We start from the raw sequence: 44,819 nt of genomic DNA, 5'->3' as shown, positions 1-44,819 counted from the left end.
CGCCGGCCTGCAGAGGACGGCAGTAGCGGCTGGATGCGGGCCCATTGCCCATCAGTCAAAACGGAAGTACGCGACACCCATCAAGCATCCCGGATGCGGTCATCAGGCTTTGGGAGACACGCCCTAGTTCGTAGAGGCGCGCTGCGATGGTCCGGCCGACCATCCCGGTTCCAAGGACTGCTGTCTTCATGTTGTTCTCCCAGTGCTTCAGGACGCGTGGTCCTATGTGACGGATCGTTCCCAAGTTTGTGACGGATCGTTCCGTCTGTCAAACTTGGAGCAGCCAACGCGGTGGAATTAAAAGGAGTTGTGTGATGCGCAGGACGGGTGAGGAAAACCGGCGGAATGTTCTGGAGGTGGCAACGCGCCTGTTCTACACGCGGGGAATCAGGGCGGTGGGGATGGATACCGTCATCAAGGAATGCGGGGTCGGCAATGCAACCGTCTACCGCCAGTTCGCCACCAAGGACGCCCTCGCCACCGCGTACGTGGAGGGCCGCGCGGACGCATGGTTCGAGCGCATGCGCGAGGCCGCCGGTGAACAAGCGGATCCACGGGAAAAGCTCCTCGCCGTCTTTGAAGTGCTGGCCACGGACTGCGCCGGAAGTAGCTACCGGGGCTGCCCAATGCTGAATACCAATACGGAGTTCCCCGAGAGGCAGCACCCGGCCCACCTGGCAGCCGTCACCCACAAACAACAGGTTCGCGACTGGTTCCGCTCCCTGGCCGTTGATGCCGGAGCCGCCGCCCCCAATCGGCTCGCCGAAGAACTCCTCATCGTCCTAAATGGGGCTTACGCCACGGCAGCCGTCCTGGACGGTGGCACCTACGGAAAACGCGCCGTCGACCTGGCCCGTCGGCTCATCGCCGAGGCCTGCCCGGGAACGTAGTCCTTACCGCCCCGCCGCGAATCGGCGGGGCGGCGACCATCGAGGGCTCAGGCGTCGAGCTTGGTCAGCGGAGCGTACCGCAGCAGCAGTCGCTTTTCGCCGACGTCGAACTTCACCTTTGCCACGGTCTTGTCCCCCGCACCTTCAAGCGCCAGGACCGTTCCGTTGCCAAAACTGGTGTGGTTGACCTTGTCCCCCACGCTGACGGCGATGATCTCCTTCTGCGGCTGCACCCGGTTCTTGGCGATGAACGCCGGGACGTCTGCATTGAAGCCGGCGGAAGAGTCTGCCGCGGCGCCGCGGGCGGTGCCGGCACCCCAGAACGATCCGCTGTAGCGGCCTGAGCCAATCGAGCCCCCACCCCAGCCACCGGCCTGCCTGCTGGTTCCCTCCCGCTTCCATTCCAGGAGCTCTGCGGGGATCTCCTCCAGGAACTGGCTGGCGGGGTTGTACTGGCTCTGGCCCCACATGCTGCGCACCTCGGACCGGGTCACGTACAGCCGCTTGCGGGCACGGGTGAGGCCCACGTAAGCCAACCGGCGTTCCTCGGCCAGTTCCTTGGGGTCTGTAGCGGAGCGCTGATGCGGGAAAAGCCCATGCTCCATGCCGGTAAGGAAGACCACCGGGAATTCCAGCCCCTTGGCCGTGTGCAGGGTCATGAGCGTCACCACGCCCAGCCGTTTGGCCTCCGCCACGGCGGCGTCAATGTCCGCGCCGGGGGCATCCGGGATCTGGTCCGCGTCTGCCACCAGGGACACCTGCTCCAGGAACGCGCCGAGGCTTCCCTCCGGATTTTCCTGCTCGTACTCGCGCACAACGGCCACGAGTTCGGCCAGGTTCTCCACTCGGGACTCATCCTGCGGATCGGTGCTGGAGCGCAGCGCGGCAAGGTAGCCGGTCTGCTCCAACACCGCCTCGAGTGCCGCGGCAGCGCCGGACCCGGCGGCCACCTCGGCGAGATCGTCCAGCATTTTCACGAAACCCACGACGGCGTTCACTGAACGGGTGGCCATGCCGGGAGCCTGGTCCGCGCGGCGTGCGGCCGCCATGAAGGACGTGCGCTCGCGGCTGGCGAGGGCGGCCACGGCGCCCTCCGCACGGTCCCCGATGCCGCGCTTCGGTTCGTTTAGCACCCGGCGGAGGTTGACGTCGTCGTCCGGGTTCACCAGGACGCGCAGGTAGGCCAGGGCGTCCTTGATCTCCTTGCGCTCGTAGAAGCGGGTGCCGCCCACTACCTTGTACGGCAGGCCCACGCGCACCAGCACGTCCTCGATGGAGCGGGACTGGGCGTTGGTGCGGTAAAAAATGGCGACGTCCCCAGGGCGCAAGTTCTCCTCGTCCTGGAGTCGGTCGATCTCCTTGGCGATGAACTGCGCTTCGTCATGCTCGTTTTCGCCAACGTAGCCAATGATCTTGTGGCCTTCGCCCTCGGCGGTCCACAAGCGTTTCTCCGGCCGGTTGGGGTTTCGCGAGATCACCGAGTTGGCGGCACTCAGGATGTTCTGGGTGGAGCGGTAGTTTTGCTCCAGTTTGATGGTGCGGGCCTCTGGGTAATCCTTTTCGAACTCCACAATGTTCCGGATGTCCGCGCCGCGGAAGGCGTAGATGGACTGGTCCGAGTCACCCACCACGGTCAGCTCCGAGGCGCCCTGGCCCTCGCCCACGATCTCCCGGACCAGGGCGTACTGGGCATGGTTGGTGTCCTGGTATTCGTCCACCAGGACGTGGCGGAACCGGCGGCGGTAGGACTCTGCGAGCGAAGGGAACGCGCGGAACATGTAGACGGTTTCGGCGATGAGGTCGTCGAAGTCCATGGCATTGGCCTGGCGGAGCCGTTGCGTGTAGCCCTTGTAGACGTCCGCGACCGCGTGTTCAAAGGGGTCGTTGTAGTTGGCTGCCGAGGCATAGGAGTCGGCGTCGATGAGCTCGTTCTTCAACGCGGAGATCTTGTGCTGGATGGCCTTGGGCGCAAACTTCTTCGGGTCCAGGTCCAGGGCCTTCGAAACTTGGGTGACAAGCCGCAGGGAGTCGGCGGAGTCGTAGATGGAGAAGTTGGATTTCAGGCCGACGTTGGCCGCTTCCTGCCTCAGGATCCGCACGCAGGAGGAGTGGAACGTGGAGATCCACATGATCTTGGCACGGCCGCCCACCAGCGCCTCAATGCGCTCACGCATTTCCGCGGCCGCCTTGTTGGTGAAGGTGATGGCCAGGATTTCTCCGTGGTGGGCACGGCCGGTGGCGATCAGGTAAGCGATCCGGTTGCTGAGTACGCGGGTTTTTCCGGATCCGGCACCGGCAACGATCAGCAGCGCGGACCCGGCATGCTTGACCGCTTCCTCCTGCTGGGGATTCAACCCCTCCAGCAACTGCGCGGCGTCCGGACGGCTGCTGCCATGGTGCCGGCCGGCGTCGCTCCGGTTCCCGTCGTGCTGGCGGCCGTGGGGCTGGATGCCCTGCTGCCAGCCCCCGGACTGGTGTTGCCCGTCGGCATGCGGGTCCGGCATTCCTCCCGGGCCGGCCGTGGCGGAAACGCCTTCCGGCACCGTCCTGGTGCGGGCGGTGGAGGCAGGAGCGGCCTTGAACGGTCCGTCAGAGTACGGGTCAAACAACATATCCATGGTGCCTACAAGTCTAGGCGGTGGGACCGACAGCGCCTTCCGCCCTGTGGATTACGAGCCTTTGTGCACATAGGGCATGAGGGTAAGTCCCCATGTCACACCCTGGTGGAAGACTCTTTTTATGGAGGCGGTTTTGGGGACAGCGGCAGCAGTGCTGGGGGCGACGCGGCATGCGGCCCCTCCTGTTGGTAGGCCTCATGGGGCACTCGCCCTGAACATTACTGGCGGGCCGCATCTCTCGCCTGCGGCCCCGGCCGTAGCCGGCCAGCCGTACTCCTCGCCCGCTCCTCCGGGCGCCTGGGATGGGCTGCCGCGTTCGTCTGCTGCGCCTACCGTTGCTGATGCCTTGGCTGTTTTGGCTGCTGTTCCTGTGCCCGCGGATGGTGTGGGGATGGTTGAGCAGATGCGGCTGTGGGAGGACGTGAAGTGCCTGGCGGGCGCGCAGCAGGCCCGGCTTGCCGTGGCGTTGGATGTCCAGCAGCGAGGGGAGCAGGCCGCGGCCGGGGTGCCGGTGGCAGTGATGTTCCTATAGACAAGCCAAGGTCTTCAAAACGTGGGTCGGCGGACTACGGGCGGGGCAAAATAGGCCGACCTTTCTCATCGACAGTGAAGCTGTCGATGACTTTCCCCGTGGCCGTATCAATGATGACCACTGACTTAGCCGGCCAGGTTGGATCAGGGACAACGTCGAAGTGGACGTCGGAAATCGAGGTGACCTGGTGGGCGGCGTTCTTTGCTCTATTGAAGGCATCCACGATCTGCCCGGTGGTGGTATTTACTGCCACAGTTTCCTGGGGCAGGTCCTTTCCGCTCCCATCTGCTGGCGTCGAGTTCCACCAGCCTTCGTACCCCATTATCGTTTTGGATTCCGCCACCGCAGCGTAGTCCGTCTTTGGCTTTGCCGCGTTGATGCCAACTGCTGTCCCCCCAATAACGACAACAGCTACGCCGAACATGCTGAGTGCAAGCTTCATGTTTTTCCCCCTAGTGAAATGCGACAGCACTTGGTTGCCGCGGTGTACCAACTCGTGAAATCTGGCAATGGTTGACGAACAAAGCGCACCAACGAGGAGAGACGACTGGGAGATGCCCAGGCTGGGCCCATCCCGCAGGTCAGCTCTCCACTGTTCCTCCCGCACGGAACGGAGCCTCTCGGGCGTCAGTGCCACACATACAGTGAGGACGGCCTCTGTGCGGCTCATGCCCCGCACCACTGTCCTTCGCGCATGGCGGGACGGGGGCGTGAAGGGGATGTGGGAGCTTTAGCCTGCTGAACGTTCACGTAGTCCTGCGCCAGCGGGCGTGCCTCTGAGACCAGGCGGTAGTACCGCCGGCGCGGTCCCTTCCGACCCTCAGCACTGTCCCATTCCCCGATGACCCAACCCGCCGACTCCAGGCGATCCAGAATCGGGTAGATGGTGCCCGGTTTCTTTCCGACGTCCTTGACGATCTGTAGCCCCCATATTCGCTCCGCCGAAAGCAGTGCTTCGAGGACCATTGCGGTGGCCGGAGTTACGCGGCCTAAGTTCTTCATATCGCTAAATCTAGCTATATAGATTTAGAAGTCAAGCCCTAGATTTTCCGTAACAATCCGCCCTCTGGATCTGCCCGTGCCAGCGTTTAGGCCGCCGGGTGTCTCTGGTGCCCCGAGTTGGCGTCGTGCAGTGTAGGCCCTGCTTGCTTGGGGGCCGTAAGGAACGCTCCTGCAAGGTAGAAGGAGCGCCCGCCCGTATGAGCTATGACCAGGAGTATTCCCACCAGCAGCCATGGCTTTCGGAGCCAGGCGAAGGGGTCCTCTCGCCGTTGGACGCTGAGAAGTCGCGGCGGTGGCGGCTCGTCCTAGGGTGCAGTTCGGTGTGCTTGGGCCTTATGTCGGGCTTCTACGCCTATACGGACATCTCCGTGATCAACCGCGCCATGAATACCGCCACGACGTCCGGCGGCTACATCCTCGGCAGTGCCATGAGCCACGCCATCGCGATAATCGCGGTGTTCTGTGTGCTTGCCCTTGCCTACGTCGGCGTAGGGACCTGGAACATCGTTGCCCGGCTCTCCACAGCCAAGGCACCCCTGCTCGGCGCGATAATCCTGACGGCCGCGGCATCCGTCCTGATCGTCCTCTACATAACCACAAAGTCGTCGCCCGGAGGAGTTGAATTCAGCGCGCTCGGCCTGAACGCGCTCATCATCTCCCGATGCGCCATCGTCATGCGAATGAAAAAGGTCCCTGCCTATCCCGCAACTGCCGAATGGACCCACTGACCAGCCGATCTTTGCCATCCGGGGATAGAGTGCCGGCAGTATGCTCATCGAAGGTCTTCTTCTTGCAAGGTTTGGGGGTAGGTGCATGCGCTTCACCGCGGGCACAGTTGTGGCTGTCGCTGGCAGCATCCTGTTGATTGGTGCTGCCCCGTCGATGGCATCCGGGGATGTCGTTTATGTTGGTCAATTCCCTCTCGGCGTTGTCGTCGACGCCGAGGGCACTGCGTACATTGGCGACACCGGAGGAGTCCACGTTCTTCCCACGGGCGCAAGCACGCCAACCAAGACGCTCATGACGGGTGTCTCCCCGAAGGGACTGGCATTGTCTGCGGACGGCACCCTGTTTGTCGAGGGGCCGGCCTTGGGGGACCAACCACAGGAAAAACTGACGGTAATACCCGAGGGCTCCTCTGCCGTTGCGCGCACCATTCCGCTGAGTCTCGGCGCCCACCTCATATCCGCGGCGGCCGACGGCACTGTTTTTGTTCCCAACCCGGAACTGGGGACAGTGTCAATCATCCCGCCGGGAGCCGACGCACCTGCTCACGAGGTCACCGTCGGCCCCAATCCCAAGGAAGTCGCCGTAGCCCAGGACGGCACCGCCTACGTGACCAACCAGGACGGCGGGACCGTCTCGGTGATCGCCCCGGGCGCCGGCACGGTTTCCCGCACCATTGATGTCAGGAAGTCGCCTGACAGCGCCGGCGCTCCGCACGGGATTGCAGTAGGCCCGGACGGCGCGATCTACGTCACTAACATCACCTCAAACGATGTGGCGGTGATCAAGCCGAGGGAGTCAGCCGTCTCCTACCGTGTGCCGGTTCCGGGCGGACCAAAGGAAATCGCGGTTGGCCCGGACAGCACTGTCTATGTTCTATCCGAGAACAGCAGCCTCAACGTCATCCCACCGAGCGAAACGAGTGTCCGCCGCAGCCAGCCGACGGCCCGGAACCCCGGGCATCTCGCCGTCGCTCCCAGCGGGTCCGTCCTGGTCACTAACACCGCCGATATGTCCGTGACGGTCTTCCCGGCCCAGGACCTGAGCATCCCCGCGCTAGCGGCTGTCAAGGCCCAAGCTGCACAGGCGCAGGCTGAGGCAGAGGCAAATTCAACAGAACCCACGGCTCAGGCCAGCTCAGTCACCACGGGGAACGGCATCATGGCCAATCTTCCGGTCATCGTCGGCACCGTGGCCGCGGCCATCCTGATTGGGGCCGCCGCGTTGATCCTGGCCGGCAGAAGGCGCAGGCGTTCTGGAGCTGCCCAGGGCGCAGCAACATTAGAGCCCTCGGCAGAGGATCCTGAAAGATCTGCTGTCCTCTCGGATCACACGCCGTACTGAGCGTCCGGGTTTCCGTGATGCGGCCAACGCTCCTTCCGTGTTCGACAAGGATCGCTTGACGGGGATGGGTCGGTGTTGGCGTGAGGGCGGCTGCCCTAGCTGCATTGACAGCTGAGCTCTTGCTCGTCAGCCAGCACGGGACAAGTCCCGTGCTGGCTGTAGTAAATTTCGCGGGCAATGAAGCGTTTGAGGCAGCGGATGGCGTCGGAGGAGGAGTGTCCCTGGGCTCGTTTCCGGTCGCGGTATGCCTGGCTTCTTGGGTCGTACCTCAGGCGGCTAATCGCAATGAGGTAGATGACTCTGTTTGCGTGGCGGTTACCCGCCCCGGTGAAGCCTCATGCGGTTTGATTTTCCGGAGGACACCGGAATGGGTGCGACACCGCAGAGCCGGGCGAAAGCGGCTTCTTTACGGAAACGCTCAAAGTTTTCGCCGGCGGTTATGAGTAGTTGGGCGACACTGACGGTGCTGGGCCTGGCCAAGAGGGTGTTTCATAGAGTGTGTAAGGGGCCGGTCTCTAACTAGGGTTTGACCTGCGGTTTTACCTTTAAAAGGACGGGCCCTCTTGGCCGAAATCAGTACGACAACCAACCTTCTGGAAGGCGTTTTGAGCGCCGACCAGATCGACGCTCGGGTCCCTGGCCTGCGCCATACCGTGGCAACAACAACCCCCACCGGCCACACCTACCACTCCACGGCACCACCACTGCCGGGGACAGCACCGCCCGCCACCCCTCCGGACGGCGCACTCCAAGCGGGTACTCCCCCAGCGTCACGCTCAGTGGAGGCTCGAGCAGGCACGCTTTCCCCTCTGCCTTCAACGGTCCGCGCGCGCAACGGCGATTGCAGCGGCGGAGGAAGTGGCACTGGCAACAAGAGACGGGCGCCCAACCGGCCTCCAGACCGGCAACCAGTGCTGTGGTGAGGCTTAGGTTACCGAGCCTGACTGAAGGGCTGCACGCAACTGGCGGACCGCCGTCGTTCCTCCTGCCAGGAACCACTCCAGCCCGTTGACGCGGACAGTATCCACGGCGCCCCCTGCTGCGCGGACGATCGCCTCGCCTGGCAGCCAGTCCCATTCCGGGCAGCTGTGCTGGAACCAGCATCCCAGCTGCCCGTCCGCCACTCGGCCCAGGTCGCAGGAACCGGACCCCAACATGCGTAGGGACGCGGCGGATGTGGCCGCAGCATGCCACGGCATGGCGCACATGGGATCCATCAGCCACGTGGGGTGGATGTAGGTGGCCGCGCCAAGCTCAGCAACATCGGTGGTGTTGCGCTTGCCGTCGTGTTCGGTGAAAGCCGTCAGCGGATCACCGTTGCGGGTGGCGGGCCGGTCCCGGCCGCCGAGCCAGAGTTTGTCCTCCTCCGGCTGGAAGACGGCGCCGAGCAGCACGTCGGCGGAATCCTTCAGCGCGATGGCGGAGCACCAGTAGGTGGAGCCGTGCAGGAAGTTGTAGGTGCCGTCCACGGGGTCGATCACCCAGGTACGGCCGCTGGTTCCCTGGACTGATGCGCCTTCCTCGCCGAGGATGCCGTCTCCCGGCCGGCAGCGCTGCAACTGCTCCAGCACGTAGGCCTCGGCGGCGTGGTCCGCCGCGGTTACCACGTCGGAGACGGACGTCTTTTGTTCCGACTGCAGGCCGGCCATGCGCATGAGGAGCGCAAGCTGTCCGGCCTCGCGGACCAGGGCCGCCGCCAGTTCGTAGTCATCCAGGGAAGGGTCAAGAACAGCTGCGCTGTGTCGGCCAGTGGTCATGGGTTCAGTTTATGGGGCGCGATAATGGTGCCATGGCCAAAACCCCTGCCCAGCGGATCAAGAAGCACGGCGCCAACGCGGCGGTGCCGCAGCATCACCTGCCACCGGTGGTCAACCCCACCACGGCGCGCACACCGGAGAAGGCGCAGGGCAACAGCAACCTGATTGTGATTGCCGGCGTGGTGGCCAGCCTGTTCCTGTTCTGGTACCTGCACCTGCTGACCTTGACACAGCTCACGCAACTTTCTGATGGGCTGGCCATGCCGGATGCCCTTGTGGGCGGTTTCGACGCCGCCTACATCGGCCGGCTGCAGGCGGCAATGAACAGCGACGCCCTGGGACAGCTGAACTACGTCCACAAGACGGCGGGCACCCTCTTTCCGCTGATTTTCGGGTTCACATGGCTCCTGCTCATTGGCACCAACGTCGCTCGGAAGGCGCTGCGCTGGGCGCTCTGGGCTTTGCCCATGCTGTTTGTGGTGGTCCGGCTGTGGGGGAACGTTGCCATTGACGCGATGATGGGCACGGCAGGTCCCGACGCCGGCCAGGTTGCCTTGGCATCCAGCCTCACCGTTGCCGGCTGGGTACTTTTGGTGCTGAGCCTCCTCGCCGGGGCGGCGGCGGTCTTCCTCAACCGACGGAACCGGAACGTCAGCTAGGCGACACTTGCCCCGGCTGCCGCTGCCCGCTGTTCCTTCCGGCGCCGGTGCACCCGCTGGGCGATCACCAGCCCGGCGGCGGCCATCCCCACGGTGACCGGATAGCCCATCAGCCGTTCCAGGGTGCCGGGCTCGGGCACCTGCATGCGCGTCAGGCCCCCGGTGGCCAATGCCGCCAGGGACACGGCGCCGCACGCCAGCAGGAACCAGGCCACCGGGGTCTGCCGCAACCAGAGGATCCCCAGCACGGCCAGTGCGGCCGCGCCGGCGAGGAAATAGGTGACGGCGCCAACGTAGTGCCACGGTGAATGCAGGTCCTCCGGGACCAGCCCCACGGTCACTGTTCCGGCCCCGGCCGCACCGGTCAGCAGCCGCACCCACACTGCGGCGAGCAGCGGTGTCCGGCGGTTCCGGTCGATGCGGGCACCGTGGCGGGCCGCCACGCACAACAGCCCCGATGTCAGCAGCACCGCGCCCAGCAGCAGTCCCAGGCCCTGGAGCACGAACGAGGCGTTCATCAGCCAATTCAGCGGCGAGCAGACATCCCGGCCGGAATAGGTTCCGCAGTGCAGGGCGCCGAGGTCGCTGATGTAGCCGGTCCTCAGGTCGTACGGGCGTGGACCTGCCCAGGCGATGGCCACCACCGCTTCGGCCAGGAAGTACTGGAGGACGCTCAACACCGACCACGCGCCGATGGAGTGCCGGGTGGATGCCGTGTCCGGCAGGTAGGCGGCAGCGGGAGCGGCAGTCGGGGCTGGACTCATGCTTTGAGCGTAGTACGGCCCGGCACCTTGTATGCTTGTAACCGTGTTCGGACCAGCCGGCCCCGCCGGTTGCCGAATGCCCGCCCTCGTAGCTCAGTGGATAGAGCACGGCTCTCCTAAAGCCGGTGTCGTTGGTTCGATTCCAATCGAGGGCACTTGAACTCCAGTCCCCCGCAGTCCCTCCTTCGCGCCTACCTCCTGGGCAGCCGGCCAGGTGCGCACGCGGGCCGGTGGCGCGTGGAGCGTGACCTGCTGGACCGGTCGGACGGCACCCGCGGAACCTTTTCCGGCGTCGTGCTCTACACCGCAACGGACGACGACGGCCTGGCCCTTCGCGAGGAAGGCACCATGCGCTGGCCTGCTTTCACAGGTCCCGCCTCACGGGAGTACGTGCTGAAGGCGTCCCCGCGGCCGGACGCCCTGGACGTGTTCTTCCCGGACGGCCGCCCGTTCCACCGGATGAGCTTTGCCCAGGACGCCAGCCAGGACGGGCACTGGTGCGATCCCGACACGTACCGCGTGTCCTACACCCGCCAGGGTCCCGACGCATTCAGCTACAGCTGGGACGTCACCGGCCCCCGCAAGGACCTGCTGCTCGTCTCGCACCTGGTCCGGGAGGCTCTGTGAAGGACCGCATCGTGGTCTCCGCCGTCTGCGTGTTCGACGACGCCGGCCGGCTGCTGACTGTGCGGAAGCGCGGCACCACCATGTTCATGCACCCCGGTGGCAAGCCCGAGCCGGGCGAGACAGCCGTCCAGGCCGCAGCCCGGGAGCTCGAGGAAGAAGCGGGCATCATCATCGACGCGCGTGAACTGGTGCTGATGGGCGTGTGGATCGCCGACGCAGCCAACGAGGCCGCGACTGACATTGAAGCCACCGTCTTTACCGCTCCGGGGACCTGGTCAGCCCACCCTTCCGCTGAGATTGCCGAGATCCGCTGGCTGGACCTGGACGTCCTGGCTTCCGGCGCCGGACACACTGGGGACCTGGCGCCGCTGCTGACAGACCACATCCTGCCCCTGCTGGCAGGACGTCCAGCGGCGGAGGCACAGGCCGCGCCGCATCACCCCTAGAACTCGGGGACTGCCTCCTGCGCCACGGCGGTGGCTTCGGCGAACTGCGTCCGGTACAGCTCGGCGTAGCGGCCCCCGGCGGCCAGGAGCTCGGTGTGCGGTCCACGTTCCACGATGCGGCCGCCCTCCACCACCAAGATCACGTCGGCCGCGCGGACGGTGGACAGCCGGTGGGCAATCACGACGGCGGTCCGCCCCTCAAGCGCGGCGCCAAGGGCTGCCTGCACGGCCGCTTCGTTCGTGGAGTCCAGCGCTGCCGTGGCCTCGTCGAGGATGACGACGCGGGGCTGGGCGATGAGGAGCCGGGCGATGGTCAGCCGCTGGCGTTCACCGCCGGAGAGCCTGTAGCCGCGCTCCCCCACCACCGTCTCCAGCCCGTCCGGCAGGGACCTGATCATTGCCTCCAGCCGGGCCTGCCGCAGGACGTCCCACATGTCTTCCTCGGTGGCATCCGGCCGGGCCAGCCGGAGGTTGGAGGCGATGGTTTCGTGGAACAGGTGGCCGTCCTGGGTCACCATTCCCAGGGTGTCCCGAAGTGAATCGAACGTGGTGTCCCGCACGTCCAACCCGGTCCCCGGCGTGGTGCCGCCCAACCGCACGGCGCCGGAGTCGACGTCGTACAGCCGCGACAGAAGCTGGGCGATGGTGGACTTGCCGGCACCGGAGGAACCCACCAGCGCCACCGTCTGGCCGGGCTCCACCCGGAAGCTGACGCCATGCAGCACTTCCTCGCCGCCCCGGGTGTCAAGGGTGGAGACTTCCTCCAGGGAGGCCAGGGAGACCTTGTCCGCGGAGGGGTAGGCGAACCGGACGTTGTCGAACTCCACGGAAACAGGCCCGGCAGGAACGGGCACGGCGTCCGGCTTCTGCTGGATCAGCGGTTTCAGGTCCAGGATTTCAAACACCCGTTCAAAGCTGACCAGCGCACTCATGATTTCCACCCGGGCGTTGGACAGTGCCGTCAGCGGGGCGTAGAGCCGGGTCAGCAGCAGCGCCAGGACCACCACGTCGCCGGGCGCCAACTGCCCGCCCAGGGCAAGCCAGCCGCCAAGGCCGTACACCAGCGCCAGCGCGAGCGCGGACACCAGGGTCAGGGCCGTGACGAATGTGAACTGCAGCATGGCCATCCGGACGCCGATGTCACGGACACGGCCTGCGCGGGCAGCAAACTCGCGGGATTCCTCGTCCGGGCGGCCGAACAGCTTGACCAGCGTGGCGCCCGGCGCGGAGAACCGCTCCGTCATCTGGGTGCCCATGGCGGCGTTGTGTGCGGCGGCCTCGCGGCGCAGGTCTGCCAGCTTGGAACCCATGCGCCGGGCCGGGATCAGGAAGATCGGCAGCAGCACCATGGCGAGGACCGTCACCAACCAGGACCTGTTGAGCATCACGGCCAGCGTCAGGATCAGCGCCACCGAGTTGCTCACCACGCCGGAGAGGGTGCCGGCGAAGGCGGACTGCGCCCCGATGACATCGTTGTTGAGGCGGCTGACCAGCGCCCCCGTGCGGGTACGGGTGAAGAAGGCAATAGGCATGCGCTGCACATGGTCGAACACCCGGGTGCGCAGGTCCACGATGACGCCTTCGCCGATGGTCGAGGACAGCCAGCGGGTCAGCAGTCCCACCGCCGCTTCCCCGACGGCCACGATGGCGATCAGTACGGCCAGCCAGATCACGGTGCCGGCGTCCGTCTTGGCGATGATGGCGTCAACCACCTGGCCGGCGAGCACCGGGGTGGCGACGGCCAGGAAGGCAGCGGCGATGGAGGAGAGTACAAAGGCGATGAGCTTGCCCTTGTGCGGGGCAGCGAAGGCCATCACCCGCTTCAAGGTTTCCTTGGAGAACGGCTTGGAGCCGCTCTTTGCGGTGCTGATGTTGTACAGCGAACTCCAGGCCACGCGGTCCATGCTCATGTTTAGTTCTCCTGGCTTGCAGTGTGATGGAGCTCCTGGACCGTGCCGTTTTCCAGGTGCCACCGGTAGTCGAGGCGGACGTTTTCAAGCAGCCGGCGGTCGTGGGTGACCAGCAGCAGGGCCCCGTCGTAGCTTTCAAGGGCCTCTTCCAGCTGCTCAATGGCCGGCAGGTCGAGGTGGTTGGTGGGTTCGTCCAGCACCAGCAGGTTCACGCCGCGGGCCTGGAGCAGCGCCAGGGCCGCGCGGGTCCGCTCCCCCGGGGACAGGGAATCCACGGTCCGCGACGTGTGGTCTGCCCTAAGGCCAAACTTAGCCAAAAGCGTGCGGACATCGGCGCTGTTCCAGTCCGCCAGCACTGCTTCGACGGCATCGCCCAGAGGCTGGCTGCCGTCCAGCAGCCCGCGGGCCTGGTCAATCTCGCCGACGGCGACCGTTGCACCCATGGAGGCGTCGCCGTCGTCCGGGGCCTGGGTTCCCAGCAGCAGGCGCAGCAAAGTGGATTTGCCGGCGCCGTTCGGGCCGGTGATGCCTATGCGCTCGCCGCCGTTGAGCTGGAGGTTGACCGGTCCCAGCGTGAAGTCGCCCTGGCGTGCCACCACGTTGCGCAGGGTGGCGACGACGGCGCTGGAGCGCGGCGCCTGGCCGATGCTGAACTGGAGCTGCCATTCCTTGCGGGGCTCCTCCACCACGTCCAGCCGGGCGATGCGGGATTCCATCTGCCGGACCTTCTGGGCCTGCTTCTCTGAGGACTCCGTGCTGGCCGCCCGCCGGATCTTGTCGTTGTCGGGATTCTTCTTCATGGCGTTCCGGACACCCTGCGAGCTCCACTCGCGCTGGGTGCGGGCACGGGACACCAGGTCTGCCTTGGTGGCGGCAAACTCCTCGTACTTCTCGCGGGCGTGCCGCCGCGCCACGGCGCGTTCCCCGAGGAAGGAGTCGTAGCCGCCGTCGTACACGGCAACACTGTTTTGAGCCAGGTCGAGTTCCACCACCCGGGTCACGCAGCGGGCCAGGAACTCGCGGTCGTGGCTGACCAGCACCACCCCACCCCGCAACCCCGTTACGAAGTTTTCAAGGGTGGCCAGGCCCGCGAGGTCGAGGTCGTTGGTGGGCTCGTCCAGCAGCACCACATCGAAGCGGCTCAGCAGCAGGGCAGCCAGCGCCACCCGGGCCGCCTGGCCGCCGGAAAGTCCTGTCATCAGCGCGTCCGGGCCCGCTTCCAGCCCCAAGTCTGCCAGCACGGCAGGAATGCGGTCATCAAGGTCAGCGGCACCGGAGGCCATCCAACGGTCGAAGGCGCGGGTGTAGGCATCATCCGCGCCCGGAGCGCCCGAGCCCAAACCCTCCGCCGTGGATTCCATCTCGTCTGTCGCTTCGGCGCAGCCGGTGCGGCGGGCAATGTAGCCGGCCACTGTTTCACTCGGGACACGCTCGTGTTCCTGCGGCAGCCAGCCAACGAAGGCATCGGAAGGGGCAAGGCTGACCGAGCCTCCCTGGGGCTGGTCAACACCGGCAAGGAGGCGCAGCAGGGTGGATTTTCCGGCGCCGTTTGCGCCCACAACGCCTACCACGTCGCCGGGGGCAACAGTCAGCGAGAGCCCGGTAAAGAGCGTGCGGTGCCCATGGCCGCCGGAGACGTCCTTGGCAACAAGGGTTGCAGTCATCTATTCGTCCTTTCGCCGCTGCCCGGACAGCCGTTGACGGCCGGCAGAGGCGGCGGAAACCGGGGCCGCGGCGCCGCTGGGGCTGCAGGACATAGAAGAACCCGCTGGTCCGGACTTGGGGGGTGTACGGACCAGCGGGCTCGACCATCAACTATAGTCGAATGCGGCCCATGGACAAAATCCGCGGCACCACGGGCCCTTGGGCAGCACGGTAAAATCATCCACACCACCCGTTCTGCAGAGAGTCCTCCATGACGCTTCCCGCCAAGGCGTTCCAGCGCTGGCTGCAAGGCATCGCGCCCGATGCAAGCACTGCCGACGTCTGCCGGGTCTCAGGGATCAAGCGCACCACGCTCGCCCAGCAGCTGGTCCGGGGCAAGGTCTCCGTGAGCACCGTGGTCAGCATCAGCCGCGCCTACAAGATCAACCCGGTCGCAGCGCTCGCCGGATTCGACGCCTACCGCGCCCTGGCAGGCCCGCCCCGCCCACCTACAAGGAATGAGTTGGTAAGCCAGGTTTCCAGCGCCGACCTCCTCCACGCGCTTCTGGCCCGCCCGGCCATGGACGCCCTCCGGGGCGCAGTTGCCCCTGCCCTCAGCCCCGCCCCGCACGCCACCTCCGTGAAGAACTGGGTCGATGCGATAGACGACGGCGAGGTCCGGCACCGTGTTTCGGCCTCCACGGGGGTGGCCCCGCAAAACTATTCCGCCCAATTGACCGCCAACCGGCTGTCCCCCGAGCTTGCCATGGCCACGGCACTGGCAGCGGGGGTGGGACCGGCCGGCGGACTGGTGGCCACCGGGGTCATCACGGAGGAGGAAGCCGGCTGGCCCCCCGGAGCCCGGCAGGCGGCGCTGGACAGCCTCTCCGACGGAGAACTCACAGCGCTTGCGGGAGACAGGCTTCAGGCACTGGGCAAGGTGTTGCGCCGCCAAGAGCAGGACCAGGCGCAGACAGAAAGGATTTGGGAGAACCTGGGATGATCGAGACCCTTCAATGGACCACGCTGGCGATTTGCGCACTCATGGCGGTGGCCCGCATTCCCAGCACACTCCGACGCGAAAACCGCTCCCTGTTCGGCATCTTCGCCTCGATGACCGTGGCAATCCTGCTGAGCATCCAGGGCCCCTACCTCATTATCGACCAGGCACTGGGCGGGACCAACCTGGCCAACCTGTTGCTGCGGTTCGTTATCTTCGGCGCCATCTTCTTCATGGGCCTCCGCATTTCCAAGGGGTTCGGCGCGGACAGCGTCTACCGGCTGATTACTGGAAGGACCGGGCTGCTGGTCCTGCTCGCTGTCTCGGTGGTCATGGTTGCCCTGTTTTTCTCCATGGACACTGCCGGTTCCTCGGCCGGGCTGACTGCCATCTCCGCGAAAGACGCGCGCCACTTCGCGCTCGTTGAGTACTACGGTGCGGCAGGCCGGGCCTACCCCGCGTACGTTGCACTGGCCCTGATACCGGCCATGGTGCGCGCGGTGCAGGACCGGCTCCCCATCCTGATCCGCATCGCGGCCGGGTTACTGGCCGTCGGCGGAGTGGCAGTTGCGCTCACGCTGCTGTTTCCGCTGATCCCGCCTTCCATGGGACAAATTGAGTTCATCATCAACTACACAGCAGTGTTGTGCTTCGTCATTGGGCTGGCCCTGATCTGGGTCGCCAAGCTGATCCGTGGGCGGACCGGAGCAAGCCGCAGGACATCTACCGAAACGTAACGTCCGCCGACTTTCACAAAATCATTAGAATATGAAACAATCATGAATGTGTGAAGGTGGGGCCGCCAAGCGCTTTCGAACGGGGATAAATTCTGAAGCGCCGGGAGCCCCGGGGGCCTTTGCGCACATTGGGGGGATGAGTGGTGGCGGACCGTTGGGGACCGCCCCCACTCAGCCTGTTTAAGGGCCGTCCCCGCCACCGGACCCCCATCAATGCCTGAGCCCGGCTACTTCCGGGCGAAGCGCAGTGTCACCAGCTGGAATGGCCGAAGCGTGAGCTCGACACCGCTGCCCGCCGGCACAACGCCAGGATCTTCGGCGGCGCGCTCCAGGAGATCCGTAGGCGCAACGACCCGCACCGGGAAGTTCGCCGTGATGCTTCCCGTGGAACGTTTTCCCAGCGACTCGTAGAGCCGGACCACCACGTCGCCGGAACCGTCCTCGGCCAGCTTGACCGCTTCGATGACCAAGGCGGGGTTGCTGACGGAGAAGAGCGGGTCCACTGCAGCGGCGCCGCGGACCAGCCGGGGTGCAAGGTTGGTCCGGTAGCCCTCCTGGACGGCATCGGCAATGCCGGCACCCGGACGGATGGCCACGGTCAGTTCGTGGCGTCCGCGGTCGGCGTCGGGATCGGGGAACTTTGGTGCCCGCAGCAGGGAGAGGCGCACCGTCGTGGTGGTTCCGCCGTCGGATTCCCTGACGCTCCTGCCCACGTCGTGGCCGTAGGTGGATGAGTTGGTGACCGCCACGCCGTAGCCGGGTTCACCCACGTGGATCCATCGGTGGGCGCAGATTTCGAACTTCGCGGCCTCCCAGGACGTGTTGGTGTGGGTGGGCCGGAAGACGTGGCCGAACTGCGTTTCGGCAGCGGACCGGTCAGCCCGCACATCGAGGGCGAAGCCGAGCTTCAGCAGCTTCTCGCGCTCCTGCCAGTCCACGGAGGTGGTGATTTCCAGGGACAGGCTTCCGGGGGCGAGCGTTATGCGCTGGGTCAGCGGCGAGCCGCCCGCCAACCGTTCCACCACGACGACGGCACTGCCGCCTTCGCTGCCCAGACGGACCGACTCCGCGTGGACCAGCCGCGTGACGTTGCGGCGGTAGAACTCGTCGATGTCCCAGGCGTCCCACTCGTTGGGAGTATCCCGGTGCAGTTCCAGCAGGTTGCCGCGCTGGCCGGGGGCGATCGCTTCACGGCCGCTGGCATGGTCGCGCAGGGAGGCAAGGAGTCCGTCGGCGTCCACCACTGCCCTGATGATCCCGTTGTCCAGGATGTAGCCACCGTCGTGGGGTGTGGCCTGCGCCGGCTCCTGGCTCAGCACCGGTTCCCCTGCCGCCAGCGCGGAAACCCCGTCCCTGGGATGCGGCGCGGCGTTGAGCAGGAATTGTTTGTCACCCGGGCCCAACATGGCTGCGGCAGCCTGGCCCACCAGTGACTCGAGGGCGGTTTCGATGGCCTGGTAGTTGCGCTCGGCATCCTGGTGCACCCAGGCGATTGAGCTGCCGGGAAGAATGTCATGGAACTGCTGCAGCAGCACCAGACGCCACAGGCGTTTGAGCTCGGCGCCGGGGTACTCATAGGCACCGCCGGTGCGGACAGCCGCCGTGGCGCACCACAGCTCAGCTTCACGCAGCAGGTGCTCGCTGCGCCGGTTGCCCTTCTTGGTGCGGGCCTGGCTGGTGTACGTGCCGCGGTGCAGCTCGAGGTACATCTCGCCCACCCAGACCGGCAGGGCCGTGTAGTCTTCCTCGGCCTGCCGGAAGAAGCTTTCCGCGGACCCGATCCTGACTTTGGGTGATCCTTCCAGGTCTGCGGTGCGGGCAGCAGCGGCGAGCATTTCGCGGGTGGGGCCGCCGCCGCCGTCGCCATAACCGAATGGCACCAGCGATACCGAGCCCCGGCCGTGGTCCCGGTAGTTGCGCTCGGCGTGCGCCAGGTCCCGGCCACTGAGGTCGGAATTGTAGGTGTCCACCGGGGGGAAGTGCGTGAACAGCCGGGTGCCGTCGATTCCCTCCCAGTTGAAGGTGTGGTGCGGCATCCTGTTCGTCTGGTTCCAGGAGATCTTTTGCGTGAGGAACCAGCGGCTGCCGGCGGCTTTCACGATCTGGGGCAGGGCGGCGCTGTACCCGAACGAGTCCGGGAGCCACGCTTCCAGGCACTCGACGCCGAACTCGGCCAGGAAAAAGGCCTTGCCCTCCACGAACTGCCGGGCCATGGCTTCGCCGCCGGGCATGTTGTTATCCGATTCCACCCACATGCCGCCGACCGGAACGAACTGGCCCGCCCGCACCTTTTCCCGGATCCGGCTGAACAGTTCCGGGTACAGCTCCTTGATCCAGGCAAGCTGCTGGGCCGAGGAACAGGAGAAGACAAAGTCCGGGTCTTCGTCCATGAGGGCCACCACGTTGGAGAATGTCCTGGCGCACTTGCGGATGGTTTCCCGCACCGGCCACAGCCAGGCGGAATCGATGTGCGCATGGCCCGTGGCAACCAGTTGGTGCGCCGATGCATATGCGGGCCTGGCGAGGACTTCGGCGAGCGCCTGCCGTCCCGCCGCAGCGGTCCCGGGGACGTCGTCGGGGTCCATCACGTCCATCATGTTTTCCAGGGCCCGGAGGATCTCGTGGCGGCGGGGAAGCTCCAGCGGGAGTTGTTCCATGAGGCCGCCCAAGGTCCAGACATCCTGCTGGAGTTCCCAAACGCACTGGTTGAATTCAGCGATGGCGATATTGCCCAGCCGGTACTGCGGGGCTCCCCCGGCAGTCGCCTTGTCCCCCAGGGGGGTGGCGGCAAAGGTCCAGCCCTGCGCCATGTCCGGGTTCGCGGCCGCTTCCACGTAGAAGTCCACCGCCATGCCGCTGCCCAGCAGCTTCAGCGGGATGTACTGGTTACGGGGTGAGATGGCCTTGATGATGCTGCCGTCCGGCCGCCATGCGGTCCCCTCGCACTGGAATCCGGGCGCTTCGGTGGTGAACCCCAGGTCCACCACTATCTCCACCGTGGTGTCCGGGCCGCCGCCCCAGGATTCGGGTACCTCCCCTTGCAGCCGCAGCCAGGTGGTGCCCCATGGCCGTCCCCAAGCGGCGCCGTGCTCCTGCGGCTGGAACTCCTGTCGCATCGCTTCGAGCGCGGGGACCGGTTCATCAGGGACTTCCCAGCTGCTCAGGGCAAGCGGGACCGTCCTGCTGTAAACGGCAGGGGCAATGCGCTCGCGCACAAATCTCGCCAGGCGGACTTCCGTGATCCTGCGGTCGTCATGCAATATAGGTCCTCTTTAGGCTTGAGACTGGATCATCGTGTCCATTCGATGGACAAATCTACCGGCTGGCAACCCTGCAACCAAGCCCCTCTGCCAAGGAATGTCCGTCCCGCATTGGCGGCCCTACGCGCGGGGCACGGCTGGTTCCGGCCGCAGGACCCGCGAGTCCCCGGCGTAGATATTGAAGCTGGTTCCCCGGCTGAAGCCCGCCACGGTGAGGCCGTTGGCTTCGGCCAGTTCCACGGCGAGGCTGGAAGGGGCACTGACGGCGGCCAGGACGGGAATTCCCGCAAGGGAGGCTTTCTGCACTAGTTCGAAGGACGCCCTGCCGGACACCTGGAGGACCGTCCCGGCCAGCGGCAGGAGGCCTTCGCGCAGTGCCCAGCCCACCACTTTGTCCACGGCGTTGTGCCGCCCGACGTCCTCGCGCAGGCACAGGAGCCGGGGCTCGCCGTCGTCCTCAATCTTGAACAGGCCAGCCGCGTGCACGCCGCCTGTGTCGTCAAAAACGCGCTGGGACTTCCGCAGCAGCCCGGGCAGTGATGCCAGGACTCTTGCATCCACTGTCAGCGGGTCCGCCTGCGGGCTGTGGTGGGATGACTTCTGGACCGCTTCGATCGAGTCCGTTCCACAGATGCCGCAGGAGCTGGATGTGTAGACCCTGCGCCCCGTGTCGGGGAGTACAACATCGGGCCGCAACTGGGCCTCCACCACGTTGAAGGTTTGGACCCCGTTCTCGTCCTCGCCGGCGCAGAACCGCAGCGACACCAGCTGTTCCGCAGCCCAGATGACCCCCTCGGACACCAGGAATCCGGCCACCAGGTCGAAGTCGTCCCCGGGGGTCCGCATGGTGACCGAGTAGGAGAGCCCGCCCAGCCGGATTTCCAGGGGTTCCTCTACGGCCAGGACGTCTTCGCGGTGGCGGACCGGGTACTCCAGGGCGCCCGGCGAACCGTCCAGGACATACTTGTGCACCTTGCGTCGCTGGGTTACCCGTCCCATGTTCCACCCTGCCTGTTCATTACTCCATCATGGCACCAATGGCGGATGCCACCCGCCCAAAGCTCAGCCCAGGAGTGCGCTCCAGTCCACGGGTCCGTTGGACGCCGGCTTGCCCTTGGGCTGGCTGGTCCGCGCATTGCTCCGCGGTTTGGCTTTGGCCGGCCCGTCCTGGGCGCGCGGTATGGGCTGCCCCCATGGCAGGGAGAAAGCAGGCACCGGCTCGCCCAACTGCACTCCATGGGGCGGCACCACCAGCACCCCGTCAGCAGCGGCAAGCCCGCGCATCATGCCCGGGCCCGTGTGCTGCGCCGGGGAGGCCATGCCGTACAGCAGCCGGAACGGCATCAGCCGGGTACGTCCGGGGTCCGGCTCAATCATGGTCCCGCACGGCACCTCCTGCACCCCCGGCATGGGGCGGTGCCCCAATGCAGCCAGCAGCGGGGCGCCCACGGTGGAAAGTGCCATCATGGCCGCCAGCGGGTTGCCGGGAAGTCCCAGGACAAAGCGGCCATCGGGCAGTTCGGCGAGAACGGCGGGGTGGCCCGGCCGCATGGCCACGCCGTCGATGAGGAGCCGGCCACCGAGTTCAGCCACCGCCCGCCGGAGGTGGTCTGTTCCTGAGCGTCCGGTGCCCCCGGTGGTGATGACGACGTCGGCCGGCAGCTCCGGAGCGTCCGGTACTTCAGGCAGGACGTCTTCAAGCGCCGCCAGCCATTCGGTGTAGGAGTCGCCGATCCGTTGCTGGCCGCCGGGGATGCCGCCCAGCATGGCGATGACTTCCGGCAGCTGCGGACCGAACGTGTCGCGCACCTGGCCGGGTGCCGGCGTGCCCCGTTCCACCACCTCTGATCCGGTCAGCAGAAGGCGCACCACAGGCTTTCCCTGGACCTGCACTTCGTCGTATCCGGCCAGCGCTGCAAGGGCCAGGTGTGCCGGATTCAGCTCCACGCCTGCCTTGACCAGGACCTCCCCTTCCGGGGCTTCCTCGCCGGCCTTCCTGATGTGCTCCCCCGCGCGGGGCTCACCGGGGCGCGCCTTGCCACCGGTCATCAGGACCGGGAGCCCCTCGTCGTCCTGGCCCAGGACAGCACTCTCGGTGCGAAGAACCGCCTTTCCACCGGCGGGGATCAGGCCGCCCGTAGCGATGGGGCTGGCTTGGTGCGGTGCCAACCGGGTGCCCGTCTCCACAGGGATCCAGGGGCCGCTTCCGTTGACTGCCCAGCCGTCCATGGCTGAGGACGCATAGTGGGGCATGTCCTGAAGGGCCACGATGTCACGGTCAAGTTTGCGGCCTAGGGCTATCCGGAGCGCCACCGGCCCGGGCGGAATCGGGGTTGCGGCATCGAACGCCGCTTGCCGGGCCTCTTCCCAGGTATGGGCCGCATGGTGGGCAGCGTGCCCCTGTTCGGTTTTGCCCGCGTGCGCCTCTACTTTACTGGCCAGCGGCGGCTCCGGTTCGCTTTGGGGTTCTGCGGTCATTCGCCGGGAGTCCCGGCGGCGGCTTCAGTCTCGTAGTCTGCGGCCAGCGAACGGGCAACGGCCAGGGCCGCATCCATGGATGCGGCGTCCACTTCCCTGCCGGGGGCCGCAGCAAGGCCCGCGGCGAAGCCTGCGATGAAGGTGGTGAGCGGCGCGGCCGGCCGCACAACGGCATGGGCAGCAACGCCTGCAAGCGCCAGCACAGCATTGACGTCTATCTGGACATCTTCAAGCTTGTACGCCTGAAGGAGTGCCCTGCACCACTCTTCCAGCGTTTCGTCCTGGCTTTTCACGAATTGCCTCCCACGTTAGCTCCGCCCATGCGCCGGTCCTGGCTTGCACGCTGGTTCGGGGCGGCAATGCCCAGCGCGGCAGCGTCGTCCCAAGTATCCACATCGGAGGTGGACCCGGCGGGGACTGTGACAAGCTGCACGTCCAGATTAGCAAGGAGGGCGCGGACAGAGCCGTTGACCAGCGCGTTGCGGGCGGCCAGTTCCCTGCAGGCTTTGGTTAACTCAGGTGTGCTGTAAAAACCGGCAAGCGGCTGGGCCCTGCCGTCTTCGGCACGGGCCATGACACCACTTCCGGCGCCGGTCCCGGCAGCGGACTGGGCCAGGGCATCGTGGAGTGCTGCCACCGCCTTTGAAGACAGGGGCATGTCGCACGCCAGCACCAAGGTGTAGGGCGCACTTCCGCCGTTCCTGGCCAAGGTGTCCAGGCCCGCGGCAATTGCAGCTGCGGGACCCGCGAACGGTGGCTCCTCCCGGCAGATGAGCAGGTTGGGCGGCCGGGCGGGCGGGGACGGCGGGCTGGAGGCTTGGGCTTCGCCCGGCAGGACACCGGCATCGCCGACAACAACGGTATGCCGGGCACCGGCTGCCGCAGCGATAGAGCGATCCACCAGGGTTCGGCCGCGGAAGACCAGGGACTGTTTGGGCACCCCGTCCAGCCGGGATGAGCGTCCCCCGGCCAGGATCAGGGCATCGAAGGCCAACCTGTTCGCTTGCACTCCCCCAGCCTAGCGATCAGCACGACCGCTGGCTGCACGGCCGCCCGGGTTTGCACCGTTGGGAGGGTGCACCGCTGGAAGGCCGCGCGGCTTGTCAGGCAGCGCGTTCCGGAAGCAGGAACGGATCCCAGGCCGGTGTCGGCTTTTCCAGTTCCTTGATCTGCCAGATGGTTCCGTGCGGCGGCTCGGGCACGAACCGCAGCGTCCATCCCATCTCGGCGGGAGTGTGGTCGCCCTTGACGTTGTTGCACCGCAGGCAGGCGGCCACCAGGTTCTCCCATGAGTCGGCCCCGCCCCGTGACTTCGGGTGTACGTGGTCGATTGTGTGGGCCGCTTTGCCGCAATAGGCACATTTATGCCCGTCGCGTCGGAGGACCCCCCTGCGGCTTACGGCCGTGGAGTGGTTGTAACGGGGCCGGATGTAGCGGTTGAGGAGAATCACGGACGGGCGTCCCAGGACATCGGTAGGGCCCACCACAGGGTCATCCCCCTCGGCCACCACGCTCGCCTTACCCGTGAGCACAAGCACCAGCGCCCGGCGGAAGGTGATAACCGCCAGCGGTTCATATCCAGCATTCAGAACGAGAGTGCGCATGCACGTACCTCTTCACGGCCGCACCCGTCAGGGGCACGAGGGCCGGCTGCCCTCGGCATGTCCGGGCTATGGATCGACATCACAAGAGTAAACAGAGAAGTGCAAAATCAGGTAATCGCCGCCCGGAGCCCATTCAGGGCCCAAAGAAAGGGAAAGGCAACGGCACCGGGGCAGCCTGTTTTAAATCCGAAAGGACCCCGGCCAGTCTGGCGGGGGTCCTCTGCGGGATTAGTCGCGGCTGCCTGGGCAGGGAGAATGCCTACCTGACGTGGATGAAAACCGGCCCGGAGCCGACGTTCGCGCTGAACACCACGGTGTCATTGCCGTTGAAGCCACCGTGCACAGCCATGCCGTTTCCAGCGTAGACAGCGATGTGGGCCATCCCTCCGCCGCCATCGGCGTAGTAGATCAGGTCACCGGGCTGGGCCTGCGAGGCAGGCACCCTGTCGCCCAGCGACAGGTAGCCGGCGGGCCAGTCATGGAAGTGGATGCCGACGGCGGCCAAGGCGTTGGTCACCAGCATGGTGCAATCCTGGTGAACACCAAGCTGGGCGTAGGCGGCGGAGAGGATTGCAGCGCCCTTGCCGCTGGCCGAAGCCTGGGCTGCTGGAGCGGCCGGGGCAGCGGCGGTGGCAAGCTTGGCCGTGACCTTGGGAGCGGCAACGGGCTGGGGAGCAGGAGCGGGGGCAGCTTCCTGGACCTGGACAGCGGGCTCGGGCTCGACGACGGGGGCCGGCGTGGTGGTCACAGCGGGCTTTTCGTAAGTGATCGCAATGGTGGAAGCCGCGGAAATCGGGGCGTCGACAGCGGTTTCAACTTCCAGCGCGGATGCGGGAGCGGAGTCACGCTTGACGTTGGCGTCGGCTGCGTTTGCCGCGATGCCGCTGGTCAGGACCAGGCCGGAAGCAGCCGCGATAACCGCAGCCTGGCGGCCCACGCCGCCGGCGTTGTCGCTGACAGCCTTGGCAATAACAGCGATTGAGTTGGTTTTGGTGACCTCGGCGCGGTGCCGTGCGGTAGCACGAGTCGTCATCAGTTCTCTCTTTCGTTTTTCCTCAGGACGGCTGTGGCCAGCCCGAGGCTGTAGGACGCGCCGGCATCTTGGGGGTATGTCGGCGCGTCCTGAACGGGGGTGTGGTTTCTAGCGGAAAAGCTTTGGGCAAAGAAATAGCCCTTGGAGCATGGAGCCCAAGAACTATTTGTTGAGGTGGTAGTACGACGAGGTACCGGTGGCGGCAGGCGAGTGGAGCAGCGTGCCCTGGGAGGGGTTGAGTGCGCTGACCATCATGCCGTTGCCCACGTAGATGCCCACGTGCGCGCCACCGTTCTGGACAACCAGGTCACCCGGCTGGGGGGTGGAGGTGGGGGTCATGATGTTCCACGCGTTGGTGCGGGGGATGCTGATCCCGGCCTGGGCGTAGGCCCACTGGACGAACCCGGAGCAATCCCAGCCGGTGATGGGGCTGGTGCCGCCCCACACGTAGGAGTGGCCGATGCCGGTGTAGGCGATGGCGGCGATGCCTGAGGTCGCAGCAGAGGCTACGGTCTCGGTTGCCTTGGTAGCCGGAGTCGCGTCCTGGCCCGCGGTGGCGGCGCGGTCCGCCGACGCGGTGGACTGGGTGCGTACCGCTTCCACCTTTGGAGCAGCGGTGGTCTTGACGGCGGGACGTTCGAAGGAAACGGTGGCCGTGGGTGCGGCAGTGACGGCGAGGGCCGTCTGGGCCGAACCGGACTCGGTGGAGGCAGAGACACCGGCAGTGGTGTCAGCTGCGGTGGCCGGGAGTCCCATGCTCAGGATGAGGCCCGAAGCCGCTGCCACAACGGCAGCCTGGCGGCCTACGGTCCCGGCATTTGCACTTACGGCCTTGGACACGGCGTCCAGGGGGTTGGTGCGAACCGTTTGCGCACGGTGGCGCGCAGAATGATGGCGTGAAGACACGAAGGTAGCCTCTCCCAATGCCTGCGAGGTGAGCTGTCGGATTCGGATGGGAGTCACCCGGCCACACTGCTTCCTGGGAAGCTCGTGACTTAACCCCAAGGCCTTCTAAGGTGAAGGCCAAAATTGGTTCCCCCGCCCCTGCCAGACGATGAAATGCGAACGGACCTTGAGCGGTGGCAGAGTTAGGCAATCCACTCAAGAGCGTCAACTTCGGAAAAGTTGGCGCGAGTTAGACGGTACAGCAGTTTTGTTTCAATGTCACATTCAGGTCACGGCGAGTCACGGCGATCTGAGAGTGAGCAATCATTCGGTTACAGCCAGCCCATCGGATCGACCACTTCACCGTTGACCTGCACCTCGAAGTGCAGGTGGCAGCCGGTGGAGGCCCCCGTAGTACCGCTCAGTGCCACAACCTCTCCGCGGGAGACAGTCTGGCCCACCTTGACGTTGAACGACGAGAGGTGGTTGTAGGTGGTCTCAAGGCCGTTGCCGTGGTCGATGACAACGCGGTTTCCGCCGCCGAACTGGTGCCAGCCGGCGAAGGTCACTGTGCCCGTCGCGGCAGCCAGGACCGAGGTCCCGCACTGGGCCACGAAGTCCTGTCCCCGGTGGAAGTCACCGGAACCGCCGGTAATCGGGCTGACGCGGTAACCAAAAGGCGAGGCAGTTACGAGGGACGTGAGCGGTGCGGCCAGGGTGCCGGCCGAAGCGGCACGGGTCACGGAGCCGGCCGACTGGGCGCTCAGGAGTTGCTTTAGCTTCCCGTCCGGGTCGGCCTGGGTGACCACGGCTGAGCGGCTGAAGTCGATCTGCGCACCGACATCGGCGGAGATCTGGGGCGGTGCACTGACGGCGGAGGCTGCCACCGGGGCAGTGCCGGAGGCGTCCGTGGCCATGACAGGACTGGTGGCCGGCACTGCGACTGTCAGGACCAGGCCGGTGGCGGCCAGGGCAATACCAGCCTTCTGGCCGATGCCGCTGGCGGCGGCAAATTCCGTCACCTGCCGGAACGGGCCCCGGCGGCGGCGCGCGTCGCGATGCGGGTCGCGGGGGCGCTCCGCTGCGGCAACTTCGACAACCCGGGGTACCGAAGGGGGGCCGGCAGCGCGGCGGCGGCCCCGGGGGGTCTGCATGGTCAAGAAGGGTTCCTCTCTGGAAAAGCCTGCGGAGTTAGCTGTCGGATTCGGGTCAGAGAGATCAAAGACCCGGTCCGCCAAGGGCAAGCTTCTGCACAGGGATGTTCCCGGAAGAATCCTTCGCTGGCGAGGCTTGCTGCTGACGGACTTCACCCCAAGGCAGTCCCCCGCTGCCGGTTGTGGTTCCCCCGCCTCTGCCAGTTACGACTCGTGCACCTGATCCGCTGGCAGAGCTCGGCTCCGGATCGGGTAACGCTTCAGTATCAACGCTCGGGTCCACTATAGGGCCTTAAGACCCTAGGTAACAATTCCGTTATGTTTGCGTGGAAGCGCCGCACTGGGGTATGGGCACCCGGCTCAGGGCTGGCGGACCGCAACAAAAACGTGCGCAGCCACCTCAGGGGGCAACTCCAGTGCGCCTTCGATTCCGGACACCCGGACGGAGATGTAATCACCCACGCGTTCCAGTGCAACAACAGCGCCGGGGCGGATCCCGCCTTCGTCCAGTTGCGCCAGCAGTTCCGGTTCCACCTGGATTGGTTCAGCCAACCGGCTGACAGTCACCGCGGAGGCGGGCCCGTAGCTCTTCATCGCTTCCACCAGGCTGATGGCACCATCGGCGAAGCCTGCGGCGGGCTGCCCGCCCAGGGCGGCGAGGCCCGGGATGGGGTTGCCGTAGGGCGACTCGGTAGGGTGTCCCAGCATCTCGTAGATCCGGCGTTCGACGCGCTCGCTCATCACGTGTTCCCAGCGGCATGCTTCGTCGTGGACGTAGGCCCAGTCCAGGCCGATGACGTCGGCCAGCAGGCGTTCGGCGAGCCGGTGCTTGCGCATGACTTCGGTCGCCCGCTTGCGGCCCGTGTCCGTGAGTTCAAGGTGACGGTCGCCAGAGACGACCACGAGCCCGTCGCGTTCCATCCGGCCGATGGTCTGGGAGACGGTGGGGCCGGAGTGGCGCAGGCGCTCGGCGATACGGGCCCGGAGGGCGACGATGTTTTCTTCCTCAAGCTCCAGGATGGTCCTGAGGTACATCTCCGTAGTGTCGATCAGATCCGTCATCCAGCTCAGCTCCTCGAGCGCAGTACCTTGCGTTGTCCCACCGTATCGCCTCTTTCCGCGAGGTAATCCGGGGGCAAGCTTAGCCTATTTTGACTTTGTCCGAATAGCTGCGCCTTGAACAGCCGCGCCTGGGCGGCCCCGTCTCATTGTCTGGACTTTGGCCCCGCCGGCTGCCGCCCCCACCGCTGTTCAGGCAGAATGGGGAAGGCCTGCAGCGCCGCCACCGCGCGCTGCCGGCCACCACTATCCGCCCGTCCGGACCAAAGTTGTTCGTCCCTGCCGAATTGGAGCACCTGTGAGCGACACCAGCATCACGATCCCCGCCGACCTCCTGCCCCAGGACGGGCGGTTCGGCGCCGGCCCGTCAAAGGTCCGCCCGGAACAGATCGATGCGCTGGCAGCAGCATCCAGGACCATCCTCGGGACCTCCCACCGGCAGGCCCCGGTCAAGAACCTGGTCGGGTCCGTCCGTGAAGGGCTGAGCCAGTTCTTCCGTGCCCCGGAGGGCTACGAGGTCGTCCTGGGAGTCGGCGGCTCCACGGCATTCTGGGATATCGCGAGCTTCGGCCTCGTGGAGAAGAAAGCCCAGCACCTGTCGTTCGGCGAGTTCGGGTCGAAGTTCGCCGCAGCCACCAACAAGGCGCCCTTCCTGGAAGCTTCCTCAATCATCAAGTCCGAGCCAGGCACCCGTCCTGCAGCCCGGGCCGAGGCCGGCGTGGACGTCTACGCCTGGCCGCAGAACGAAACCTCCACCGGCGTGGCCGCCCCGGTCGAGCGGGTATCCGGAGCCGACGAGGGATCGCTGGTCCTGGTGGACGCAACCTCGGCTGCAGGCGGCCTGGACGTGGACGTTACCCAGAGCGACGTCTACTACTTCGCCCCCCAGAAGAACTTTGCCTCCGACGGCGGCCTCTGGCTTGGCCTCTTCTCCCCCGCCGCGCTGGAGCGCGCTGACCGCATCAAGGCCGGCGGCCGGTGGATCCCGGACTTCCTGGACCTCCAGACCGCCATCGACAACTCCCGCCTGAACCAGACGTACAACACGCCTTCGCTGTCCACGCTGGTGACCCTGGACGCCCAGGTCCAGTGGCTGAACTCCAACGGCGGCCTGGACTTTGCCACCGCGCGCACTGCAGACTCCGCCGGCCGCATCTACAGCTGGGCCGAAGCATCCGCGTTCGCCACCCCGTTTGTGGCCAAGCCGGAGGAACGCTCCAACGTCATCGCCACCATCGACTTCGATGAGTCGGTTGATGCCGCAGCAGTGGCCAAGATCCTGAGGGCCAACGGCATCGTGGACACCGAGCCTTACCGGAAGCTGGGCCGCAACCAGCTGCGCATCGCCACTTTCGTGGCCATCGAGCCCAGCGACGTCTCGGCCCTGCTGTCCAGCATCGACTTCGTGGTGGGCGAGCTGCGCAAGTAGGCACTGCGCGCAGGCAGACCCAGTAAACGTACGACGGCGCCGCCCGGGTTCATCCCGGACGGCGCCGTTTTCGTTGTTCCCCGCGGAAGGGGCTGCCGGGTTTCCGGCGAAGGTGCGGCTAGGCTCCTGGCTGCGTGCCGTCGTCGTCCTGTGGATCGCCGGCAGCCGCATCTGCCTGCTGATCCGCAGCATCGGGCTCCGCGGCTTCGCCTGTTTCCTGGGCGTCCGCTTCCGGTTCCTGCTGCTGCTCGTCCTCGGGCCGGACGCGTTCGGCCCACGGCACCCACTCCGGCGCAAGGATGGAATCCCCGGACGGCAGCAGGCCCAGCTCGTTGACCGTGACCACCTTGGAGCGGGAGTTGCGCGTCAGCACCGCGTACCACTGCCAGCCCGCGTAGCCTGGCAGCCGGGATTCAAACAGGTGCGTGACCAGCCGGTCGCCCTCGCTCTTGGCCGCCAGGTGCGGACCGATGGTGGCGGCCGGGGTGATGCCCTCCACCGCGGTCCGGGCAGTGTCAACGGCCGCGGCCAGGAAGGCGTCAGGCTTGCCCGTACGCCACACCGGCACGCCTGCCTTGCGCTTGGGCGCGGCCTTGGCAGCCTGTTCCTGCACCGGCGTGCCCGGCTGTTCAGATTGGGGGTTCATGGGTGCCTAAACGTCCAGCTCGTCGGCAACCTTGCGCAGGGCGGCAGCGATGGCCTTGCCCTTGTTGCCGTCCGGGTACTTGCCTTTGGACAGGGTCCCGGACAGGTTGTCCAGGACGGTCACCAGGTCCTGCACCAGGGGTGCGAGGTCCTTCGCGCTGGGACGTTTGGCCTTGGCGATGGAGGGGGTCTTGTCCAGCACCCGCAGGCCAAGGGCCTGGGCGCCCTTGCGGCCGTCTGCCACGCCGAACTCCACGCGGGTGCCGGCCTTCAGCTCGGTCACGCCCTCGGGCAGCGACGACTTGGGCAGGAAGACCTCCTGGCCGTCTTCGCCCGCGAGGAACCCAAAGCCCTTGTCCTTGTCATACCACTTGACCTTGCCGGTAGGCACGTAATCAACCTTCTTCGTTCTGCTGTCATGAGACACGGGCGGCTGCCACCGCATCCGCAGAGTTGTGCGGGTTCAAGGTATGGCAAGCGCAAACCGCGTTGGTCTGTATCCTTCAAGGTTATCCTGCCGCGTGCCCTAATCCTGCTTCGTGGAGCCCGGTTCCGCCCCGGGCGCACAGCGTTCGGCTTTCACCCGCACCGCTCCGGCCGCTGTAGCGTTACGTCCATGACACCCTCGCGTTACCGGCGGCCGCTGACGGTCCTCGCCGCAGTTATTGCCGTTCTTTCCCTCATAGCTGTGGGAACGGTCATGGCCCTTGCCTTCGCCGGCTCGGTAGCTCCCGCCTGGGTCACCTACACCGCACTGTACGGCCTGCCGGCGGCGTTCATCCTGATGCTCCTCCTGGTGCTGGAAGGCGTTGCCGCCCGGCGGCGGGCGGGAAGGCGGGAGCCGCGGTAACGTTGGACTGATGTCCCTCATTCGCGCGCTCGGCAAGGACCTGGAGGCACGCAGCGATGATTCGTTGCGGGCGCTGTTCGCCGCGCGGCCGGACCTTATTTCCCCTTCCGTTCCGGACTTCGCCGCACTGGCGGCACGCGCCAGTTCCCGCGTCAGTGTCCAGCGCGCCCTCGAGCGGCTCAACCGGCCGCAGATGCAGGTCCTTGAAACCCTGCATCTGTGCACCAACACTGACACCGGGCACAGCGCCTCGGCAGAGGGTCTGCACCAGCTGGTCCGGGGCTCGTCCCTGGCCACCATCGAACAGATCATGGGGACCCTGCAGGAGCTTGCCCTGGCCCATCCTGCCGCTCCCCCGCATGGCACCTCCGCCCAAACCGCCGGCCAAAAATTCTACCTGCCGGTCGGCTCCCTCAAGGACGTGGTGGGAATCTATCCGGCCGGCCTGGGCCGCAGCTACACAGAACTGGTCCGCCTCCAGCCGGCCTTCGCCCAGCGGGCGGTACAGCTGGTCTCCGAACTGCACCGCAGCGGGTTCGCGGTCCACGACGCCACCACGCCCATGGAGGCGGCGCTGGCGCTTCAGCACTGGACCTCCTCCCCCGAAGCGCTGCGGGACATCCTCGCCGGCGCGCCGGAACGGACGACGGCGCTGCTCGCCAGGTTCCGCAACTGGGCCATGGGTGCCGTCCCCCAGGCGCAACGGAAGGCGTCGGTCACGACGGAGGGCGCCGACGTCGGCCCCGTTGACTGGCTCCTTGCGCGCGGGCTGCTGGTTCCGCTGGACGCCGCTCACGTGGAACTGCCGCACAGTGTGGGGCTGGCCCTGCGCGATGGCGCGATCATCAACGACTTCACCCTTGCACCACCGGTCCCGGAGCTCGGCCGGACCACCGCGGCGTTGCGCAGGAATGCGGCCCTGAGCGCAATCTCGGAAACCCTGCGGCTGGTCGCCGAGATGCTGCATTCCGTCAGGGAACACCCGCTTGCCACGCTGCGCAGCGGAGGCGTGGGCGTCCGCGAAATACGGCGCCTGGCTGAATATCTGCGGATTGACCAGGGCGCGGTGGGCCGGCTGCTGGAGCTGTGCGGCCTTGCCGGCCTGATCCGCCTCGACGTCGATTCCTCGTCGTGGGTCCAGCCGCCGCAACTGGAATGGCTCGTCCTTCCACGGCAGGAACAATGGCTGTGGCTGGTGAACGCCTGGCTGGCCAGCGAACGCGTGCCATCGATGGTGGGCCAGCCAGTGAATTCGGCGGCAGGTACACCGGCCGGCCGGTCTGCGTCCGGAACCACCATCGCCGCCTTGTCTGCCGGGGCCCAACGGCCCGACGCACCGGTGGTCCGCAAACGCATCCTGGAGATCCTGCAGGAACTCACCCGGGAGGCATCGGCTCCGGACGGCGCCGCGCCTGTGCTTGATGCCGCAGCCGTCCTGCAGCGCGCGGAATGGTCACAGCCGCGGATGGCCCGGCGGTTCAGTTCCCTGATCCGCGGTGTCCTCGCCGAGGCGGAACTGCTGGGGCTGGTGGGTTCGGGGGCGTTGAGCCAATTGGGGAGCGCTATGGCCGAGGACAACCCTGATGCCGCCCTTGCCATCCTGGGTGAGCACCTGCCTGCTGCGCTGAACCATGTCCTGCTGCAGGCGGATCTGACCGCTGTTGCCCCGGGCTACCTCGCTCCGTCGCTGACCGAAAAGCTCCTGGTGATGGCCGACGCCGAGGGCCAGGGCCCGGCCACCATCTACCGGTTCTCGGCGGAGTCCATCAAACGGGCACTCGACGACGGCTACGACGCCCCCGGCCTGTTGGCGTTCCTTAGGGAACACTCCGCCACCGCCGTGCCGCAGCCACTGGCGTATCTGGTGGAGGACACCGCCTCGCGGCACGGCAGGCTCCGCGTGGGCACGGCTGCGAGCTTTATCCAAAGCGATGATGAAGCGGCCCTCCGCGAACTGCTGGCCGGGCCGAAAGCCGCCCAGCTCGGCCTGGCCAGCCTTTCCGCCACGGTGTTGACGTCCACGGCACCCCCGCGTGAACTCGCGGCCGCACTCCGTAACCTGGGCCTGTCACCGACCGTGGACGGCGCCGAACCCGCTGCACATCATCGGCCTTCCACACCGCAGGAAAGCCTGCGCCCCGTCTATACCGCCCCGCGGACGGCGCCTCCGGCGGAGGAGGTGGAAGCCCAACTGAACGTCCTGCGGCAGGCGGGCGCCGCCGTCGGACACCACCCCGTGTCCGCGGCCGGCAGCGAGGCAGCCACCCAGCTGGGGCTTGAGGCGCTGCAAAGGGCCATCCGGCTGAAGCAACGGATCCACATGAACGTGGTGGACAGCCTGGGGAATTCCAGCCTTGAAGTTGTCGTTCCGCTATCAGTGAGCGGCGGAAGAGTCCGCGTGTTTGATCCTGCCAAGGACACCGAACGGGTACTGTCCGTGCACCGCATTATCGATATCGAGGCCGCAGAGGAACTGCGCCAGTAAAGGATTCCCCGCGTGACCGACGGACCCCTGATCGTCCAAAGTGATAAGACCATCCTCCTCGAGGTGGACCACGAACTGGCCACCGAGGCCCGGCACGCCATCGCGCCCTTTGCGGAGCTGGAACGGGCGCCCGAGCACATGCACAGCTACCGGCTGACTCCGCTGGGCCTGTGGAACGCCCGTGCCGCCGGACTGGACGCGGAAAAGGTATTGGACGCGCTGCTGAAGTATTCCCGCTTCCCGGTCCCCCATTCGCTGCTGGTCGATGTCGAGGAAACCATGTCCCGGTACGGCCGGCTGCGCCTCGAAAAGGATCCGCGCCACGGGCTGGTCATGCGGACGGATGACTACCCCGTCCTGGAGGAAGTGGTCCGGGCCAAGAAGATTGCGCCGCTGCTGGGGCCGAGGATCGACGGCGAAACGGTGGTGGTGCATGCCTCCCAACGAGGGCAGCTCAAGCAGCTGCTGCTGAAGCTGGGCTGGCCGGCGGAGGACCTGGCAGGCTACGTCGACGGCGCCCCGCACCTGATTTCGCTCAACGAGGACGGCTGGGAACTCCGGCCATACCAACGCCTGGCCGTTGAGAACTTCTGGGCGGGCGGCAGCGGAGTGGTGGTGCTGCCGTGCGGCGCCGGCAAGACCTTGGTGGGGGCCGCGGCTATGGCCACCGGTTCCACCACCACGCTGATCCTGGTCACCAACACCGTGGCCGCCCGGCAGTGGAAGGACGAACTGCTCCGGCGCACCTCCCTCACCGAGGACGAAGTGGGTGAATACTCCGGCGCCCTGAAAGAGGTCCGGCCGGTGACCATCGCCACCTACCAGGTGCTCACCACCAAGCGCGGCGGCATCTACCCGCACCTGGAACTGGTGGACGGCCACGATTGGGGGCTGATCATCTACGACGAGGTCCACCTCCTTCCGGCACCGATCTTCAGGATGACCGCCGACCTGCAGGCCCGACGCCGCCTCGGGCTGACTGCCACCCTGGTCAGGGAGGACGGCCGCGAGGGCGAGGTCTTCAGCCTGATCGGGCCCAAACGGTATGACGCGCCCTGGAAGGACATCGAGTCGCAGGGCTACATCGCACCTGCCGACTGCGTGGAGGTCCGTGTGGACCTGCCAAAGGACGAACGGGTGGCCTACGCGATGGCCGATGACGCGGACAAGTACCGCCTGTGCGCCACCTCGGAATCCAAGACCTTGGTGGTGGAGCAGTTGGTGGCACGGCACGCCGGCGAGCAGCTCCTGGTGATCGGCCAGTACATCGACCAGCTGGACGACCTCGGCGAGCGCCTGCAGGCGCCGGTGATCAAGGGCGACACCTCCGTCAAGGTTCGGCAGAAGCTCTTCGACGCGTTCCGGTCCGGGGAGTTGCAGACCCTCGTGGTGTCCAAGGTGGCCAACTTCTCCATCGACCTGCCCGAGGCCTCGGTGGCCATCCAGGTCTCGGGTTCCTTTGGGTCCCGGCAGGAGGAGGCGCAAAGGCTGGGCCGGCTCCTGCGGCCCAAGAGGGACGGCCGGGCGGCCCGCTTCTACTCCCTGGTGGCACGGGACACCCTGGACCAGGACTTCGCTGCCAAGCGGCAAAGGTTCCTTGCCGAGCAGGGGTATGCCTACCGGATCATGGACTCCAAGGATGTCCATGCGGCGGACTAGGAATCCCACCGTGCCTGCTGCGTCTGCGGCGCGCACACTGGAAGCATGAGCACACGAATCGTTCGGGCGGTGCCCGGACCAGGCCAGGAATCCGTGTGGGACTATCCCCGCCCCCCGCGGATCGAACCCAGCACGGAGCGGATCCGCATCGTCCTGGGCGGCGAGCTGATCCTCGACACCACCGACTCACTGCGCGTACTTGAGACCAGCCATCCGCCGGTCTACTACATCCCACAGTCAGCGTTCGTCCCCGGCGCGCTGGAGCCCGCTGCAGGCAGCAGCTTCTGCGAATTCAAGGGTGCGGCCAAGTACCTGACAGTGCGCGGCGGCGGTAAGGAAGCGGACGGCGCTGCGTGGTCCTACCCCGACCCGGCCTTCGGGTTCGAGGCGCTGGCTGACCGGGTGGCCGTCTACCCGGGCCGCATGGATTACTGCGAAGTGGACGGAGAGCGGGTAAGTGCCCAGCCCGGCCGGTTCTACGGGGGCTGGATCACCAGCCGGGTTGTGGGGCCGTTCAAAGGTGAGCCGGGAACGATGGACTGGTAAACCCAAGCCCACCACCATCATGCTCACAACGAATATCCAGACAACTCCCAGAGACTGGGAGCATGATGGGAGCATGAACAAGAACGGTCCAGAAGCCAGGCTGCTCGTCGTCGATGATGAACCCAACATCCGCGAGCTCCTCTCCACGTCTTTGCGGTTCGCCGGTTTTGAAGTGGTCTCTGCTGCGAACGGGCGCGATGCCCTCGCCGCCGCCGACACGCAGGCCCCTGACCTGGCCGTGCTGGACGTCATGCTCCCAGACATGGACGGCTTCACGGTGACCCGCCGGCTCCGTGCCTCCGGGAAACACTTCCCGGTCCTCTTCCTCACGGCCAAGGACGACACCGAGGACAAAGTCACGGGCCTGACCGTGGGCGGCGACGACTACGTCACCAAGCCGTTCAGCCTCGACGAGGTGGTGGCCCGGATCCGGGCCGTGCTCCGCCGGACGCAGCCCCTGCTGGACGACGACGCCGTCATCCGCGTGGACGACCTGGAACTCGACGACGACGCCCACGAGGTGCGCCGCGGCGGCACCGTCATTGAGCTCTCCCCCACGGAATTCAAGCTGCTGCGCTACCTCATGCTCAATCCCAACCGGGTCCTGTCCAAGTCGCAGATCCTGGACCACGTCTGGGAGTACAACTTCAACGGTGACGCCTCCATCGTGGAGTCCTACATCTCATACCTGCGGCGGAAAGTGGACATCGACCCCGAGGCGCCGGCCCTGATCCAGACCAAGCGCGGCGTGGGCTACGTGCTGCGGACGGCCGAAAAGCGCTGACCTTGCTGAAGCGGTGGAAGTCGGCCTCGCTCAGGTCCCAGCTGGTGGCCATGATCATGGCCCTGCTGATCGTGGCCCTGACGGTGACCGGAGCGGTCACCCTGACACTGCTGCACAGCTACCTCCAGGGGCAGGTGGACGACAAGCTGAACGCCGCCGTCGACTCTGCCCGGAAACAGCGCTCGTTCACCCAACTGCAGGCGCCCAGCTCCATTCCCACGGACTACTCGCTGATGCTCTTCGCTCCAGGCGAGCAGCCCTACACGTTCGGCGGGGACCCTGACGAGCACCCGGACATCAGCGCCATGACCGTGGAGCAGGCCCAGGCCCGTGGATTGGCCCCCTTCCAGGTCCGTGGGACGGACGGGGAGAACTGGCGGGTCGTGGCAGTGCCGGTGCAGAACGGCCCAACCACTTCCGTGGTGGTCATCGGGCTGCCTCTGGCGAGCGTGGACGACGTCCTCAAGCATGCCACCCTGGTGGTCACCGGAGTGGGCCTGCTGACGCTGCTGCTGGCCTCACTCATTGCCAGCTGGACCGTGTCGCGGTCCTTCCGGCCGTTGGCAAGGGTGGAGAAGACGGCTGCCGCCATTGCCGCCGGTGACCTGTCCCGCCGCGTGGAGGTGGGGAACCCTGCCACCGAACTGGGCCGGCTAAGCCGCTCCCTGAATGCCATGCTGGCGCATATTGAGACCGCGTTCGCGGCCCGAACCGCCTCGGAAGCAAGGATGCGCCGCTTCGCAGCCGACGCATCCCACGAGTTGCGCACTCCCCTGGTGACCATCCGCGGGTTCTCCGAGCTGTACCGCCACGGTGCCCTTGCCACGGACGAAGACGTGGCCACGGCAATGGGCCGGATCGAAAGCGAAGCCAAGCGCATGGGCTCCATGGTTGAGGATCTGCTCATGCTGGCCCGCCTCGATGAGCAGCGGCCCCTCCAGCAGAAGCCGGTGGACCTTCAGCTGATTGCCCACGACGCCGTGGTGGACACCCAGGCCAGCGACCGTTCCAGGGTGATCTCGCTAACCGGGCTCGACGGCGGACCGGCGGCCCCGGCCCCGGTCCTCGGTGACGAGGCCAAGCTGCGCCAGGTGGTGGGCAACCTGGTGGGCAATGCCTTGCGCTACACCCCGGAGGGCAGCCCCATTGAACTCGCCGTCGGGATCCGAGGGACCGACGGCGAGGAGCGGTCGGTCATCGAAGTACGGGACCATGGGCCGGGCATTTCGGAAGAGGACGCAGCCAAGGTCTTTGAACGCTTCTACCGGGCTGACACCTCCCGCACCCGGGAGACGGGCGGAAGCGGCCTTGGGCTCGCCATCGTGGCGGCAATCGTTGGCTCCCACGGCGGCTCGGTGCGGGTGGAGAAGACCGACGGCGGCGGCGCCACGCTGGTGGTCAGCCTTCCACGCCGTGAAGACGCGCCACGCGATGACGGCGTGGACGGACAGGAAGCAGCGGAGGCCAGTACCGCGGAAGCCAAGGGCAGCGACGGATCGGTTATCCACATATAGCCGCCGGCCATGGCTCCCGCCGGCCGCTGCTCCGTAGGCTCGTCCCAGCAGCCCGGAACGGCCGGGCGCGGGGGCGTTCCGCCCGCCGTATCGAAAGGGCACAGCCATGAGCATTATTTCCGTCGACACCGAATTGCTGCAGCTCAAGTCCGCCAACGTGCAGGCCACCGTGGACCGGATCAGCGCGGACGTGCAAACGATGAAGCGCGGACTGGACGAGCTGCAGGGTTCATGGCGCGGTTCCGCAGCCACCAACTTCCAGGCTCTCATTACCGAATGGACCATCACCCAGGGCAGGGTGGAGGCGTCACTCGCCTCCATCAACACTGCCCTGGCCTCTGCGGCGGCGACCTATGCCCAGGCGGAGCAGGGAAACACCCAGCGGTTCAGCTGACCCAACCGTCCCCCTGAAACCGGCCTATGCCTCCGGAGTTCCCTGGTGGAACCGCAGCCGCCACCGGCCGCCATCGAGGACCCAAAGGGAGCTGCGCAGCGTGGAGCCGGAGCGCGCGAAGCTTCGATATGTGAGCAGTACCGCGCCGGCACCGATGCGGTCAGCACCAAGAATTTCGATCTCGGTCCGCTCACCGGGGTCCTCCTCGAGGGCCATCATCATGGCATCCCGCGTCCACACCCTTCCCGAGCTGCCGATCTCCATGAAGTCCGGGTGCAGGAGGACGGCGGTCCGGCCGATATCCCCCCGCACCAGCGGCCCCAGCAGCTCACGTTCGAGCTCTTCCACCAATGCCTCGGGCGGGATGGAACCGGCCTGCTGCGTTGCCTCCGCCACTTCAAGGGCTTCGTTGTCCAGTTGGCTGAAAAGGTCCAGTTCATCGAAGGCGGAAACCGGCTCAGGAGTGGCCCTGGGCCGCCTGCCGGCGCCTGCAGGCGTGTTTCTGCCGGGTGCTGCCGCCGGACCCGCGGGGGCAGCCGCTGGGATGTCCAGCGTGGCAGGCGGGAGGCCCACACCTGTCTGCGACTGCGCGTCCAGGGAATGCCCGGCCGTGCCCTCATGGTGAACACCTGGGTGGTGTCCGCCGGGGAATCCGGGCCCTGACCTTGCTGCCACGCCCTGCTGGTAGGCGGTGGCCGCCGCCCTGGCCCGTTCGTCGGCAGCCTCGTTCAGGTCGTGGCCGGCGTGGCCCTTGACCCATTCGAATATGTAGGTGCGGCCCGCCAGTTCGCGGTCGAGTTCCTTCAGCAGTTCCACGTTCATGACGGGCTTTCCGTCGGCCTTGCGCCAGCCTTTGCGCTTCCAGCCCGGCATCCACTTGGTGATTGAATTGATCACGTACTGGCTGTCGCAAAGGATGCGCAGGTCTTCGCCGGGCAGGTGCGCAGTGGCGCGCAGGAGGTCAAGCACGGCCATCAGCTCACCTTGGTTGTTAGTACCGTGCGGCCAGCCGCCGGCGCGCCAGCAATCGTCATTCACATACCAGGCCCAACCGGCCGGACCCGGGTTTCCCAAGGCCGAACCATCAGCCGCTGCAGTAATCGTCACCGGTCCATCCTGCCAGAAGCAGCTGACAATGGCTGCGGCCCGAACAGGGCTCCCCATGTACGCGTCCCGCCTTCCCGCGGCGGGACGCCGGGAAACGACCGCACGGTGTTTCGGGCAGATTTGGAAAACGCTTACCGAACCCTTGACGCGGGCAGGGGTGTCGTTTTCAGTACCCGTCTGCACAGCTGGGCCCGTGTTTTCGGTGTTGTGCAGACGAGTAGGGACATCGACCTTTCCGAAGTCGCCTGCACCAAACCGCATCCCCCTCAAGACTCCTCTGCACAATCCGTAATTTTCAACCTGCACGATATCTGCCCGGGACTCTCGAACTCGGCGATTGAGCCAAGGATCTGGAAGAACATCTGCCCCATCGCGGTGGACGTATTTACGCTTTGATCCAGTACCACCAGATCCACTTCCCGCTCTTGGAGAGTCCTGGAGACCTCGATGAGGTTTTCCAACGGCCGCCCGAGCCGATCGATTTTCGTCACTACCAGGGCATGGGCAAGATCCGCCGTCGACAGGGGACCCGCCGCTGCCGGGGCGGGTCGGGCACCGCCTGCGGTGCAGCCCGTAAGAAGGAACAGCCCAGCCCGGAGTACAGGGACCAGCTTCGGTGATCCGGACACTGCAAGCCCTTATTCTCCTGAATACATTGGGAAGGCTGTTTCTGCTATTCGCAGCGGCAAATCTCCGGGCTTGGTACGTACCTAATTCAGGGGCGGGGTGTCGGCGGGGACAACGCCGGTCCCGTACAGGTCGGTGGCGAGGTCCCTGAGTGCACGCAGGGCGACGCGCTGGGTGAAGGGGCCGTAGGAGACCCGGGCTACTCCTAGTTCCTGCAGTTCGGCTGCGGGGAGGGCGCCCGGTGCGCCGATGACTGAGAGCTTTCCGCTTCCCAGTCCTTCGACCAGGGGTTCGATGACCTGCCGTGTGAGTGCTCCCGGGACGAACACCAGTGCGGCACCGGCGTCAAGGAACGCGCGGCCCCGGGTGACGGCGTCATCGATGCTGTCCTTGATGGGCCGGTCACCGCCACGTGCAATCGCGTCCGTGCGGGCGTTCAACTGAAACGCGATGCCTTCGTCGTTGGCGGCAGCCATGATGGCGTGCACGCGGGCGACTGCTTCATCGAACGGCCGGAGCCGGTCTTCAACATTGGCACCAACAACGCCCAGTGCGATAGCCCTGCGGATCGTCTCAGCCGGGTTGTCGTAACCATCGTCAAGATCGGCCGTGACGGGGAGGTCAACGGCGTCCACGATTGTCTTGGCCGCGGCCAGCGCTGTTTCCAGTGGCATTGTGCCGTCAGCGTAGCCATGGACGGCGGCGATGGAGTGGCCTGCGGTGGCAATCGCTTTCGTCCGGGGCAGTGCCGCGACCGTTGCCGCGCTGACGGCATCCCAGACGTTGACAACCCGCAGGATCTCCGGGGCCTCGTGCAGAGCTTTCAACTGCTGCGCGCGGCCTGACGTGTTCGTTTCGGTCATTGTTCTTCTCCGTTTTCTGTCCGCTACTTGGCAAGGAAGCTTAGGAGGATGTCGTTAACCTCGGTGGCGTGGGTCCACAGCATCCCGTGCGGGGCGCCCTCGATCTCCACATATTCGGCTGCAGGCAGGGCTTTGTGGAACTCGCGTCCGGTCGAGTCGATCGGCAGGATGTTATCGGCGGTGCCGTGCACAATAAGCGACGGCACAGTGATTTTGGCGATGTCCGCGCGGAAGTCCGTGAGCCACGTCGGCTGGGCCCACACCGATGAGTACGACGATGCCGCATAGGCAAGATTTTTGTTGGCGGTGAGTGCTTCCTCACTGAGCCGGGCCCCAAGGTAGTCCCTGGTGTTAAAGAAGTTGTCGAAAAAGTTGGTGAAGAAGGCGTAACGGTCCGCTTTTACGGCCTCAAGCAGCCCGTCGAACACCTCCTGCGGAACCCCCGCAGGGTTGTCATCGGTCTTCAGCAGAAACGGCTGAAGCGAACCGAGAAAGACTGCCTTCGACACCCGGTCAGGACCGTATGTGCTGAGGTATCGGCCCACTTCACCGGTTCCCATCGAAAACCCGCCCAGGACTGCATCATGGAGATCGAGGGCTTCGAGCACGGCGTTCAGGTCAGCGGCGTAGGTGTCGTAGTCGTGGCCCGTGCAGGGCTTGGAGGACTTGCCAAAACCGCGCCGGTCGTAGGTGATGACCCGGTAGCCGGCGTCTAGCAGAGCTGCGCTCTGCTTCTCCCACGAGGACCCGTCAAGCGGGTACCCGTGGATCAGCACAACCGGCTGGCCCTGCCCGTGGTCTTCGAAGTAGAGCTCCACGGGGACTGAGTTTTCGGTTCCGACAGTAATGAACGACATCAGGTAGTCCTTCCAACGAATATCAGAAAACGCTCGTTCTCCAGACCGTACGGGAAAGTCTGTTCTCCAGCAAACACTGCCGCGTAAACTCCCGCTAAGAGCCGACCGGGTGCCCGGGGACAGCGCGGCGGTCTGTGTTCTCCGCAGCAATGCTCAACTGATGATCGACGGCGGTCTTCGGGCCGCGGCGGCCGGCACCCTCAGGCGGGTTCGAGTTGACCGCGGAGGTGTTTCAGACCATCGCGGATCCTTGACTTGATGGTGGGCAGCGGTTCGGAGAGACTCTCAGCAACTTCACGGTAGGTGAGGGAGCCGAAGTATGCGAGCACAATCGCTTCGCGTTGCAGCGGTGATAATGCTGCCAGTGAGTCCATCAGTTGCAGGGCTTCCATCCTGTCTGTGAAGGACGTGGCGACCTCGTCGTCGGGGCGGGTCCAGGAGGCGGCGGCCCATCGAGCGTCACGGTTGATGCTGCTTTGGTGCGAGCGGACCTTGTCCACAGCCTTGCGGTGGGCGATGGTAAACAGCCAGGCGGTCGGGCTTCCCAACACGCAGTCGTATTTTGATGCGTCCTGCCAAACCACAATAAAGACTTCCTGGGTCACCTCCTCGCTGAGGCCGGGATCGACCACCACACGGCGCACCACCCCGAACACCCGCCGCGAGGTGCGCCGGTAGAACTCCGTGAAAGCCTCATGGCATCCCTCACCGGTTTCCTGCAGTAACCCGGTGAGATATGTCGGGTCTTCAGGGGCTGGGGCGTCGCGGGCCTGCGTGTCCATGGTGCCTTCACCTTCAAGTGCCGGCCCCGAACGGGCCACGGATAGAACCAACCGTCAGATCCAAACCGAGGAGAACGCTCGTTCCCGGGTCCTTCGCTTAGGATAAGGAACAGGCGTCGATCACGCAAGCGAATCGGAAGAAGTGAAGGCTGTGACTGAAGAAGACCACTGGGCCGCCGACCGTGTCCTTGCCGAGGACGCGGTGATGCGGGCGACGATTATCGAAACCGTGAGTCCGTTGTTTTATGCCCGGGGATTCACTGCCGTGGGAATGGATGAGCTGCGCGCGGTCACCGGGGTCTCGCTTAAGCGTCTGTACCGGCTCTTCCCGTCCAAAGAAGACATCGTTGAAGAGGTGCTCCTCAGCTGGCGCGGTACCTGGGAGGCAAATCTCAGGGCGCAGGTGGAGTCAACGCAGGTGCCGAGGGAGCGTTTGCTGGCCGTCTTTGATTTCCTGGCCGGATGGTTCACCTCCGAGGGGTTTCGCGGGTGCGCCTTCATCAACTCTTTTGGTGAGCTCGGAGGGATTTCCGGGCGCATTCCTGCAATCGTCCGTGCCCAAAAGAAGGAGTTCCAGGAGTACCTGGCTCGCGTCGCGACCGCTAGTGGGGCACCGGAGACGCTTGCCCCGCAACTGGCGATCCTCGCCGAGGGCGCAGTGACGACCGCTGCGATAGCAGGGAGCGCGGAATCAGCCCGCCAGGCCCGTGCCGCGGCAGAAATCCTCGTCGATGCCGCCCTTGCACCCGCGGCCTCAACCCTGATTGCCCTGTAGAAGGACGGCCACTCGTACTGCACCGACTGTGAAGGCTGAACCTCACCGCGGGGAGGGCAGGGCAATTCCCGGATTCGGTATGGGCGACCAATTCACGCCGAACGTCAGCACGAACCCAGGGCATCCGAAGCGGTGCGCCTCTCCCGTCGTCATGACTCGCACTTTCCTCCAACTTCAAGGCCCCCCGCGCAGTCACCCCCGGCGGTGAGTTTCCTGCTGGCGCCATCGCAGCGTTCCTAATGCTTCCAGCCATCGCAGCACAAGCCCATAACTCTATCGAAAGCACCGACCCGGCCAACGGCTCCGTGGTCGGAACTGTTCCCGCAGACATAGGGCTCACGTTCGATCACACACCCCTTGCCATCGGATCCCTGGTCCGGGTTGTAGACGCCACGGGAGTGGACCGGGCCGATGGGCCCGTCATGATCGTCGACAACCACGTTAGACAGGCAGTCAAGGCTGATGCGCCGGAGGGCAACTACACGGTGACGTGGCGGATTGCTTCCGCCGATGGCCACGCCATCGAAGGCACCTTTACCTTCACCGCCGGCACCGGCAGTCCCACAGCTTCCCTGCCAGTTGCCCAGGCCGGTAACAGCCCCAGTACCGGCACAGCCCTTCCAACAGGGATGATTGCGGCCGGCGCCGTGCGCTCTTGCTCATCATCGCGTTCTTGGGCCTGCCCGTCGCCGTGAAGCGCCGATTGAGCCGCCCCGATTTCTGACAACAGGTCAACATCGGGCCCCCAGCTCTGTCGGCCAGCGCAGGTGCCCCGGTATGGGTCAGGAGGCGGCGTTCCCGGTCCCAGGCTGGAGAAGCAACGCCGTGGCCGCGAGGAGGGTCGCGATGGCCTGGGCGGTGGCGGTGAGGGTTTTGTCGAAGAACCAGACAGGTTCGTACATGGCGGGGAAGGGCCCGAACGCGGGGATGTCGATGTAGCGGTAGAGGACCAGGACCGCGAACCCGCCCCCGGCGGTGAGCAGTGCCAGGACCCAGGCCGGGCGGCTGCCGCGAATCAGGACGTAGAGCCCGGCCACCGCAGCGGTGAGGGCTTCGGCGAGGAAGAGATTGCCTTCGCCGAAGCCTTCCGGGGCGGCTGACTGGTAGCCGGGGGCAAGGCGGAAGTGTATGGCGGCGTCCACGGCGAGGGCGGCCGCGGCCAGGACCCGCAGGACCAGGCATGCGGCACTGCTCCGCAGCGGCCTGTTCAGCGGTTTGGTGTTCCCTGTGTCACCGGCGTCGCGGCCGTGGCCTTGGTCGGGGCTCATTTGACGGTCAGAGTTCCGTGCATGTTGGAGTGGTAGGTGCAGTGGTAGGTGTACGTTCCGGGTTTTGCCGGGGCGGTGAACGTGATGCTCGTCCCGGCCTTGACC

Annotated in this window: 45 protein-coding genes, 1 tRNA gene, 1 pseudogene and 2 riboswitches; of the genes and pseudogenes, 20 read left to right on the top strand and 27 right to left on the bottom strand. The window is 66.0% G+C overall.

All coding sequences use genetic code 11. From position 1 onward, the window contains the following. Positions 1 to 314 precede the first annotated feature (314 nt). The gene (locus IEW19_RS19250) at positions 315 to 890 is read left to right on the top strand and encodes a TetR/AcrR family transcriptional regulator (protein WP_188573190.1); all 576 of its coding nucleotides are present in this window, start codon (positions 315 to 317) and stop codon (positions 888 to 890) included. Between the two features lie 47 nt (positions 891 to 937). On the opposite strand, the gene pcrA is transcribed toward IEW19_RS19250, so the two are convergent. Then, positions 938 to 3,502, bottom strand: a complete 2,565-nt coding sequence (gene pcrA / locus IEW19_RS19245; RefSeq protein ID WP_373283627.1) for a DNA helicase PcrA — start codon at positions 3,500 to 3,502, stop codon at positions 938 to 940. A gap of 397 nt (positions 3,503 to 3,899) precedes the next feature. Here pcrA and IEW19_RS19240 point away from each other — a divergent pair, with 397 nt between their 5' ends. After that, on the top strand, positions 3,900 to 4,040 hold the full coding sequence (locus IEW19_RS19240; RefSeq protein WP_188573188.1) for a hypothetical protein: 141 nt from the start codon (positions 3,900 to 3,902) through the stop codon (positions 4,038 to 4,040). A 34-nt stretch (positions 4,041 to 4,074) separates the two neighbouring features. On the opposite strand, the gene IEW19_RS19235 is transcribed toward IEW19_RS19240, so the two are convergent. Together IEW19_RS19235 and IEW19_RS19230 are read right to left on the bottom strand one after the other, a co-directional pair. Then, positions 4,075 to 4,482 (bottom strand): hypothetical protein, encoded by a 408-nt coding sequence (locus tag IEW19_RS19235; RefSeq protein WP_188573187.1) that lies wholly within the window; start codon positions 4,480 to 4,482, stop codon positions 4,075 to 4,077. Between the two features lie 224 nt (positions 4,483 to 4,706). Further along, positions 4,707 to 5,042, bottom strand: a complete 336-nt coding sequence (locus IEW19_RS19230; RefSeq protein WP_188573186.1) for a PadR family transcriptional regulator — start codon at positions 5,040 to 5,042, stop codon at positions 4,707 to 4,709. A gap of 197 nt (positions 5,043 to 5,239) precedes the next feature. On the opposite strand from IEW19_RS19230, the gene IEW19_RS19225 reads away from it, so the two are divergent. Both IEW19_RS19225 and IEW19_RS19220 read left to right on the top strand, forming a co-directional pair. Next, entirely contained in the window at positions 5,240 to 5,770 is a 531-nt protein-coding gene (locus IEW19_RS19225) for a hypothetical protein (RefSeq protein WP_188573185.1), read from the top strand. A gap of 85 nt (positions 5,771 to 5,855) precedes the next feature. Continuing rightward, entirely contained in the window at positions 5,856 to 7,112 is a 1,257-nt protein-coding gene (locus tag IEW19_RS19220; RefSeq protein WP_188573184.1) for a Vgb family protein, read from the top strand. Between the two features lie 95 nt (positions 7,113 to 7,207). Here IEW19_RS19220 and IEW19_RS19215 read toward each other — a convergent pair. Together IEW19_RS19215 and IEW19_RS19210 are read right to left on the bottom strand one after the other, a co-directional pair. After that, positions 7,208 to 7,565: pseudogene (locus IEW19_RS19215) on the bottom strand (transposase); the annotation flags it as partial. A gap of 473 nt (positions 7,566 to 8,038) precedes the next feature. Continuing rightward, positions 8,039 to 8,869 (bottom strand): inositol monophosphatase family protein, encoded by an 831-nt coding sequence (locus IEW19_RS19210; protein WP_188573183.1) that lies wholly within the window; start codon positions 8,867 to 8,869, stop codon positions 8,039 to 8,041. Between the two features lie 32 nt (positions 8,870 to 8,901). Here IEW19_RS19210 and IEW19_RS19205 point away from each other — a divergent pair, with 32 nt between their 5' ends. Then, a complete protein-coding gene (locus IEW19_RS19205; RefSeq protein WP_188573182.1) occupies positions 8,902 to 9,528 on the top strand; it encodes a hypothetical protein in 627 nt (208 codons plus the stop codon). On the opposite strand, the gene IEW19_RS19200 is transcribed toward IEW19_RS19205, so the two are convergent. Continuing rightward, entirely contained in the window at positions 9,525 to 10,292 is a 768-nt protein-coding gene (locus tag IEW19_RS19200) for a DUF998 domain-containing protein (protein WP_188573181.1), read from the bottom strand. The two genes, IEW19_RS19205 and IEW19_RS19200, sit on opposite strands and share 4 nt — an antisense overlap. Before the next feature lie 82 nt (positions 10,293 to 10,374). Here IEW19_RS19200 and IEW19_RS19195 point away from each other — a divergent pair. The 3 genes from IEW19_RS19195 (at position 10,375) to IEW19_RS19185 (ending at position 11,365) form a co-directional block, all read left to right on the top strand. Further along, positions 10,375 to 10,447 (top strand) — tRNA-Arg (locus IEW19_RS19195). A gap of 1 nt (position 10,448) precedes the next feature. Further along, a complete protein-coding gene (locus IEW19_RS19190; protein ID WP_188573180.1) occupies positions 10,449 to 10,919 on the top strand; it encodes a DUF6314 family protein in 471 nt (156 codons plus the stop codon). Further along, positions 10,916 to 11,365, top strand: a complete 450-nt coding sequence (locus IEW19_RS19185) for an NUDIX hydrolase (protein WP_188573179.1) — start codon at positions 10,916 to 10,918, stop codon at positions 11,363 to 11,365. The genes IEW19_RS19190 and IEW19_RS19185 overlap by 4 nt, the downstream gene beginning before the upstream one ends. Here the strand turns inward: IEW19_RS19185 and IEW19_RS19180 are convergent. Both IEW19_RS19180 and IEW19_RS19175 read right to left on the bottom strand, forming a co-directional pair. Next, a complete protein-coding gene (locus IEW19_RS19180; RefSeq protein ID WP_188573178.1) occupies positions 11,362 to 13,275 on the bottom strand; it encodes an ABC transporter ATP-binding protein in 1,914 nt (637 codons plus the stop codon). The two genes, IEW19_RS19185 and IEW19_RS19180, sit on opposite strands and share 4 nt — an antisense overlap. A gap of 2 nt (positions 13,276 to 13,277) precedes the next feature. Beyond that, complete coding sequence (locus IEW19_RS19175; protein ID WP_188573177.1) at positions 13,278 to 14,939, bottom strand: ABC-F family ATP-binding cassette domain-containing protein; 1,662 nt, start codon at positions 14,937 to 14,939, stop codon at positions 13,278 to 13,280. Between the two features lie 251 nt (positions 14,940 to 15,190). Here IEW19_RS19175 and IEW19_RS19170 point away from each other — a divergent pair, with 251 nt between their 5' ends. Next, positions 15,191 to 15,922 (top strand): hypothetical protein, encoded by a 732-nt coding sequence (locus tag IEW19_RS19170; protein ID WP_188573176.1) that lies wholly within the window; start codon positions 15,191 to 15,193, stop codon positions 15,920 to 15,922. Continuing rightward, complete coding sequence (locus IEW19_RS19165; protein WP_188573175.1) at positions 15,919 to 16,656, top strand: hypothetical protein; 738 nt, start codon at positions 15,919 to 15,921, stop codon at positions 16,654 to 16,656. Before IEW19_RS19170 ends, IEW19_RS19165 begins: the two co-directional genes overlap by 4 nt. Before the next feature lie 227 nt (positions 16,657 to 16,883). On the opposite strand, the gene IEW19_RS19160 is transcribed toward IEW19_RS19165, so the two are convergent. The 10 genes from IEW19_RS19160 to IEW19_RS19120 form a co-directional block, all read right to left on the bottom strand. Continuing rightward, positions 16,884 to 19,916, bottom strand: coding sequence for an alpha-mannosidase (locus IEW19_RS19160; RefSeq protein WP_188573174.1), 3,033 nt, complete (start codon positions 19,914 to 19,916; stop codon positions 16,884 to 16,886). A 120-nt stretch (positions 19,917 to 20,036) separates the two neighbouring features. Beyond that, entirely contained in the window at positions 20,037 to 20,915 is an 879-nt protein-coding gene (gene fdhD / locus IEW19_RS19155; protein WP_188573173.1) for a formate dehydrogenase accessory sulfurtransferase FdhD, read from the bottom strand. Positions 20,916 to 20,978: 63 nt separating this feature from the next. Beyond that, positions 20,979 to 22,394 (bottom strand): molybdopterin molybdotransferase MoeA, encoded by a 1,416-nt coding sequence (locus IEW19_RS19150; protein WP_188573172.1) that lies wholly within the window; start codon positions 22,392 to 22,394, stop codon positions 20,979 to 20,981. Continuing rightward, positions 22,391 to 22,687 carry a DUF6457 domain-containing protein gene (locus IEW19_RS23690; RefSeq protein WP_229748596.1) on the bottom strand — a complete coding sequence of 99 codons (297 nt, stop codon included), beginning with the start codon at positions 22,685 to 22,687 and terminating at the stop codon, positions 22,391 to 22,393. The genes IEW19_RS19150 and IEW19_RS23690 overlap by 4 nt, the downstream gene beginning before the upstream one ends. Next, positions 22,684 to 23,403: a molybdenum cofactor guanylyltransferase gene (mobA, locus tag IEW19_RS19145; RefSeq protein ID WP_229748595.1), complete on the bottom strand. Its 720-nt coding sequence runs from the start codon at positions 23,401 to 23,403 to the stop codon at positions 22,684 to 22,686. Before mobA ends, IEW19_RS23690 begins: the two co-directional genes overlap by 4 nt. Before the next feature lie 94 nt (positions 23,404 to 23,497). Then, entirely contained in the window at positions 23,498 to 23,998 is a 501-nt protein-coding gene (locus tag IEW19_RS19140) for an HNH endonuclease (protein ID WP_056331149.1), read from the bottom strand. Between the two features lie 259 nt (positions 23,999 to 24,257). Beyond that, a complete protein-coding gene (locus IEW19_RS19135) occupies positions 24,258 to 25,031 on the bottom strand; it encodes an NlpC/P60 family protein (RefSeq protein ID WP_188573171.1) in 774 nt (257 codons plus the stop codon). A gap of 162 nt (positions 25,032 to 25,193) precedes the next feature. After that, entirely contained in the window at positions 25,194 to 25,871 is a 678-nt protein-coding gene (locus tag IEW19_RS19130) for a C40 family peptidase (protein ID WP_188573194.1), read from the bottom strand. A gap of 70 nt (positions 25,872 to 25,941) precedes the next feature. Then, positions 25,942 to 26,120: riboswitch (cyclic di-AMP (ydaO/yuaA leader) on the bottom strand. A gap of 128 nt (positions 26,121 to 26,248) precedes the next feature. Continuing rightward, the gene (locus IEW19_RS19125; RefSeq protein WP_188573193.1) at positions 26,249 to 27,070 is read right to left on the bottom strand and encodes a M23 family metallopeptidase; all 822 of its coding nucleotides are present in this window, start codon (positions 27,068 to 27,070) and stop codon (positions 26,249 to 26,251) included. A 10-nt stretch (positions 27,071 to 27,080) separates the two neighbouring features. Continuing rightward, a riboswitch (cyclic di-AMP (ydaO/yuaA leader) is annotated at positions 27,081 to 27,292 on the bottom strand. Positions 27,293 to 27,430: 138 nt separating this feature from the next. Beyond that, a complete protein-coding gene (locus IEW19_RS19120) occupies positions 27,431 to 28,132 on the bottom strand; it encodes an iron-dependent transcriptional repressor DtxR (protein ID WP_188573170.1) in 702 nt (233 codons plus the stop codon). Between the two features lie 295 nt (positions 28,133 to 28,427). Here IEW19_RS19120 and serC point away from each other — a divergent pair, with 295 nt between their 5' ends. Beyond that, positions 28,428 to 29,558 carry a phosphoserine transaminase gene (gene serC / locus IEW19_RS19115; RefSeq protein ID WP_188573169.1) on the top strand — a complete coding sequence of 377 codons (1,131 nt, stop codon included), beginning with the start codon at positions 28,428 to 28,430 and terminating at the stop codon, positions 29,556 to 29,558. 118 nt (positions 29,559 to 29,676) lie between these two features. Here the strand turns inward: serC and IEW19_RS19110 are convergent, their stop codons facing one another. Further along, positions 29,677 to 30,204: a DUF3027 domain-containing protein gene (locus IEW19_RS19110; protein WP_188573168.1), complete on the bottom strand. Its 528-nt coding sequence runs from the start codon at positions 30,202 to 30,204 to the stop codon at positions 29,677 to 29,679. Positions 30,205 to 30,210: 6 nt separating this feature from the next. Next, on the bottom strand, positions 30,211 to 30,594 hold the full coding sequence (locus tag IEW19_RS19105; RefSeq protein ID WP_018762148.1) for a cold-shock protein: 384 nt from the start codon (positions 30,592 to 30,594) through the stop codon (positions 30,211 to 30,213). A 225-nt stretch (positions 30,595 to 30,819) separates the two neighbouring features. Here IEW19_RS19105 and IEW19_RS19100 point away from each other — a divergent pair, with 225 nt between their 5' ends. The 7 genes from IEW19_RS19100 (at position 30,820) to IEW19_RS19070 (ending at position 38,435) form a co-directional block, all read left to right on the top strand. Beyond that, positions 30,820 to 31,053, top strand: coding sequence for a hypothetical protein (locus IEW19_RS19100; RefSeq protein ID WP_188573167.1), 234 nt, complete (start codon positions 30,820 to 30,822; stop codon positions 31,051 to 31,053). A 10-nt stretch (positions 31,054 to 31,063) separates the two neighbouring features. Beyond that, positions 31,064 to 33,538, top strand: a complete 2,475-nt coding sequence (locus IEW19_RS19095; RefSeq protein ID WP_188573166.1) for a helicase-associated domain-containing protein — start codon at positions 31,064 to 31,066, stop codon at positions 33,536 to 33,538. 12 nt (positions 33,539 to 33,550) lie between these two features. Then, entirely contained in the window at positions 33,551 to 35,197 is a 1,647-nt protein-coding gene (locus tag IEW19_RS19090) for a DNA repair helicase XPB (RefSeq protein ID WP_188573165.1), read from the top strand. A 45-nt stretch (positions 35,198 to 35,242) separates the two neighbouring features. Next, positions 35,243 to 35,743 (top strand): DUF427 domain-containing protein, encoded by a 501-nt coding sequence (locus IEW19_RS19085; RefSeq protein ID WP_188573164.1) that lies wholly within the window; start codon positions 35,243 to 35,245, stop codon positions 35,741 to 35,743. A 73-nt stretch (positions 35,744 to 35,816) separates the two neighbouring features. After that, positions 35,817 to 36,527 (top strand): response regulator transcription factor, encoded by a 711-nt coding sequence (locus IEW19_RS19080; RefSeq protein ID WP_188573163.1) that lies wholly within the window; start codon positions 35,817 to 35,819, stop codon positions 36,525 to 36,527. A gap of 2 nt (positions 36,528 to 36,529) precedes the next feature. Continuing rightward, complete coding sequence (locus tag IEW19_RS19075; RefSeq protein WP_188573162.1) at positions 36,530 to 38,041, top strand: sensor histidine kinase; 1,512 nt, start codon at positions 36,530 to 36,532, stop codon at positions 38,039 to 38,041. 106 nt (positions 38,042 to 38,147) lie between these two features. Further along, the gene (locus IEW19_RS19070) at positions 38,148 to 38,435 is read left to right on the top strand and encodes a WXG100 family type VII secretion target (RefSeq protein WP_188573161.1); all 288 of its coding nucleotides are present in this window, start codon (positions 38,148 to 38,150) and stop codon (positions 38,433 to 38,435) included. 24 nt (positions 38,436 to 38,459) lie between these two features. On the opposite strand, the gene IEW19_RS19065 is transcribed toward IEW19_RS19070, so the two are convergent. From IEW19_RS19065 to IEW19_RS19045, 5 genes are all read right to left on the bottom strand, one after another. Beyond that, a complete protein-coding gene (locus tag IEW19_RS19065; RefSeq protein WP_188573160.1) occupies positions 38,460 to 39,542 on the bottom strand; it encodes a ribonuclease HI family protein in 1,083 nt (360 codons plus the stop codon). 266 nt (positions 39,543 to 39,808) lie between these two features. Then, positions 39,809 to 40,171, bottom strand: a complete 363-nt coding sequence (locus tag IEW19_RS23990; RefSeq protein ID WP_188573159.1) for a recombinase family protein — start codon at positions 40,169 to 40,171, stop codon at positions 39,809 to 39,811. 81 nt (positions 40,172 to 40,252) lie between these two features. Beyond that, positions 40,253 to 41,032, bottom strand: coding sequence for an isocitrate lyase/PEP mutase family protein (locus IEW19_RS19055; RefSeq protein WP_188573158.1), 780 nt, complete (start codon positions 41,030 to 41,032; stop codon positions 40,253 to 40,255). A gap of 23 nt (positions 41,033 to 41,055) precedes the next feature. Further along, on the bottom strand, positions 41,056 to 41,889 hold the full coding sequence (locus IEW19_RS19050) for an alpha/beta fold hydrolase (protein WP_188573157.1): 834 nt from the start codon (positions 41,887 to 41,889) through the stop codon (positions 41,056 to 41,058). Between the two features lie 200 nt (positions 41,890 to 42,089). Further along, positions 42,090 to 42,671 carry a sigma-70 family RNA polymerase sigma factor gene (locus IEW19_RS19045; RefSeq protein WP_188573156.1) on the bottom strand — a complete coding sequence of 194 codons (582 nt, stop codon included), beginning with the start codon at positions 42,669 to 42,671 and terminating at the stop codon, positions 42,090 to 42,092. 151 nt (positions 42,672 to 42,822) lie between these two features. Here IEW19_RS19045 and IEW19_RS19040 point away from each other — a divergent pair, with 151 nt between their 5' ends. Both IEW19_RS19040 and IEW19_RS19035 read left to right on the top strand, forming a co-directional pair. Continuing rightward, a complete protein-coding gene (locus tag IEW19_RS19040; protein ID WP_308420017.1) occupies positions 42,823 to 43,446 on the top strand; it encodes a TetR/AcrR family transcriptional regulator in 624 nt (207 codons plus the stop codon). Between the two features lie 239 nt (positions 43,447 to 43,685). Further along, positions 43,686 to 44,141 carry a copper resistance CopC family protein gene (locus tag IEW19_RS19035; protein WP_229748593.1) on the top strand — a complete coding sequence of 152 codons (456 nt, stop codon included), beginning with the start codon at positions 43,686 to 43,688 and terminating at the stop codon, positions 44,139 to 44,141. Between the two features lie 87 nt (positions 44,142 to 44,228). On the opposite strand, the gene IEW19_RS19030 is transcribed toward IEW19_RS19035, so the two are convergent. Together IEW19_RS19030 and IEW19_RS24300 are read right to left on the bottom strand one after the other, a co-directional pair. Beyond that, the gene (locus IEW19_RS19030) at positions 44,229 to 44,714 is read right to left on the bottom strand and encodes a hypothetical protein (RefSeq protein WP_229748592.1); all 486 of its coding nucleotides are present in this window, start codon (positions 44,712 to 44,714) and stop codon (positions 44,229 to 44,231) included. After that, positions 44,711 to 44,819: cupredoxin domain-containing protein (locus IEW19_RS24300; RefSeq protein WP_188573155.1), on the bottom strand; the 109-nt coding region annotated here is incomplete at its 5' end. The genes IEW19_RS19030 and IEW19_RS24300, both read right to left, overlap by 4 nt.

It is taken from the genome of Arthrobacter liuii, from assembly GCF_014639275.1.
Lineage (GTDB): Bacteria > Actinomycetota > Actinomycetes > Actinomycetales > Micrococcaceae > Arthrobacter > Arthrobacter liuii.
The sequence above is the reverse complement of the archived record's forward strand: the minus strand, read 5'-3'. Positions and strand labels throughout refer to the sequence as shown.

Excerpts from the sequence above, each read along its gene's own strand:
- IEW19_RS19250 (WP_188573190.1), top strand. The coding sequence starts at position 315 with ATGCGCAGGACGGGTGAGGAAAACCGGCGGAATGTTCTGGAGGTGGCA.
- pcrA (WP_373283627.1), bottom strand. The coding sequence starts at position 3,502 with ATGTTGTTTGACCCGTACTCTGACGGACCGTTCAAGGCCGCTCCTGCC.
- IEW19_RS19240 (WP_188573188.1), top strand. The coding sequence starts at position 3,900 with ATGGTTGAGCAGATGCGGCTGTGGGAGGACGTGAAGTGCCTGGCGGGC.
- IEW19_RS19235 (WP_188573187.1), bottom strand. The coding sequence starts at position 4,482 with ATGAAGCTTGCACTCAGCATGTTCGGCGTAGCTGTTGTCGTTATTGGG.
- IEW19_RS19230 (WP_188573186.1), bottom strand. The coding sequence starts at position 5,042 with ATGAAGAACTTAGGCCGCGTAACTCCGGCCACCGCAATGGTCCTCGAA.
- IEW19_RS19225 (WP_188573185.1), top strand. The coding sequence starts at position 5,240 with ATGAGCTATGACCAGGAGTATTCCCACCAGCAGCCATGGCTTTCGGAG.
- IEW19_RS19220 (WP_188573184.1), top strand. The coding sequence starts at position 5,856 with ATGCGCTTCACCGCGGGCACAGTTGTGGCTGTCGCTGGCAGCATCCTG.
- IEW19_RS19210 (WP_188573183.1), bottom strand. The coding sequence starts at position 8,869 with ATGACCACTGGCCGACACAGCGCAGCTGTTCTTGACCCTTCCCTGGAT.
- IEW19_RS19205 (WP_188573182.1), top strand. The coding sequence starts at position 8,902 with ATGGCCAAAACCCCTGCCCAGCGGATCAAGAAGCACGGCGCCAACGCG.
- IEW19_RS19200 (WP_188573181.1), bottom strand. The coding sequence starts at position 10,292 with ATGAGTCCAGCCCCGACTGCCGCTCCCGCTGCCGCCTACCTGCCGGAC.
- IEW19_RS19180 (WP_188573178.1), bottom strand. The coding sequence starts at position 13,275 with ATGAGCATGGACCGCGTGGCCTGGAGTTCGCTGTACAACATCAGCACC.
- IEW19_RS19175 (WP_188573177.1), bottom strand. The coding sequence starts at position 14,939 with ATGACTGCAACCCTTGTTGCCAAGGACGTCTCCGGCGGCCATGGGCAC.
- IEW19_RS19170 (WP_188573176.1), top strand. The coding sequence starts at position 15,191 with ATGACGCTTCCCGCCAAGGCGTTCCAGCGCTGGCTGCAAGGCATCGCG.
- IEW19_RS19165 (WP_188573175.1), top strand. The coding sequence starts at position 15,919 with ATGATCGAGACCCTTCAATGGACCACGCTGGCGATTTGCGCACTCATG.
- fdhD (WP_188573173.1), bottom strand. The coding sequence starts at position 20,915 with ATGGGACGGGTAACCCAGCGACGCAAGGTGCACAAGTATGTCCTGGAC.
- IEW19_RS19150 (WP_188573172.1), bottom strand. The coding sequence starts at position 22,394 with ATGACCGCAGAACCCCAAAGCGAACCGGAGCCGCCGCTGGCCAGTAAA.
- IEW19_RS19140 (WP_056331149.1), bottom strand. The coding sequence starts at position 23,998 with ATGCGCACTCTCGTTCTGAATGCTGGATATGAACCGCTGGCGGTTATC.
- IEW19_RS19135 (WP_188573171.1), bottom strand. The coding sequence starts at position 25,031 with ATGACGACTCGTGCTACCGCACGGCACCGCGCCGAGGTCACCAAAACC.
- IEW19_RS19125 (WP_188573193.1), bottom strand. The coding sequence starts at position 27,070 with ATGCAGACCCCCCGGGGCCGCCGCCGCGCTGCCGGCCCCCCTTCGGTA.
- IEW19_RS19120 (WP_188573170.1), bottom strand. The coding sequence starts at position 28,132 with ATGACGGATCTGATCGACACTACGGAGATGTACCTCAGGACCATCCTG.
- IEW19_RS19110 (WP_188573168.1), bottom strand. The coding sequence starts at position 30,204 with ATGAACCCCCAATCTGAACAGCCGGGCACGCCGGTGCAGGAACAGGCT.
- IEW19_RS19100 (WP_188573167.1), top strand. The coding sequence starts at position 30,820 with ATGACACCCTCGCGTTACCGGCGGCCGCTGACGGTCCTCGCCGCAGTT.
- IEW19_RS19095 (WP_188573166.1), top strand. The coding sequence starts at position 31,064 with ATGTCCCTCATTCGCGCGCTCGGCAAGGACCTGGAGGCACGCAGCGAT.
- IEW19_RS19085 (WP_188573164.1), top strand. The coding sequence starts at position 35,243 with ATGAGCACACGAATCGTTCGGGCGGTGCCCGGACCAGGCCAGGAATCC.
- IEW19_RS19080 (WP_188573163.1), top strand. The coding sequence starts at position 35,817 with ATGAACAAGAACGGTCCAGAAGCCAGGCTGCTCGTCGTCGATGATGAA.
- IEW19_RS19070 (WP_188573161.1), top strand. The coding sequence starts at position 38,148 with ATGAGCATTATTTCCGTCGACACCGAATTGCTGCAGCTCAAGTCCGCC.
- IEW19_RS19055 (WP_188573158.1), bottom strand. The coding sequence starts at position 41,032 with ATGACCGAAACGAACACGTCAGGCCGCGCGCAGCAGTTGAAAGCTCTG.
- IEW19_RS19050 (WP_188573157.1), bottom strand. The coding sequence starts at position 41,889 with ATGTCGTTCATTACTGTCGGAACCGAAAACTCAGTCCCCGTGGAGCTC.
- IEW19_RS19045 (WP_188573156.1), bottom strand. The coding sequence starts at position 42,671 with ATGGACACGCAGGCCCGCGACGCCCCAGCCCCTGAAGACCCGACATAT.
- IEW19_RS19035 (WP_229748593.1), top strand. The coding sequence starts at position 43,686 with ATGCTTCCAGCCATCGCAGCACAAGCCCATAACTCTATCGAAAGCACC.
- IEW19_RS19030 (WP_229748592.1), bottom strand. The coding sequence starts at position 44,714 with ATGAGCCCCGACCAAGGCCACGGCCGCGACGCCGGTGACACAGGGAAC.